55 protein-coding genes and 1 tRNA gene are annotated in these 55,932 nt (G+C 61.6%); 25 read left to right on the top strand and 31 right to left on the bottom strand.

The window, feature by feature from the left end; all coding sequences use genetic code 11:
* Positions 1-51: 51 nt before the first annotated feature.
* From AC07OE_RS18070 to AC07OE_RS18055, 4 genes are all read left to right on the top strand, one after another.
* Positions 52-2,613, top strand: a complete 2,562-nt coding sequence (locus AC07OE_RS18070; RefSeq protein WP_495071965.1) for an EAL domain-containing protein — start codon at positions 52-54, stop codon at positions 2,611-2,613.
* A 165-nt stretch (positions 2,614-2,778) separates the two neighbouring features.
* A complete protein-coding gene (locus AC07OE_RS18065; RefSeq protein WP_495071964.1) occupies positions 2,779-4,743 on the top strand; it encodes a methyl-accepting chemotaxis protein in 1,965 nt (654 codons plus the stop codon).
* Between the two features lie 12 nt (positions 4,744-4,755).
* On the top strand, positions 4,756-5,232 hold the full coding sequence (locus tag AC07OE_RS18060; protein ID WP_495071963.1) for an Lrp/AsnC ligand binding domain-containing protein: 477 nt from the start codon (positions 4,756-4,758) through the stop codon (positions 5,230-5,232).
* 67 nt (positions 5,233-5,299) lie between these two features.
* Entirely contained in the window at positions 5,300-6,427 is a 1,128-nt protein-coding gene (locus tag AC07OE_RS18055; RefSeq protein ID WP_495071962.1) for an ABC transporter substrate-binding protein, read from the top strand.
* Here the strand turns inward: AC07OE_RS18055 and AC07OE_RS18050 are convergent.
* Positions 6,424-7,119, bottom strand: a complete 696-nt coding sequence (locus AC07OE_RS18050; RefSeq protein WP_495071961.1) for a YggS family pyridoxal phosphate-dependent enzyme — start codon at positions 7,117-7,119, stop codon at positions 6,424-6,426. The genes AC07OE_RS18055 and AC07OE_RS18050 overlap by 4 nt on opposite strands.
* A 44-nt stretch (positions 7,120-7,163) precedes the next feature.
* On the opposite strand from AC07OE_RS18050, the gene AC07OE_RS18045 reads away from it, so the two are divergent.
* Genes AC07OE_RS18045 through AC07OE_RS18035 form a run of 3 tightly spaced genes read left to right on the top strand, consistent with a single transcriptional unit; the run spans position 7,164 to position 10,296 of the window.
* Positions 7,164-8,207, top strand: coding sequence for a type IV pilus twitching motility protein PilT (locus tag AC07OE_RS18045; RefSeq protein WP_495071960.1), 1,044 nt, complete (start codon positions 7,164-7,166; stop codon positions 8,205-8,207).
* Positions 8,208-8,227: 20 nt separating this feature from the next.
* Complete coding sequence (locus tag AC07OE_RS18040) at positions 8,228-9,364, top strand: PilT/PilU family type 4a pilus ATPase (RefSeq protein WP_495071959.1); 1,137 nt, start codon at positions 8,228-8,230, stop codon at positions 9,362-9,364.
* A gap of 5 nt (positions 9,365-9,369) precedes the next feature.
* Positions 9,370-10,296, top strand: a complete 927-nt coding sequence (locus AC07OE_RS18035; protein WP_495071958.1) for an NAD(P)-dependent oxidoreductase — start codon at positions 9,370-9,372, stop codon at positions 10,294-10,296.
* A 45-nt stretch (positions 10,297-10,341) separates the two neighbouring features.
* Here AC07OE_RS18035 and AC07OE_RS18030 read toward each other — a convergent pair whose 3' ends face one another.
* From AC07OE_RS18030 to AC07OE_RS18020, 3 genes are read right to left on the bottom strand one after another with little or no spacing between them, the layout of a single operon-like run.
* The gene (locus AC07OE_RS18030; protein WP_495071957.1) at positions 10,342-10,983 is read right to left on the bottom strand and encodes a BON domain-containing protein; all 642 of its coding nucleotides are present in this window, start codon (positions 10,981-10,983) and stop codon (positions 10,342-10,344) included.
* Positions 10,980-11,579 (bottom strand): phosphoheptose isomerase, encoded by a 600-nt coding sequence (locus tag AC07OE_RS18025; protein ID WP_495071956.1) that lies wholly within the window; start codon positions 11,577-11,579, stop codon positions 10,980-10,982. Before AC07OE_RS18025 ends, AC07OE_RS18030 begins: the two co-directional genes overlap by 4 nt.
* Positions 11,580-11,637: 58 nt before the next feature.
* Positions 11,638-12,027, bottom strand: coding sequence for a YraN family protein (locus AC07OE_RS18020; RefSeq protein ID WP_495071955.1), 390 nt, complete (start codon positions 12,025-12,027; stop codon positions 11,638-11,640).
* Here AC07OE_RS18020 and rsmI point away from each other — a divergent pair, their 5' ends adjacent.
* A complete protein-coding gene (gene rsmI / locus AC07OE_RS18015) occupies positions 12,028-12,939 on the top strand; it encodes a 16S rRNA (cytidine(1402)-2'-O)-methyltransferase (RefSeq protein ID WP_495071954.1) in 912 nt (303 codons plus the stop codon).
* 4 nt (positions 12,940-12,943) lie between these two features.
* Here rsmI and AC07OE_RS18010 read toward each other — a convergent pair whose 3' ends face one another.
* Positions 12,944-13,576 (bottom strand): 2-dehydro-3-deoxy-6-phosphogalactonate aldolase, encoded by a 633-nt coding sequence (locus AC07OE_RS18010; protein WP_495071953.1) that lies wholly within the window; start codon positions 13,574-13,576, stop codon positions 12,944-12,946.
* Positions 13,573-14,514 carry a 2-dehydro-3-deoxygalactonokinase gene (locus tag AC07OE_RS18005; protein WP_495071952.1) on the bottom strand — a complete coding sequence of 314 codons (942 nt, stop codon included), beginning with the start codon at positions 14,512-14,514 and terminating at the stop codon, positions 13,573-13,575. The genes AC07OE_RS18010 and AC07OE_RS18005 overlap by 4 nt, the downstream gene beginning before the upstream one ends.
* 74 nt (positions 14,515-14,588) lie before the next feature.
* On the opposite strand from AC07OE_RS18005, the gene AC07OE_RS18000 reads away from it, so the two are divergent.
* From AC07OE_RS18000 to AC07OE_RS17990, 3 genes are all read left to right on the top strand, one after another.
* On the top strand, positions 14,589-15,323 hold the full coding sequence (locus tag AC07OE_RS18000; RefSeq protein WP_495071951.1) for a FadR/GntR family transcriptional regulator: 735 nt from the start codon (positions 14,589-14,591) through the stop codon (positions 15,321-15,323).
* Positions 15,324-15,399: 76 nt separating this feature from the next.
* Positions 15,400-16,179, top strand: coding sequence for an SDR family NAD(P)-dependent oxidoreductase (locus AC07OE_RS17995; RefSeq protein WP_495071950.1), 780 nt, complete (start codon positions 15,400-15,402; stop codon positions 16,177-16,179).
* Positions 16,170-17,057, top strand: a complete 888-nt coding sequence (locus tag AC07OE_RS17990; protein ID WP_495071949.1) for an SMP-30/gluconolactonase/LRE family protein — start codon at positions 16,170-16,172, stop codon at positions 17,055-17,057. Before AC07OE_RS17995 ends, AC07OE_RS17990 begins: the two co-directional genes overlap by 10 nt.
* 3 nt (positions 17,058-17,060) lie before the next feature.
* On the opposite strand, the gene AC07OE_RS17985 is transcribed toward AC07OE_RS17990, so the two are convergent.
* The 11 genes from AC07OE_RS17985 to AC07OE_RS17935 all read right to left on the bottom strand — a co-directional run bounded on the left by AC07OE_RS17985 (position 17,061) and on the right by AC07OE_RS17935 (position 29,702).
* Positions 17,061-18,413 carry an MATE family efflux transporter gene (locus tag AC07OE_RS17985; protein ID WP_495071948.1) on the bottom strand — a complete coding sequence of 451 codons (1,353 nt, stop codon included), beginning with the start codon at positions 18,411-18,413 and terminating at the stop codon, positions 17,061-17,063.
* Positions 18,414-18,424: 11 nt separating this feature from the next.
* On the bottom strand, positions 18,425-20,137 hold the full coding sequence (locus tag AC07OE_RS17980; protein WP_495071947.1) for a glycoside hydrolase family 13 protein: 1,713 nt from the start codon (positions 20,135-20,137) through the stop codon (positions 18,425-18,427).
* 12 nt (positions 20,138-20,149) lie between these two features.
* Positions 20,150-21,802: an alpha-glucosidase family protein gene (locus tag AC07OE_RS17975; RefSeq protein WP_495071946.1), complete on the bottom strand. Its 1,653-nt coding sequence runs from the start codon at positions 21,800-21,802 to the stop codon at positions 20,150-20,152.
* A 23-nt stretch (positions 21,803-21,825) separates the two neighbouring features.
* Positions 21,826-22,998 carry a carbohydrate ABC transporter permease gene (locus tag AC07OE_RS17970; RefSeq protein ID WP_495071945.1) on the bottom strand — a complete coding sequence of 391 codons (1,173 nt, stop codon included), beginning with the start codon at positions 22,996-22,998 and terminating at the stop codon, positions 21,826-21,828.
* The gene (locus AC07OE_RS17965) at positions 22,995-23,999 is read right to left on the bottom strand and encodes a carbohydrate ABC transporter permease (RefSeq protein ID WP_495071944.1); all 1,005 of its coding nucleotides are present in this window, start codon (positions 23,997-23,999) and stop codon (positions 22,995-22,997) included. The genes AC07OE_RS17970 and AC07OE_RS17965 overlap by 4 nt, the downstream gene beginning before the upstream one ends.
* 101 nt (positions 24,000-24,100) lie before the next feature.
* Entirely contained in the window at positions 24,101-25,408 is a 1,308-nt protein-coding gene (locus AC07OE_RS17960) for an ABC transporter substrate-binding protein (protein WP_495071943.1), read from the bottom strand.
* A gap of 64 nt (positions 25,409-25,472) precedes the next feature.
* Positions 25,473-26,477: an ABC transporter ATP-binding protein gene (locus AC07OE_RS17955; RefSeq protein ID WP_495071942.1), complete on the bottom strand. Its 1,005-nt coding sequence runs from the start codon at positions 26,475-26,477 to the stop codon at positions 25,473-25,475.
* A 196-nt stretch (positions 26,478-26,673) separates the two neighbouring features.
* Entirely contained in the window at positions 26,674-26,997 is a 324-nt protein-coding gene (locus AC07OE_RS17950) for an ATPase with chaperone activity (protein ID WP_495071941.1), read from the bottom strand.
* Between the two features lie 18 nt (positions 26,998-27,015).
* Positions 27,016-27,495, bottom strand: coding sequence for a low molecular weight protein-tyrosine-phosphatase (locus AC07OE_RS17945; RefSeq protein ID WP_495071940.1), 480 nt, complete (start codon positions 27,493-27,495; stop codon positions 27,016-27,018).
* A 77-nt stretch (positions 27,496-27,572) separates the two neighbouring features.
* The gene (locus AC07OE_RS17940; RefSeq protein WP_495071939.1) at positions 27,573-28,820 is read right to left on the bottom strand and encodes a DEAD/DEAH box helicase; all 1,248 of its coding nucleotides are present in this window, start codon (positions 28,818-28,820) and stop codon (positions 27,573-27,575) included.
* 69 nt (positions 28,821-28,889) lie between these two features.
* Positions 28,890-29,702, bottom strand: a complete 813-nt coding sequence (locus AC07OE_RS17935) for an IclR family transcriptional regulator domain-containing protein (RefSeq protein ID WP_495071938.1) — start codon at positions 29,700-29,702, stop codon at positions 28,890-28,892.
* 138 nt (positions 29,703-29,840) lie between these two features.
* On the opposite strand from AC07OE_RS17935, the gene pobA reads away from it, so the two are divergent.
* The 5 genes from pobA (at position 29,841) to AC07OE_RS17910 (ending at position 36,790) form a co-directional block, all read left to right on the top strand.
* Entirely contained in the window at positions 29,841-31,013 is a 1,173-nt protein-coding gene (gene pobA / locus AC07OE_RS17930; RefSeq protein WP_495071937.1) for a 4-hydroxybenzoate 3-monooxygenase, read from the top strand.
* A gap of 133 nt (positions 31,014-31,146) precedes the next feature.
* The gene (locus AC07OE_RS17925) at positions 31,147-32,340 is read left to right on the top strand and encodes an efflux RND transporter periplasmic adaptor subunit (RefSeq protein ID WP_495071936.1); all 1,194 of its coding nucleotides are present in this window, start codon (positions 31,147-31,149) and stop codon (positions 32,338-32,340) included.
* Positions 32,337-35,411, top strand: a complete 3,075-nt coding sequence (locus AC07OE_RS17920) for an efflux RND transporter permease subunit (RefSeq protein ID WP_495071935.1) — start codon at positions 32,337-32,339, stop codon at positions 35,409-35,411. The genes AC07OE_RS17925 and AC07OE_RS17920 overlap by 4 nt, the downstream gene beginning before the upstream one ends.
* An 88-nt stretch (positions 35,412-35,499) precedes the next feature.
* On the top strand, positions 35,500-36,390 hold the full coding sequence (locus AC07OE_RS17915) for a MurR/RpiR family transcriptional regulator (protein ID WP_495071934.1): 891 nt from the start codon (positions 35,500-35,502) through the stop codon (positions 36,388-36,390).
* Between the two features lie 52 nt (positions 36,391-36,442).
* On the top strand, positions 36,443-36,790 hold the full coding sequence (locus tag AC07OE_RS17910) for a phosphomannose isomerase type II C-terminal cupin domain (protein WP_495071933.1): 348 nt from the start codon (positions 36,443-36,445) through the stop codon (positions 36,788-36,790).
* Between the two features lie 11 nt (positions 36,791-36,801).
* On the opposite strand, the gene AC07OE_RS17905 is transcribed toward AC07OE_RS17910, so the two are convergent.
* Positions 36,802-36,877, bottom strand: a tRNA-Arg gene (locus tag AC07OE_RS17905).
* Between the two features lie 93 nt (positions 36,878-36,970).
* On the opposite strand from AC07OE_RS17905, the gene AC07OE_RS17900 reads away from it, so the two are divergent.
* Positions 36,971-37,504 carry a c-type cytochrome gene (locus AC07OE_RS17900; RefSeq protein ID WP_495071932.1) on the top strand — a complete coding sequence of 178 codons (534 nt, stop codon included), beginning with the start codon at positions 36,971-36,973 and terminating at the stop codon, positions 37,502-37,504.
* Positions 37,505-37,623: 119 nt separating this feature from the next.
* Here the strand turns inward: AC07OE_RS17900 and AC07OE_RS17895 are convergent, their stop codons facing one another.
* The 4 genes from AC07OE_RS17895 to AC07OE_RS17880 are packed head-to-tail and all read right to left on the bottom strand — an operon-like array spanning position 37,624 to position 40,418.
* Positions 37,624-38,166, bottom strand: coding sequence for a DUF2946 family protein (locus AC07OE_RS17895; RefSeq protein ID WP_495071931.1), 543 nt, complete (start codon positions 38,164-38,166; stop codon positions 37,624-37,626).
* Between the two features lie 9 nt (positions 38,167-38,175).
* Entirely contained in the window at positions 38,176-39,159 is a 984-nt protein-coding gene (locus AC07OE_RS17890; RefSeq protein WP_495071930.1) for a YheT family hydrolase, read from the bottom strand.
* Between the two features lie 43 nt (positions 39,160-39,202).
* Positions 39,203-39,658 carry a YybH family protein gene (locus tag AC07OE_RS17885; protein WP_495071929.1) on the bottom strand — a complete coding sequence of 152 codons (456 nt, stop codon included), beginning with the start codon at positions 39,656-39,658 and terminating at the stop codon, positions 39,203-39,205.
* A 19-nt stretch (positions 39,659-39,677) separates the two neighbouring features.
* Positions 39,678-40,418 (bottom strand): Rossmann-fold NAD(P)-binding domain-containing protein, encoded by a 741-nt coding sequence (locus AC07OE_RS17880; protein ID WP_495071928.1) that lies wholly within the window; start codon positions 40,416-40,418, stop codon positions 39,678-39,680.
* A gap of 58 nt (positions 40,419-40,476) precedes the next feature.
* Here AC07OE_RS17880 and AC07OE_RS17875 point away from each other — a divergent pair, with 58 nt between their 5' ends.
* From AC07OE_RS17875 to AC07OE_RS17865, 3 genes are read left to right on the top strand one after another with little or no spacing between them, the layout of a single operon-like run.
* Positions 40,477-41,082 (top strand): LemA family protein, encoded by a 606-nt coding sequence (locus tag AC07OE_RS17875; protein WP_495071927.1) that lies wholly within the window; start codon positions 40,477-40,479, stop codon positions 41,080-41,082.
* 5 nt (positions 41,083-41,087) lie between these two features.
* Positions 41,088-41,996, top strand: coding sequence for a TPM domain-containing protein (locus AC07OE_RS17870; RefSeq protein WP_495071926.1), 909 nt, complete (start codon positions 41,088-41,090; stop codon positions 41,994-41,996).
* Positions 41,996-42,511, top strand: coding sequence for a TPM domain-containing protein (locus AC07OE_RS17865; protein WP_495071925.1), 516 nt, complete (start codon positions 41,996-41,998; stop codon positions 42,509-42,511). Before AC07OE_RS17870 ends, AC07OE_RS17865 begins: the two co-directional genes overlap by 1 nt.
* A 63-nt stretch (positions 42,512-42,574) precedes the next feature.
* On the opposite strand, the gene AC07OE_RS17860 is transcribed toward AC07OE_RS17865, so the two are convergent.
* The 9 genes from AC07OE_RS17860 to AC07OE_RS17820 all read right to left on the bottom strand — a co-directional run bounded on the left by AC07OE_RS17860 (position 42,575) and on the right by AC07OE_RS17820 (position 49,560).
* Positions 42,575-42,991 carry a F0F1 ATP synthase subunit epsilon gene (locus AC07OE_RS17860; RefSeq protein WP_495071924.1) on the bottom strand — a complete coding sequence of 139 codons (417 nt, stop codon included), beginning with the start codon at positions 42,989-42,991 and terminating at the stop codon, positions 42,575-42,577.
* A gap of 3 nt (positions 42,992-42,994) precedes the next feature.
* Positions 42,995-44,395, bottom strand: a complete 1,401-nt coding sequence (atpD, locus tag AC07OE_RS17855) for a F0F1 ATP synthase subunit beta (protein WP_495071923.1) — start codon at positions 44,393-44,395, stop codon at positions 42,995-42,997.
* A 28-nt stretch (positions 44,396-44,423) separates the two neighbouring features.
* Positions 44,424-45,308, bottom strand: coding sequence for a F0F1 ATP synthase subunit gamma (gene atpG, locus AC07OE_RS17850; protein ID WP_495071922.1), 885 nt, complete (start codon positions 45,306-45,308; stop codon positions 44,424-44,426).
* Positions 45,309-45,335: 27 nt separating this feature from the next.
* The gene (atpA, locus tag AC07OE_RS17845) at positions 45,336-46,889 is read right to left on the bottom strand and encodes a F0F1 ATP synthase subunit alpha (RefSeq protein WP_310342381.1); all 1,554 of its coding nucleotides are present in this window, start codon (positions 46,887-46,889) and stop codon (positions 45,336-45,338) included.
* Between the two features lie 50 nt (positions 46,890-46,939).
* A complete protein-coding gene (locus AC07OE_RS17840) occupies positions 46,940-47,470 on the bottom strand; it encodes a F0F1 ATP synthase subunit delta (protein WP_495071921.1) in 531 nt (176 codons plus the stop codon).
* A gap of 9 nt (positions 47,471-47,479) precedes the next feature.
* A complete protein-coding gene (locus AC07OE_RS17835; protein ID WP_495071920.1) occupies positions 47,480-47,950 on the bottom strand; it encodes a F0F1 ATP synthase subunit B in 471 nt (156 codons plus the stop codon).
* A 35-nt stretch (positions 47,951-47,985) separates the two neighbouring features.
* Positions 47,986-48,234, bottom strand: a complete 249-nt coding sequence (gene atpE, locus AC07OE_RS17830) for a F0F1 ATP synthase subunit C (RefSeq protein WP_105261674.1) — start codon at positions 48,232-48,234, stop codon at positions 47,986-47,988.
* Between the two features lie 62 nt (positions 48,235-48,296).
* The gene (gene atpB, locus AC07OE_RS17825; protein ID WP_495071919.1) at positions 48,297-49,169 is read right to left on the bottom strand and encodes a F0F1 ATP synthase subunit A; all 873 of its coding nucleotides are present in this window, start codon (positions 49,167-49,169) and stop codon (positions 48,297-48,299) included.
* Between the two features lie 13 nt (positions 49,170-49,182).
* A complete protein-coding gene (locus AC07OE_RS17820) occupies positions 49,183-49,560 on the bottom strand; it encodes an ATP synthase subunit I (RefSeq protein ID WP_495071918.1) in 378 nt (125 codons plus the stop codon).
* A 267-nt stretch (positions 49,561-49,827) separates the two neighbouring features.
* Between AC07OE_RS17820 and AC07OE_RS17815 the strand changes: the two genes are divergently transcribed.
* The 5 genes from AC07OE_RS17815 to AC07OE_RS17795 form a co-directional block, all read left to right on the top strand.
* On the top strand, positions 49,828-50,130 hold the full coding sequence (locus AC07OE_RS17815; protein ID WP_495071917.1) for a YbeD family protein: 303 nt from the start codon (positions 49,828-49,830) through the stop codon (positions 50,128-50,130).
* Positions 50,131-50,133: 3 nt separating this feature from the next.
* The gene (lipB, locus tag AC07OE_RS17810; protein ID WP_495071916.1) at positions 50,134-50,838 is read left to right on the top strand and encodes a lipoyl(octanoyl) transferase LipB; all 705 of its coding nucleotides are present in this window, start codon (positions 50,134-50,136) and stop codon (positions 50,836-50,838) included.
* A gap of 14 nt (positions 50,839-50,852) precedes the next feature.
* Positions 50,853-51,884 (top strand): lipoyl synthase, encoded by a 1,032-nt coding sequence (gene lipA, locus AC07OE_RS17805; protein WP_495071915.1) that lies wholly within the window; start codon positions 50,853-50,855, stop codon positions 51,882-51,884.
* A gap of 20 nt (positions 51,885-51,904) precedes the next feature.
* Positions 51,905-53,635, top strand: a complete 1,731-nt coding sequence (locus tag AC07OE_RS17800) for a hypothetical protein (protein ID WP_495071914.1) — start codon at positions 51,905-51,907, stop codon at positions 53,633-53,635.
* 953 nt (positions 53,636-54,588) lie between these two features.
* On the top strand, positions 54,589-55,932 hold a 1,344-nt coding region (locus AC07OE_RS17795), incomplete at its 3' end, for a hypothetical protein (RefSeq protein WP_495071913.1).

The raw sequence follows: 55,932 nt of genomic DNA, 5'->3' as shown, positions 1-55,932 counted from the left end.
CGCGGTAAATGGAGCGCAAAATAGCAGCCGAACTGCTGAGGAGTCGTGTTGATGCCCTGGTCCCGCCTGCTATCCCCGCCCTGGCATCGTTGGGCCATTCTGGTGGCGTTGTTCGCGACGGCAGCGGCCATCACTGCGCGGGCCGATGCGCCCCGCATCGTGCGCATGGGGGTCTACCAGAACGAACCCAAAATCTTTCTGGATGCACAGCAGCGGGCCTCGGGCATCTTTGGTGATCTGGCGGCCGAGGTTGCGAATTCCGAAAACTGGACCTTGGTGGCGGTGCCCTGCGAATGGACGGCCTGCCTGCAAGCGCTGCAGCGTGGAGAACTGGACCTGATGCCCGACGTGGCCTACAGCGCAGAACGGGCCACCCTGTTCGACTTCCCCGCGACCCCGAGTTTGCTGAGCTGGTCCCAAGTCTATGCCCGCTCAGGCGTGACCATCCGGTCGGCCCTGGACCTGCAAGGCAAGCGCATTGCCGTGCTGGAGGGCTCGGTGCAGCAGGACTACCTGCGCAATTTGCTTGCCGGGTTTGGCATGCAGGCAGAGCTGGTGCCTGTGCAAAGTCTGCAGGACGCCTTTGCCATGGCGGGCGAGGGCAAGGTGCATGCGGCGGTAGCCAACCGCTTTTATGGCGACCTGCAGGCCACGCGTTTCAAGCTGGAGTCCACGCCCATGCTGTTCCAGCCCGCACAGCTGTTCTTTGCCACCGGCAAGGGGCGCAACGCGGACGTGATGGCCGCCATGGACGCAGCCATGCGCCAGTGGCAGGGGCGGCAGGATTCGCAGTACTACAAAGTCCTGAATCGCTGGATGGCGGCGCCCCCGAAGGTGGCTATCCCGGAGAGCGTTTGGTGGTTGCTGGGTGGCCTCGTGGCACTTCTGGCCCTGGCCGTGGGCTCTTGGGGTTTGATGCGCCGCGAGGTGGCCGAGAAGACCCGCAGTTTGCGCGCCAGCGAAGAGCGGCTGAACACGATTCTGGACAGTGTGGATGCCTACATCTACATCAAGGACACGGAGCTGCGTTACCAGTATGTCAACCGCAAGGTGGCCGATCTGTTTGGGACGACACAGGACAAAGTGGTGGGCCGTACCGATGCCGATTTCTTTGACCCACCCACCGTTACCCGGTTGCGCACCCATGACCTGCGCGTGGTGGAGCATGGCGAACGGGTGGAGGAAGAGGAAGTCAACCACGCGGCAGAGGGCGATGCCGAGTACACCTACCTGTCGGTCAAATTGCCGCTGCGCCGGCCCGACGGCACGGTCTACGCCCTCTGCGGTATTTCCACCGACATCACGCGCCAAAAACTGAGTGAACGGGCCATCCACCAGTTGGCGTTTTACGATGTGCTCACGCAACTCCCCAACCGCCGCCTGCTCATGGAGCGGCTCCAGCAAGCCCTGAGCGCGCAAAAACGCAGCGCCGAATGTGGCGCCTTGTTGTTTGTGGATGTGGACAATTTCAAGGACCTCAACGACACCCTGGGCCATTCCACCGGCGACCTGCTGCTGACCCAGATCGCGCAGCGCCTGGCGCACTGTGTGCGCGCCCAGGACACGCTGGCCCGCCAGGGCGGCGACGAGTTTGTGGTGATGCTCGAAGGCCTGAAACCCGAAGCCGACGAGGCCGCACTCCACGCACAGCACGTGGCGCAAAAAATTCTGCAGCACCTGTCTGAACCGTATGTGCTGGGCGGCCACCATTTCAAAACCACGGTCAGCATCGGCGTTGCCATGTTCCGCGGCGCGCCCAACGGACAGGATGAGCTGCTGCGCCAGGCAGACCTGGCCATGTACCAGGCCAAGGCCGACGGGCGCAACACGGTGCGCTTCTTCAACCCACAAATGCAGGCGCAGGTGAACGCACGCACCGCCCTGGAGGCCGATCTGGACCAGGCGTTGGAAGCCGGGCAGTTTGTGCTGTATGGACAGCCCCAGGTGGACGAGCACCAACTGCCCGTGGGCGTTGAGGCCCTGGTGCGCTGGCAACACCCCACACGCGGCTTGGTGTCCCCGGCCGAATTCATCCCTGTGGCCGAGTCTTCGGGGTTGATCTTGCCGCTGGGCCGCTGGATCCTGGAAGCGGCCTGCAAACAACTGGTGGTCTGGGCCGCCCATGCAGACACACAGTCCTTGTCGATCGCGGTGAACATCAGCGCCCGCCAGTTCCGGCAACACAATTTTGTGGACGAGGTTCAGGGCATTCTGCAAGCCACCGGTGCCAACCCTTGCCGGCTGGAGCTGGAGCTGACCGAAAGCCAGCTGATCGACGACCTTGCCGGTGTCATCCAGAAGATGGATGCCCTCAAGGCGCTGGGCGTGCAGTTTGCGCTGGACGACTTTGGCACGGGCTACTCCTCACTGAACGTGCTCAAGCGCCTGCCGCTGGACCAGCTCAAGATCGACCAATCCTTCGTCCACGACCTGCTGCTGGACCAGTCCAGCGCCAGCATCGTGCGTGCCATCGTCACGCTGGGCGACAGCCTGCAGCTGCAAGTGATTGCGGAAGGTGTGGAGACCGCTGAACAGCGCGATGCCCTGGTGGCGCTGGGCTGCACCCATTTCCAAGGCTACCTCTTTGGTCGCCCCGCTCCCCTCGCCGCTTGAGCACCGATGTCAGCGGCGTGTAGGCCCGACCCTCTACAAACGGCCCGCGCCAAAACTAAAGCGTATGTATTTATTTATCCACACAAAGGATAAAAATGATAAATAAAACACAAAAATTGAAAACAGCACTACAATACTCGCATATTTACTGATTTTGACCATCCTATGACAACCTCCAGCTTGGCCGGTGATGCCGGATTCGGTTCCTTTTTCCGCTACCACGGCTGGCTGTCGCCCGGCGTGCGTCTGTTTCGCCGCTTGGCCTTTCCGGCCAAGTCCAGCTGGATTGCGGTGATGTTTCTCATCCCCATCGTGCTGTTGCTGGCTGACATTTGGACCAACACCGCCAATCAGGTGGCGACTACCCGGCATGAGCTGCAAGGCATTGCTTACGTCAAGCCACTGCAAGAGTTGATCCAGCAGGCCCAACTGCGCCGGCAGTTAGTCGCCATCAAATCCCCGGACCTGAACGCCAGCCAAAGCAAGGTGACGGATGCGTTCACCAAACTGCAGGCCGCCGAGAAAGAACTTGGACAAAATCTGGGGACAACCCAAGCTTTCGGCAAACTGGAAACGGCCCACCGGGCTCTGCTTGCCAACCCGCAGGGCAAAGACGCACAAGAATCCTTCGACATCCACAACGCGTTCATTGATGCCTCGCTGGACTTGGTGAAGCTGGTGGCGGACACGTCCGAATTGGCACTCGACCCCGACCTGGACACGTTCCATCTGATGAACTACTCCATCCTCTACGGCCCGCAGCAGATGGAAAACGTGTCGGAACTGTCGGTGCTGGGTTGGTCCGCACTGAAAAGCGGCGACAAAACTGGCTTTCTGAACGAACGCATTCAGGCCGACACGGGCATCCTGCGGTTCATCGACGGCATCGTGGAAAAAGACTACATCAGTGCCACGGGCGGCACACCAGAGGCAGACGCCAAATACGGCATGAAAGCCAACGACGAAGCCTATGACGCATTTCAAGCCGCCAGCAAAGCGCAGCTGATGGGTGAAAAGGTGGAAGGCGATGCAGACGCCTATTTGAAACTCGGCGCGGCATCCTTGGGAGCCGAGCGCGCCTTGAATGACAAACTCCTGCAGCAACTGGAACTGCGCCTGAACGAGCGCATCGCTGGCGTCCAGTCTGACTTCTGGAAGCGCCTGGCTCTGGCCGCGTTCTTTGTGGCCCTGGCTTTCTACATGTTGCTGGCTTTCTACAAAGTGATGATGGGCGGCCTGCGCGAAGTAACCGGACACCTCGAACAAATCACCATGGGCAACCTGATCACAGCCCCCACCCCCTGGGGCAAGGACGAAGCCGCCCACCTGATGATCACGCTGCGCGACATGGAGGCCAGCCTGCGCGTGATCGTGCGCAACACGCTGGATGGCGCGGGCAACGTGAACACGGCCAGCGAGGAAATCGCCTCGGCATCGCAGGACCTGTCGCGCCGCACCGAAGCCAGTGCCGCGGCGCTGGAGCAAACCGCTGCCACCATGACCCAGATTTCAGAGACCGTGCAGCGCACCTCGGACACGGTGGCGGGGGCGGCCGACATCGTGCGCGCCAATGCGGCGGCCGCTGAACGCGGCGGTAAGGTGATTGGCCAGGTGGTGGACACCATGCATGGCATCAATACGTCGTCGGCCAAGATTGCCGACATCATCAGCGTGATTGACGGCATCGCCTTCCAGACCAACATCCTGGCGCTGAACGCCGCCGTGGAAGCGGCCCGCGCCGGTGAACAGGGCCGCGGCTTTGCTGTGGTGGCCACCGAGGTGCGCAGCCTGGCCGGCCGCAGTGCCGAAGCTGCCAAAGAGATCAAGCAGCTCATCAACGCCAGCATGGAGCAGGTGGAAAAAGGCACGCAGGTGGTAGGCGAAGCCGGCGCCACCATCCAGGAAATTGTGAGCAACGCCGGGCGCATCGACACGTTGATGGCCGAAATTGCCAATGCCACGCGGGAGCAGTCTCTGGGTGTAGCCCAGGTGGGCAGCGCGGTGCATGACCTGGACCAGAACACCCAGCAAAACGCAGCGCTGGTAGAAGAGACCGCGGCCGCAGCGACCTCGCTGTCAGACCAGGCCGAGCGATTGATGCAAGATGTGAGCTTTTTCAAGCTCCATTGAGCCGCCCCGCCCGTGAGTGACGCTCCTGAACTCGACCGCATCGACCTGCGCATTCTGGCCTGCCTGCAAGCGGATGGCCGCCTGTCCAACCTCAAGCTGGCCGAGACGGTGGGCCTGTCGCCCACCGCGGTGCTGGCCCGTGTACAACGCCTGACCAAGGAGAACTACATCCTGGGCTATGAGGCTCGGTTGAACCCGCTGAAGCTGGGCGCCGGGATGATGGTCTTTGTCGAGGTGCTGCTGGACAAGACCACGCCCAATGTGTTTGACGCCTTCAAGGCCGCGGTGCAGGTGCGCGCCGAGATCATGGAGTGCCACATGGTGGCCGGTGGCTTTGACTATTTGCTCAAGACCCGCATGGCCGACATGGCGGCCTACCGCCAGTTTGCCGGCACCGTGCTGTGGCAGTTGCCCGGCGTGCGAGAGACCCGTACCTATGCGGTGATGGAAGAAGTCAAGAACTCCACCCACTTGGCGTTGGGCCATTAGAGTGCACAACCCATCTCCAATCGTAACAAATACTAGGGTTTACCCTAATCCACAGGAAAATAGCGCGATGATTAATCGTCGCCAATTTTCTTTCGCCGCCGGCGTCGCGGGTCTAGCCGGGTTTCCGGCCGTACGCGCACAGTCCGACAAAATCATCCTTGGCCAATCGGCCGCCTTTACGGGTCCAGCGGCCCAGCTCGGCATTCAGTTCCATGCGGGCGCCAAGCTCTACTTCGACCAGCTCAATGCGCAAGGCGGCGTGGGCGGGCGCAGCGTAGAAATCCGCAAGCTTGACGACGGGTACGAGCCTGAACGTTGCGCGGACAACACCAAGAAGCTGCTCGAGGACGACGTCTTTGCCCTCTTTGGCTATATCGGCACCCCCACCAGCCTGGCCGCCCTGCCACTGGCCACCAAAGCAAAAGTTCCTTTCGTAGCGCCGTTCACCGGCGCCATGGGCTTGCGTACCCCCATGAACCGCTATGCCTTCCATGTCCGCGCGTCGTACAACGATGAGACGGCACTGATCGTCAAACAGTTGCACCATGTGGGCCTCACCAAGGTCGCGGTTTTTTACCAGAACGATGCCTACGGCAAGGCCGGCCTGGACGGCGTCACGCAAGCGTTGGCGGCCCTGAACCTCAAGCCCGTGGCCGCGGCCACGGTGGAGCGAAATTCAGTAGATGTAGCCAAGGCCGTGGAGACCATCAACGCCGCTGCGCCCGAAGCGGTGGTGCAAATCAGCGCCTACCAGGCTAGCGCAGCCTACATCCGTGCGGCGCGCAAGGCTGGCTATGGTGGCGGGCTTTACAACGTGTCGTTCGTGGGCACCCAGGCTTTGGCTGACGAACTGGGCAAAGACGGCGCAGGCATCGTGGTCTCGCAGGTCGTTCCATCACCCTATACGGGTAGCAAACCGATCTCGCGTGAATTTGCCGATGCGGTGCGCAAGGCCAACGGATCCGTCCAGGCCAATTTTTCCAGCATGGAGGGTTATATCGCTGCCCGCGTGTTGGCCGAAGGCATGCGCCGCTCCGGGGCCAAAGGGGGCGCAGACGGCCTGATAGCCGCCCTGGAAAGCATCAACGGCCAGCCCTTTGGTGGTTTCAACGTGAACTTCTCGCGCAACGAGCATGTGGCCTCCAACTTTGTCGAGCTGTCCATGCTCACCGGCGACGGACGCGTGCGCACCTAAGTAGCGGGGTAGCTGCGGGTACCAAAGATCGCACTACCCACGCGCACCAGGGTGCTGCCCGACGCCACTGCGGCGTCGAGGTCTGCACTCATGCCCATGGAGAGAGTATCCAGCGCCAACCCGGCGGCATTCAAGGCATCAAACAAGCCTTTAGCCCTCGCAAACACTGTGCTTGCAGCTACAAAATCAGGAGCAGGCTCAGGAATGCACATGATGCCGCGCAAGCGCAGCCGGGGCAGCGCGGCCACGGCGCGCGCCAAGGCCAACGCCTCGTCCGGCACCACGCCCGACTTGGTAGGGCCACCATCCACATTCACCTGCACACACACCTGCAGCGGCGGCAAATGGGCCGGGCGCTGCTCGCTCAGGCGCTGGGCGATCTTCAGGCGGTCCACCGTATGCACCCACTGGAAGTGCTCAGCCACCAGGCGCGTCTTGTTGCTCTGGATGGGGCCAATGCAGTGCCACTCCAACCCCAGGTGCTCCAGCGTGGCGATCTTCTCCACCGCCTCCTGGATGTAGTTCTCGCCAAAGGCACGCTGGCCCGCATCAAAGGCGTCTTGCACCGCCTCGGGGCCGAAGGTCTTGGAGACGGCCAGCAACTGCACCGCGTCCACTGAACGCCCGGCAGCGGTACAGGCGTCGGCCATGCGGCTGCGAACAGCGTGGAGATTGTCGGCAATCATCGTCATAATCTCCCAAGCGTACCAAACCCATCTGCCCCAAAGAGGATCCCGTGGACATTACCCAGCTGCTGGCGTTCAGCGTCAAAAACAAGGCTTCCGACTTGCACCTTTCCGCAGGTCTGCCCCCGATGATCCGTGTGCATGGCGATGTGCGCCGCATCAACGTGGAGCCGCTGGACCACAAGCAGGTGCACGCCATGGTGTACGACATCATGAACGACACCCAGCGCAAGATGTACGAAGAGTTTCTGGAAATCGACTTTTCGTTCGAGATCGACGGCCTGGCACGCTTTCGCGTCAACGCCTTCAACCACAACCGCGGCGCGGGTGCCGTGTTCCGGACGATTCCGAGCAAGATCCTCTCGCTGGAGCAGCTCAATGCACCCAAGATCTTTGCCGACTTGGCCCTCAAGCCCCGCGGCATGGTGCTGGTGACAGGCCCCACGGGTTCGGGCAAGTCCACCACGCTGGCGGCAATGGTCAACTTCCTGAACGAAACCGAGTTCGGCCACATCCTGACCGTGGAAGACCCCATCGAATTCGTGCACGAGTCCAAGAAGTGCCTGGTGAACCAGCGCGAGGTGGGGCCACACACGCTGAGCTTTGCCGCCGCCCTGAAGTCCGCCCTGCGGGAAGATCCGGACGCAATTCTGGTGGGCGAAATGCGTGACCTGGAAACCATCCGCCTGGCCATGACGGCCGCCGAAACCGGGCACTTGGTGTTCGGCACACTGCACACCTCCAGCGCGGCCAAGACCATCGACCGGATCATTGACGTGTTCCCCGCCGAAGAAAAGGAAATGGTGCGCGCCATGCTGTCCGAATCGCTGCAGGCCGTGATCTCGCAGACCTTGTGCAAGACCAAGGACGGCCAGGGCCGTGTGGCGGCGCACGAGATCATGCTGGGCACCAGCGCCATCCGCAACCTGATCCGCGAAGCCAAGGTGGCGCAGATGTACTCGGCCATCCAAACCGGCAACAGCGTGGGCATGCAGACGCTGGACCAGAACCTCACCGACCTGGTCAAGCGCAACGTCATCAGCGCGGCAGAAGCGCGCAGCAAAGCCAAAATCCCCGAGAACTTCCCGGGCTAAACAGACAAGGAGGTGTTCTTATGGAACGCGATCAGGCAACCAAATTTATCAACGACTTGCTCAAGCTGATGGTCAGCCGCAATGGCAGCGACCTGTTCATCACCGGCGACTTCCCCCCCGCCATCAAGGTGGACGGCAAGGTGACCAAGGTGTCCCCGCAGCCGCTGAATGCCGCCCACACGCTGGCGCTGGCCCGTTCCATCATGAACGACAAGCAGGTGGCCGAGTTTGAGCGCACCAAAGAGAGCAACTTTGCGATCTCGCCCGCCAACATTGGCCGCTTCCGCGTGAACGCCTTCATCCAGCAAGGCAAGGTGGGCATGGTGCTGCGGGTGATTCCTCAGGTGCTGCCCACGATCGATGGCCTGGGTGTGCCCCAGGTGCTCAAGGAAGTGGTGATGGCCAAACGGGGCCTGTGCATCATGGTGGGCGCCACCGGCTCCGGTAAATCGACCACCCTGGCCGCCATGGTGGACTGGCGCAACGACAAGTCCTTTGGCCACATCATCACCATCGAAGACCCGGTGGAGTTCGTCCACATGCACAAGAACTGCGTGGTCACGCAGCGCGAAGTGGGCCTGGACACCGACAGCTGGGAAGCAGCCCTCAAGAACACGCTGCGCCAGGCGCCCGATGTGATCCTGATGGGCGAAATCCGTGATCGCGAAACCATGGAGCACGCGGTGGCCTTTGCCGAAACGGGCCACTTGTGCCTGGCCACCTTGCACGCCAACAGCGCCAACCAGGCGCTGGACCGCATCATCAACTTCTTCCCCGAAGAGCGCCGCAGCCAGTTGCTGATGGACCTGTCGCTGAACCTGAAAGCCCTGGTTTCGCAGCGCCTGATCCCCAAGCAGGACGGCAAGGGCCGTGTCGCTGCAGTGGAAATCATGATCAACTCGCCGCTCATTTCCGACCTGATCTTCAAGGGCGAAGTGTCCGAGGTGAAGGAAATCATGAAGAAGAGCCGCCAAGCCGGCATGCAGACCTTTGACCAGGCGCTGTTTGACCTGTACGAAGGCAACGCCATCACCTACGAAGATGCGTTGCGCAACGCCGACTCGTTGAACGACCTGCGCCTGCAGATCAAACTCAACAGCCAGCGTGGCAAGTCCAATGACCTGTCCGCCGGTACCGAAAATTTCGCGATTATGTGATCCAGATGCCCAATATCAACGACAAGACCTACGAACCCTCCCCCGCGTATTCCGTGGCCTTCCTGGGCCTGGGCGTCATGGGCTATCCCATGGCCGGCCACTTGGCACGCGCTGGCCACCAGGTCACCGTGTACAACCGCACTGCTAGCAAATCTGTAGCTTGGTGCGCAGAATTTGCGGGGGCTAACAGCCAATTAGGTGCCCATACCCACGCCGAGACCCCGCGCCAGGCGGCACAAAAGGCCGACATTATCTTTTGCTGCGTGGGCAATGACGACGACCTGCACAGCGTAACGCTGGGGGCCGACGGCGCCTTTGCAGGCATGAAGCCCGGTGCCATCTTTGTGGACCACACCACAGCATCGGCCGACATTGCACGTGAGCTCAGCGCCTCAGCCGCGGCCAAGGGCCTGCAATTCATTGATGCCCCCGTCTCCGGCGGCCAGGCCGGTGCACAAAACGGCCTGCTGACTGTGATGTGCGGCGGCGATGCCGACGCGTTTGAAACCGTGAAGCCTGTGGCCATGGCCTTCTCCCGCGCCTTCACCCTGCTGGGCGAGAGCGGTGCCGGTCAATTGGCCAAGATGGTGAACCAGATCTGCATCGCCGGGCTGGTACAGGGCCTGTCGGAAGCGATTGCCTTTGGCCAGAAAGCCGGGCTGGACATGGGCCAAGTGCTGGACGTGATTGGCAAGGGGGCGGCGCAAAGCTGGCAGATGGACAACCGTGGCAAGACCATGGTGGCCGACAAGTTTGACTTTGGCTTTGCGGTGGATTGGATGCGCAAGGACTTGGGCTTGGTGCTGGACGAGGCCAAACGCAATGGAGCCCGCTTGCCGGTGACCGCACTGGTGGACCAGTTCTATGCCGATGTGCAGCAGATGGGCGGCCAGCGCTGGGACACGAGCAGTCTCATCAAGCGGCTGAAGTAGACCGCTGCGCCCCAAAAAAAAACGGCCCTGAGAGGGCCGTTTTTTTTACTTGGTAGCGTCTGAGGCCGGCTTTTGCGGTAGGGTCCGCGCCAGCTCGTCTTCGGAGATGATTTCCAGAATCCGCACTACGCGCTGCACACCCGAGGTGCTGCTGATCACGGCAGTCGCACGCTTGGCTTCCCGCTCGGTCACGCGGCCCATCACGTAGGTGGTGCCGCGCTCGGTGACCACCTTGAAGGCGTTGGCAAACAGGTCCTTGGCATCTACCAAGGCGGCCTTCACGCGGCCTGTCACCAGAGAGTCGGACGAACGCTGCGTCAGCGTGGAGCTGCCCATCACGGCCAACTCGTTAACGATGTTGCGCACGTTATCCACACGGGACACGATTTGCTCCACCAACTGCTTGTCTTGTGCTGTGGGCACTTCACCCGTCAGCAACACCTGGCGGTTGTAACTGGTCACATTCACGTGGGCACGGTCACCCAGGCTTTCGCGCAGGCGGCTGGCCGCACGCTGCTCAATGCCCTCGTCCTCCAGCACCGAGCCGGAGGTGCGGCGGTCGGTGGCGACCAGAGTGCCGCCCACCATGGCGCCTCCCACGATCAGCGGAAAACAGGCAGACAGGCTGGTCAGGGCGCCGGCCAATGCGGCAGCCAGGGCCAGGCGTTTCAAGAGACGGTTGTTCATGCGTTGGGTTCCTGTTCGCCCAAAAGCTGGGCATCAACCGCATCGCAAATGCAATGCAGTGTCAAAAGGTGGACTTCCTGGATGCGGGCGGTACGTTCATGCGGCACGCAGATGTGGACATCGGTATCGCGCAGCACCTGGGCCATCTTGCCGCCGTTGCGTCCGGTCAGCCCCACCACGACCATTTCGCGGGCATGCGCAGCTTCAATGGCAGCCAGCACGTTGGCCGAGTTGCCGCTGGTGGAGATGGCCAGCAACACGTCACCGGGTGAACCCAGCGCACGCACCTGGCGCGAGAAGATCTCGTCAAAGTCGTAATCGTTGGCAATGGCCGTGATGATGGAGGTGTCGGTGGTCAGCGCAATGGCGCCCAGCTCAGGGCGCTCTCGCTCAAAGCGGCCGACAAATTCGGCAGCAAAGTGCTGCGCGTCAGCAGCCGAGCCGCCATTGCCACACGCCAGGACCTTGCCACCGCTGGTGACGCAGGCCAACATGGCTTGCACAGCTGCAGCAATGGGTTTGCTCAGGGCTTGCGCCGACTGGTATTTCAGGTCGGCACTGTCGATAAAGTGTTGTTGAATTCGTTGTTCCAGCATGGCCCGCATGATACCGCGGCCCCCGAAAGCCCTTTTTGCTGGGACGTCAAGGCCTGTATCAAGATGCGTCAAAGGCCGCTTGCAGCCACTGCACGCCGTCACCGTCGAGCACCACCACATCAAAACGGCATGGCGGCAGCGTGCGCAGACGCAGCAGGTAGTGCTGCGCCGCAAAGATGATGCGCCGCTGCTTGGTGGCACTCACGCTGGCGGCACCGCCGCCGTGCGTGGTGGAGGCGCGTTTGCGCACCTCCACAAACACCAGCGTGCCATCGGACGCGCGCATGATGAGGTCGATTTCTCCGCCACCGCGCCCGGGGGTTCGATAATTGCGCTCAACGAGTTGCAAACCCTGTGCCTGCAAATAGCGCAGCGCCGTCGCTTCTCCCGCGTCCCCCAGTTGTTTGGTGGTGGCGCCCGGCCTTGGTCGTGTTGGAAAGAAACCCATATGAGTGCGTCTTTTATCTCTGCCCTGTCCGCCGCCAAAGAGGCGGCCGGTGCGCAGCATTATCCGCAGGGCGCGCTGTACCTGGTGGCCACCCCGATTGGCAACCTGGCCGACATCAGCCTGCGTGCGCTGCATGTGCTGTCACTGGCCGACACCATTGCCTGCGAAGACACGCGCCACACCCAGCAACTGCTGCGCGCCTATGGCATCGACAAGCCATCGGGCCAGTTGCTGGCTTTGCACCAGCACAACGAGGCCCAGGCGGCCCAGACCGTGGTGGACCGGCTGCGCCAGGACCAGCGCGTGGCCTATGTCAGCGATGCGGGTACGCCGGGCATCAGTGACCCCGGTGCACGACTGGTGGCCCAAGTGCGGGCCGCGGGACTGCGCAGCATCCCCCTGCCCGGGGCCAGCAGCGTGACCACGGCCCTGTGCGCAGCGGGCTTGGCCGAAGGCGCTGACGGCCTTGGCGGATTTGTGTTCCGGGGCTTTTTGTCGTCCAAGGCGACTGAGCGCGCGCACGAGGTGCAGATGCTGTCCGAAGAGCGCCGCGCGGTAGTGCTGCTGGAAGCCCCCCACCGCATTGAAGCGTTGTCATTGGCGCTGGCGCCGCTACAAGCGCGCCTGGTGACCGTGGGGCGCGAGCTGACCAAGCAGTTTGAGGAGATTGCCACGGTGACGGCCAGCGATTTCGCAACCTGGCTGGCGGCGGATGCGAACCGCCTGCGCGGCGAGTTTGCGCTGGTGATTCACCCCGCTCCGGCCAGCGCTACGCAGGCGCCGGACGACCGGGTGCTCAAACTGCTGCTGGAAGAGTTGCCGCTGAAAACCGCGGTCAAACTGGCAGCGGATATCACAGGCGAAGCCCGCAACGCGCTGTACGAGCGCGCCCTGGCCCTGAAACAGGGCTAGCAGGTCAGGCCTGCTGCCAGGCCTGCACGTAAGCGCGACCGCGTGTCAGCACATCGGCAGCCGAGGTGCCTGGCGAGAACAGCTGGCTGCCAATACCGAAACCGGTGGCGCCCGCCTTTTTCCAGGGGCCCATGCTCTCGGGCGTGATGCCACCCACGGGCCAGAGGTCTGTGCCAGCGGGGACGACCGACTTGAGCGCCTTGATTCCGCCATGGCCCACCATTTCGGCAGGGAACAGCTTGAGCGCATGCGCGCCGGCCTGCAAGGCTGCAAAGGCTTCCGTGGGGGTGGCCACACCCGGCGCGCACAGCATGCCCAGCTCGACCGCGCGGCGAATCACCGCCACATCGCAGTTGGGCGAGACCATGAGGCGGCCACCTGCGGCGTGCACGGCCTCCACGTCGGCGACGGTCAGCATGGTGCCGCCGCCCACGATGGCATCGGCAGGCAGGGTGCGCGCCAGCGTGGCAATGCATTCCAACGCCCCGGGGCGGTTCAGTGGCACTTCCAGCGTGCGGAAACCGCTCTCGACCAGGGCCTCGCCCACCGCCTGCGCCTCGGCGGGCAGCAGTCCGCGCAGGATGGCCACCAGTGGCGTTTGGCGCGCGCGCGCCAGCAATTCGGAAGAGTCGCTCATAGGGGTTTCCAGTTCTGTTGAATATGGTGAACGGCCGCCACAAAGGCGGCTTTGGCATCGAGAATGTCAAACGACAGGCCCAGGTGCTGGGCTGCAGTTTGGTAGTGGGCCGCCAATTGCGGTGAGCCCAGCAGCTTGAACGTGCCCTGCGGCCCTGCGCCTGCGCTGCCCAGCAGCACATCCTTGAGCTCGGTGCCGATTAACAGGCCACTCAGGTATGCGATGGTGCTGGAGGCCGGCATGTCTTTGCAGACCACGCGGGCTCGAACGCTGAAGATCTGGTGGCTCAGTGCATGGTGGCCTGCGGCCTTCACGCCTTCTGCAAAAGCAGCCTCGTCCCACACCGGGGCCACACCCCCGGCGGCGGCGGCCACCGTGCCGTGTTTGCTGAGCAAGTCAAACAATTCACCGGTCATGTAGGTGCGCAGTTGCACCACGCGACCTTCGTGCAGCTCCACCCACTTGCTGTGGGTGCCGGGCAACACAAACCAGCCGCTGCGGTGGCCCAGGGCCCAGGCACCCAGCAACTGGGTTTCCTCACCACGCATCACATCGGGCACACCCTGCGCATTGCGCACACGGTAGCCGGGAATGATGATGGCCGACACACCGGACGCCGCATCCGGCACTCGCATGGCATGGGCAGCCAGGTCCTGCACGGGCACGCTGGCGTCCACATAGGGCACCTCGTGCCAACCCAAGGCGCTACCCACCATGCCCGCCAGCACGACACCGGCGCCCTGCACCTCCAACGCTTGCAAAGCTGCGTCGAGTGCTGCGGGAAAACGACCTTTGCAGGCCAGCGCACCATCAGAATCAGAGACTTCGCGCACCAGCACGCCCTCGCTTGCAATGGCATACGCGCGGCGGTGGGTGGTACCCCAGTCCACACCGACAATGGAAACAACAGGGTTGGCGGCCATATTTTTAGAGTTCACAGAGGATGTTCAGGCAAATTTAAACATATGATGATTAAACCCGATTGTGCCGCATTAGCCTATTCCCCTGCCCCATGAAGTCCACCGCAGTCCCTTCCCACGCCACCTACGCCGGGCGCAACTTGCACGGCCAGGTGGTGCACGAGTTGGGGCGCCGGGTGGTGGGCGGCGTCTATGCAGCCGGAGCCTTGCTGCCCAATGAAGACCAGCTTTGCACCGAGCTTGCGGTCAGCCGCACTGCGTTGCGCGAGGCCATCAAGGTGCTGGCGGCCAAGGGCCTGCTGGAGCCTCGACCGCGCATTGGCACCCGGGTACGCACGACCGAGCAATGGAACCTGCTGGATCCCGACATCCTGGCCTGGCGCTGCGCCACGGGTGCGGATGCCGAGTTTCTGCAACACCTGACTGAGCTGCGTGAAATCATCGAGCCCTCTGCCGCAGCCCTGGCCGCCACCAGCCACCGGCCTGAGCAACTGGCAGACATTGCGCGGGCACTCGACGCCATGCAGGACGCGAGCCACATCAGCGAGTGGGTACAGGCCGACCTGGCCTTCCACACCGCCGTACTCAAGGCGACCAACAACCCGCTGCTCATGCCCCTGGCCGCCATCATCGGCAGCGCGCTGGAGTCACTGCTGGCGGTGAGTGCCCGCACGTCCGAGAATTTCAAGCAGGCACTGCCCGACCATCAGAAGGTGTTTGAAGCCATCCAAGCGCGTGACGCGCAAAGTGCGCTGCACCGCATGGCGGGCATGCTGTCTGACACCCGTTCCCTCATGAAACGCGCAGTGATCCCCCCTGCCGCATGACAGACGAGGAATCAATTATTTGTATGATGATTTAAACATTCCCGCTACAATTTGGAAGCAACTTTCACTGACACCTATGCAAACCCCACCCCTTTCCAACTACGCCAAGTACCCCAGCCTTGCTGGACGTACGGTCTTCGTCACGGGCGGTAGCTCGGGCATTGGTGCGGATATCGTGATTGCCTACGCGCGCCAAGGCGCACAAGTGGCTTTCACGGGCCGCAATGCCGAGTCCGCGGCCCAAGTCATTGAAGCGGCCTCTGCCTACGGCCCCACGCCGCTGTTCCTGCAAAGCGACGCCGCGGATGTGGCCGCGCTGAAGGCGGCCATTGCCACCACGGCCGAACGCTTTGGCGACATCGGCGTGCTGGTGAACAACGTGGCCAACGACCAGCGTCACGACCTGGCTGACGTGACCCCGGACGACTTTGACTGGCGCGTCGCCATTAACCTGCGTCCCGCTTTCTTCGCGGCCCAATCCGTGGTCGAGGGCATGAAGCGTTTGGGCGGCGGTGCCATCGTGAATTTGGGCTCCATCAGCTGGATGATCAAGGGCGCCGGCTACCCGGTGTATGCTACCTGCAAGTCCGCTACGGTGGGCTTGTCGCGCAGCCTGGCACGCGACCTGGGCAAGCTCAACATCCGCGTGAACACGCTCTCGCCCGGCTGGATCATGACCGAGAAGCAGCTCACCATGTGGGTGGATGAAGCTGGCGAAAAAGCCATGGATGAGAACCAGTGCCTGCCCGGCCGCATTGTGGGCAGTGACGTGGCCAATATGGCCCTGTTCCTCTCCGCCGATGACAGCCGCATGGTGACGGCGCAAGACTTTGTGGTGGACGCCGGATGGACCTGAGCCCCCCTACCGTTCGCAGCGTCTGGCCTGCCGAGCTGCTGCTGGGCGAAGGTCCGCTGTGGCACGCCGCCAGTGCGCGTTTTTTCTTCGTCGACATCCACGGCAAAGCCTTGCACGCCTGGACGCCGGCGACCGATGCCCGCCAGAGCTGGTCCATGCCCGAGCGCATTTGCTGGCTGATACCGCGCGCCGACGGAGACGGCTTCATGGCCGGCCTGCAATCAGGCTTTGTGCGCCTGTGGCTGGAGCCCAGTTTGCGCATCGAACCCGTCGGCAGCCCGCACCCGGACGAACCTCTGGTGCGCCTGAACGACGCCAAGGCCGACTGCCATGGCCGCATCTGGGCCGGCTCCATGCACAACGACGATGCCAGCCTGCAACGCGGCCGCCTCACAAGGCTCCAGCCCAGCGGCGCGTTCGACGTGGTGGAAAGCGGCATCTATATTGCCAACGGTCCGGCCATTGCACATGATGCGAGCTGGATGCTGCACACCGACTCCTTTCTGGAGACCGTTTACCGCTACGACCTGTCGGCGCAGGGCGAACTGTCGAATAAGGCCGTGTGGAACACCTTTGGTGGCGAGCAAGGCTCGCCCGACGGCATGACGCTGGACCGCGACGGCAATGTGTGGGTGGCCTTCTGGGGCGGCGCCTGCATCCGCCAGTTAACGCCGGCGGGCGGGCTGCTGCGCACCATCAACTTGCCAGCACCGCAGATCACCAGCATGGCCTTTGGCGGGCCCAATCTGGACGTGCTGCTGGTGACCAGCGCGCGCATTGGACTGGATGCCGCGACCTTGGAGCGCTACCCCCTGGCGGGCAGCATCTTCGTGCTGGAGCCAGGCGTACAGGGCGTGCTGCCCTGCACCTTCGGCTAGGCCTCAACCGCCGGCGCGCAGGCGTCGGCGGCTGTCGCGCGCGTTGGGCAACCAACCGCGCCACAGCCAGCGGGCCAGCAACAGCAGCCCGCGTATCCACTCGTCGATGGCATAGGCCAGCCAGATGCCAGGCAAGCCCAACAAACGGCCCAGCCAGAACGAGCCCACGCCCAGCACCAGGATCAGCGAAGCTACGCTGGAGGCGGCGGGGTACAGCGCATCCCCCGTAGCCCGCAGCGCGCCATTCAAAATCAGGTTAAACACGCGGCCCGTTTCCAGCAACAACGACAACCACAGCAGCGTTTGCGCCGCGTGAATCACCGCCGGATCTTTGGTGAAGATGCGCATGAGCCAGGGTGCGCCGAGCGCCGCCAACAAGGCCAGCGACCCCGAAGCCAGCAAGCCGTTGCGCACCGCCTTACGTACCAACCCATTGGCCACGCGCAGGTCGCCCGCTCCCACCAGCCGCCCCACCATGATCTCGCAGGCCCAGCCAATGGCCATGCTAGTGAGTAGCACGTACTTCAGCAATTGCAGCGTGTACGAATGGGTGGCCAGTGCCGTGACACCGAGACGCGCTGTGGCAGCCAGCGACACCATGAACGCACCCCGGTAGGCCACCTCCACCCCTGCGCCGGGTAGCCCCACGCGCAACACAGGCGCCAAATCTTTCCAAGCAGCAGCCCACCAATCGCGCCAGCGCGGCACCAGTTGCATGCGGATGCGCCAGAACCACAAATGCATGACCAGCCCCAGCGCACGGCTGATCAGCATGGCAATCGCGTAGCCCTCCAGGCCCAAGCCATCCCACTCGCCCCAGTCGCGCATCAGCAGCGCCGCCAGCAGCAAATGGCTGCTGTGCATCACCACCATGACCTTGAGCGAATCCCTGGAATGCAGGTGTGCCCGCAAAACCGATGCCATGCTGAGGTTGTAGGCTTCCAGCATCAGTGCGGGCGCAAACCACTGCAGATAGGGAGCAGCCAGCACCACGATCTGGTCAGGCGCGTTGAGCCAGTCCAACACCAGGTCGTTGCCCGCCACTACGATGCACACCACCAAAACCCCAGCCCAGGTGCTGGCGCCCAGTGCCAACAACGCGGCGCGTCGTGCCGAGGCATGTTGCTGCCCACCCAGATACTGGGTGACCACTACGCCCAGGCCAATGGCCAGCACGCGAAACACCACGAACAGGGTTTCGAGAATCTGGTTCACCAGCCCAAAGGCGCCAGCCGCCGCATCCGAAGTGTGCGAGGCCAACCACAAGCCGCCCATGGCCACACTCATGCCCAACAAAAATTCGCCCAGTAAGGGGCCTGCGATCATGTTGAGGCGGGGGCGGTCGGGCACTGTCATGGCCACGAACCTTAACGCAAAGCGACGATCCGCGCTTCGAAGGGACGCAAGGTGAAGCGGCGCACACTCTGCGTTGGGTCTACCGCGTAATTGGCAATCAGCGGCTCTTGCTGGTTCACCGCCACCTGGGCTGGCAGGGTAAAGGGCTGCTCGGCGCCCGTGAAGTTGCAGACCACCAACAACACCGCGTCACCCAGTGTACGGGTATATGCGTATACGGCAGGATCGTCTGGCAGCAGCAATGCATAGCGTCCCTGGACCAGCGCGGGCGTGCTTTTGCGCAGGGCAATCAGCCGACGGTAGTAGTGCCAGACAGAATCCGCATCCGTCTGGGCCTGCGCCGCATTCACTGTGGAATGGTTCGGGTTGCTCTGGATCCAGGGTGTGCCCGTGGTAAAGCCACCGTGCGCCGACGCATTCCACTGCATGGGCGTGCGTGCGTTGTCACGGCTCTTGGCGTAGATGCGTGCCAACACCTCTTTGGGCGACTCCTGTCGGTCCTGCACCGCTTCGCGGTACATGTTCAGGGTCTCAATGTCGCGGTAGTCCTCAATCTGCGAAAACCGCACATTGGTCATACCCAGTTCTTCTCCCTGGTACACGTAGGGCGTGCCCTGCATGCCGTGCAGAAAGGTGGCGAGCATTTTGGCCGAGGCCACACGGTGCACACCGTCGTCCCCCCAGCGCGACACGGGGCGCGGCTGGTCATGGTTGCTCAGATACAGACTGTTCCAGCCGGTCTGCCACAGCGCGTCCTGCCAGCGTGACATGCTGGCCTTGAGATCGGCCAGCGCCAAGGGCTTGAGCGCCCATTTGCCGCGGCCATCGCCGGGGATGGCGTCCAGGTCCATGTGCTCGAACTGGAACAACATGTTCAGCGCGCCTGTCTGTGCGTTGGTGATATCCATGCCCTGCTGGATGGTGGCCAGCGGCGCTTCCCCCACCGTGAGGGTGTCATAGTGGTCCAGCACCTGTGCCTTCATCTCGCGCAGAAACTCCAGTAGGCGGGGGCCATTGGTCACCATGCCAAAGCTGGGCTGTAAATATCCGCCACGGATGACCGGCGCATCGGCCAGGCCCGCGGGCTTGGAGATCATGTTGATGACATCCATGCGAAAACCATCCACCCCCTTGTCCAACCAGAAGCGCATCAATGCGTAGACCTCCTGCCGGACCTTGGGGTTCTCCCAGTTCAAGTCGGGCTGCTTCTTGGAGAACATGTGCAGGTAGTACTCGCCCGTGGCCGGGTTGGGCTCCCACACCGATCCGCTGAACGCTGCCTCCCAATTGTTGGGCAGGCTGCCGTCGGTCGGCATGTCGCGCCAGATGTAGTAGTCGTGGTACGGGTTATCGCGGCTTTGGCGGGCCTGCTGGAACCAGGGATGCTCGTCCGATGTGTGGTTGACCACCAGGTCCATCATTAAGCGTATGCCACGTGCGTGCATACCCTCCAGCATGGCGTCGAAGTCGGCCATGCTGCCAAACTCGTCCATGATGGCGCGGTAGTCGCTGATGTCGTAGCCGTTGTCATCGTTGGGCGAACGATAGACCGGCGAGAGCCAGACCACATCTACCCCGAGCGTTTGCAGGTAGTCGAGTTTGGAGGTGATGCCTGGCAAGTCACCGATGCCATCCCCATTGCTGTCGCAAAAACTGCGCGGGTAGATCTGGTAGACCACCGACTGTTTCCAGTCGGCGGGCGTAGTGGTACGCGCAACAGCCATGGTGGGCCCGCCTCAGCCCAAGCGGTAGTAAGCACCGCCCCAAGGGGCCAGTTGCAACGTGTTGCCTGCACGGGCCACATCGGCCAAGCCGCTGCCGGGCACGGCACTTGCACCCGCATAGGCAGCGGGAATGTCCCACTGCGCGGCCGTGTCGCTGAAGTTGAAGACACACAGCAGTTGCGTGCCTTCAAAGGCGCGCACAAAGGCCAGCACCTGCGGGTGGGGGGGTAGTACCGTCAACGTACCGCTCACCAACGCCGGCTGCGTCTTGCGCCAGCGCAGCAGCGCGCGGTAGAAGTGAAGCAAGGAACCCGAATCCCGCTCCTGCACATCCACCGCCAGCGCGCGGTGCGGCTCGATCACAGGCAGCCACGGTGCCGCGGGTTTGGCGGCGCTGGAAAAGCCCAGATCCGCCGAGTCCTTGGACCATGGGTGAGCGGTGCGGCAACCGTCGCGACCCTTGAACTCCGGCCACATGGTGATGCCATAGGGGTCTTGCAGATCCTCGAACGCAATGTCTGCCTCGGGCAGCCCCAGCTCGTCGCCCTGGTAAATACAGGGCGAGCCGCGCAGGCTCATCTGCAACGCAGCACCCAGGCGCAAGAGGTCGGGATGGGCAGACTGGCCTGCGCTGCCCCAGCGGCTGGCCACACGCACTACGTCGTGGTTGGACAGGGCCCAGCAGGGCCAGCCCCCGGGTGCCACTTCTTCAAACCGTTGCACGAAGCTGCGGAAATGCGCCGCACTGTGGGCAGTACCCAGCAGGTCAAAGCAGTAGGCCATATGCAGCTTGTCGCCGCCGCTGGTGTACTCGGCCACACGGCCCAGGCCGTCGTCATCGCCAATTTCGCCCACCATCGTGGTGTTGGGGTACTGGTCCAGCAGGGCGCGCAAGCGGCGGAGAAAGACCAGATTCTCGGGCTGGCTCTTGTCATGCTTGTGCCACTGCCAGCCATAGGGATTCACGGCATTGACCGCGGGGTCTTCTCCATCGGGGCGGCCACGCGCGGGGTTGTCGCGCAACTGCGCGTCGTGAAAGTAGAAGTTGGCCGTGTCAAGGCGGTAGCCGTCCACACCGAGGTCCAACCAGAACTTCACCGTGTCCAGCAAGGCGTTTTGCACCTCGGGGTTGTGGAAATTCAGATCCGGTTGGCTGGTCAGGAAGTTGTGCATGTAGTACTGGCAGCGACGCGTATCCCACTGCCAGGCGCTACCGCCAAAAATGGAGAGCCAGTTGTTGGGCGGCGTGCCGTCGCTCTTGGCGTCGGCCCACACATACCAATCGGCCTTGGGGTTGCTCAAGCTGGAGCGACTCTCCACAAACCAGGGGTGCTGGTCCGAGCTGTGAGAGAGAACTTGGTCAATCATGACCTTGAGGCCCAGCGCATGGGCGCGGTCCACCAATTTGCGGAAATCGGTCACGGTACCGAACATGGGATCCACGTCGCAGTAGTCGCTGACGTCGTAGCCAAAGTCCTTCATCGGGCTCTTGAAGAAGGGCGAGAGCCAGATGCCATCTGCGCCCAGCGCCGCCACATAGTCCAGCTTGGCGGTGATGCCGTCCAGGTCCCCAATGCCGTCGCCGTTGCTGTCTGCAAAACTGCGGGGGTAGATTTGGTAGATGACGCCGCCGCGCCACCAGTTGTCGTTGGATGCTTTTGTCATACGGAAGAAAAGAAATAAGGGCGTTACTTGACCGAGCCCGACAGCAGGCCGCGCACAAAGAAACGTTGGAGGGAGAAGAACACGGCGACCGGCACCGCGATGGATACAAAGGCGCTGGCCGTGAGGATTTCCCAGCTCTCGCCGCGGGAACCCAACAGGTCATTGAGCTTGATGGTCAACACGATCTGGTCCGGGGCCTTGCCCAGGAATACCAGCGCAATCAGAAAATCGTTCCACACCCAGAGGAACTGGAAGATCGCGAAGCTGGCCAGCGCGGGAATGGACAGCGGCAACACGATGCCCAGGAAAATCTGGAAGTGCGAGGCGCCATCCATGCGCGCGCTTTCGATGATGTCGCGCGGCAACGAGGCAATGTAATTGCGCAGCAGATAGATGGCCAGCGGCAGGCCAAAGGCCGAGTGCGCAAGCCACACCCCCAGGTAGGACTTGGAGTCCACCCCCACCGCCTCCCCCACCTGGTTGTACAGGCGCAATAGCGGAATCAGCGACATCTGCAGCGGCACCACCAGCAGGCCCACCACCACCACAAACAGCCATTTGCGCCCGGGAAACTCCATCCAGCTGAAGGCGTAGGCCGCAAACGCAGCAATCAGGATGGGAATGAAGGTGGCCGGAATGGTGACCTTGAACGTGTTCAGGAAAGCCTGGCCCACGCCTTCGGATGCCACCACTTTTTCGTAGTTTTGTGTGAGAAACACAGGGGGCGACTCGGCCACATAGAACACGCGCACACCGCGGTCCTTGTCGTAGTTCTGATTCAGCTCCAGGCGGTAGCTGCCATCGGCCTGTACCGTCAGCGTGCCATCGGGCTGGCCGTCTTCTTCGTCAAACACTTGGCCATCGGCTACCTCTGCAGCCGTGCCCGCGGCAAACTCTCCTGGGTTGCCCGACTTGAGAGAGAACTTCTTGATCTTGATACCCGACTGCTCGGGGAAGAGACGGCCGCTGATTACATAGCGATTGCCTTCCTTGACCAGGCTTTGCGCACCCGCGGTACGGCGCATGTCGGAGCGCGTCTGCGTGGACATCGCGGTCCACCATCCGCTGGACGCCAGCTGCTGCTTGTCGCGAAAGCTGGACACCAGCAAACCGAAGGTGGGCAGTACCCACAGCACCACAATGGCCAAGAGCAGCAGCTGCGCGGCAATGGAGGGGAAGCTGAAGTATTTTTTCATCGCTGGGCCTCCTCGGTCCGGAAACGGCGGATGTTGAATGCCATGACAGGCACTACCGCAAACATGAGCACCATGGCCAGCGTGGAACTACGGCCATAGTCGCCACCACCGCGGAACATCCAGTCGTACATCAGATTGGCCAACACGCTGGTGTCCCACTGGCCGCCGGTCATGGCCATCACGATGTCAAACACCTTGAGCACGGTGATGGTGATGGTGGTCCACACCACGAGGATGGTGGACATGACCTGGGGCACCATGATTTCGAAAAAGATTTGCAGCTCGCTGGCGCCGTCAATGCGGGCCGCTTCGATGGTTTCATTCGGCACGCCACGCAGCGCGGCCGACAGGATCACCATGGCAAAGCCAGTCTGGATCCAGATCAGGATGGCCATGAGGAAAAAGTTATTCCAGAACGGCACGGTGACCCAGGCGTGTGGCTGGCCACCCAGTCCCACGACGATGGCATTCAGAATGCCGATCTGGTCCGACTCGGGGCCGCGGAAGTCATAGACAAACTTCCAGATCACGCTGGCCCCCACAAAGCTGATCGCCATGGGCATGAACACCATGGACTTGGCAAAACCGCCCCACCACACGCGGTCGGCCAGCACGGCCACCACCAGACCCAGGCCCGTCGCGGCTGCGGGCACCACCACGAGCCACAGGAAGTTGTTGCGAATGGTGAGCAGGAAATTCTGGTCTACCAACACCCATTGGTAGTTGGCCAAGCCGACGAACTGTTCGCCGGTGGCATCGAAGAAACTGAGACGGAACGTCTCAAACAGCGGATACAGCAAATAGATGCCCAGCAACAGCAGCGCGGGAGCCAAGAACAGCCAGGGCCGCACACCGGAGCGGACTCGCTCGCGCTGGTGTTTCTGCCCCAGCGGCACATGAACAATCTTGTCCAACAGAAAGTTGGAGCCGGCAAAGTACAGCAGGCAAAACGCAATGCTGACCACCACAGCGGTTATGGTCTGGAGGATTTGATCGGTCATGGGATCAACTCTTTTGCGTATCGTGAAAGGGTTTCAAAAAGGCCGGCAGCACGGAGCCGCCGGCCTGAAGACGCGCCACCAGGGCGCGCTCGAGGAGATGCTTACTTGATCGCGTCCCAGCTCTTCTGGATTTCGTCAGCCACTTGCTGCGCAGTTTGGCCGCCCGAGTAGTTGACCATGCCCTTCCAGAAGCTGCCAGCACCCACAGCGCCAGGCATCAGGTCGGAACCGTCAAAGCGGAAGGTGGTGGCGTTCAACAGGATCTCGCCTTGCTTCTTCTGGGCCTTGGTCTTGTACTTGTCCAGGTCCACACCCTTGTGCGGTGTCAGGAAGCCGGGGCCGTCCGCCATCCAGATTTCATGCGCTTGCGGGCTTTGCATGTAGTCCATGAAGGCGTGGGCGGCCTTGCTGTCCTTGGTGATGGTCAGGATCGTGCCGCCACCTTCCACGGGGTTACCCAGCTTTTTGCTGGCATACGAAGGGAAATAGAAGAAGTCAGCATCTTCGGCCTTGCCTTCAGGGAAGAAGGCAGGAATGAAGGAGGCTTGGCGGTGCATGTAGCACTTGGGAGGCGAACCAAACAGGCCCTTGGGGCTGTCCTTGAAGCTCACCGTGGCCACGGCCTTGGCGCCGCCATCCACATAGGCGTCGTTCTTGGCGAACCAGCCGTACTCTTCAATTGCCGCTACAACGCGTGGGTCATTGAACTTGACCGTATTGTTGACCCAGCCGTCATAAACTTCTGGCGGTTGCGTACGCAACATAAAGTCTTCCACCCAGTCGGTAGCGGGCCAGCCAGTCGCTGCATCGCTGCCCAGACCGATACACCAAGGTTTGCCACCGTCAGCCGCAATCTTCTTGGTCAGATCCTTGAGCGCCTCCATGGTCTTGGGCACTTTGTAGCCCTTTTCCTTGAAGTTCTCAGGGATGTACCAGACCAGGCTCTTCACGTTCACGTTGTAGAACAAGCCATAGAACTCTTTCTTGCCGGCCTTGTTGGCGTAGGTACCCAGGTCTGCCCAGGAATTGCCTGCGGCGTAGTTCTTCTTCACCCATTCTTTGGACTTTTCGCCCAGAGGCACCAGGCCGCCGATGGCCGCCATGTTGGCAGCCAGACCGGGCTGGGGGAAAACCGAGATGTTGGACGGCGAACCGGCCTTGATGTCGATCACGATTTGTTGTTCGGAGCTTTGCGAGCAGGAGTGCTTCACAGTCGCGCCAGTGGCTTTTTCAAAGCCGTCGATCACCTTCTGGAACGACACCTCTTCGGCGCCAGTCCAGGGACAGGTGATGGTGACCACTTCACCCTTCAGATTCGGGCCTTTGTAGTCAGCGGCAGCCATGGCCGGGCTGACCAGGGTGCCCATTGCCAGAGCAGACGCTCCGGCGATTACGGTTTTCTTGAACATCGTCTCTTCTCCTCTTGGTGCGCCACGGCCCATCCGTGGTGCGTTAAAAAAATGGGGCACCGCGTCAATCGACGCGCCGCCCCTCGGCGTTGAAGCGGTACAGGTGCTCGGGTGCAAAACCCAGCTCGATGGTGTTGCCGGGCTCCAGTGCCAGCGTGCCATCCATGCGGGCAGTGATATCGCCGTGCTCCCCAGCGGTGACATAGGCAAAGGTCTCGTTGCCCAGTTGCTCCGAATGTTTGAGCGTGCCCTGGATGGGGCCACCCGCCTGCACCTTGAGGTGCTCGGGGCGCAAGCCTATGGTCGCCACGTTGTGGCGGGCGGCAAATTCGCCGCCAATCAGGTTCATCTGGGGCGAGCCAATGAAGCTGGCCACAAACAGGCTGGCGGGCTTGTTGTAGAGCTCCAGCGGTCGGCCCACCTGCTCGACCCGGCCCTTGTTGAGCACCACGATCTTGTCGGCCAGCGTCATCGCCTCGACCTGGTCGTGCGTCACGTACACCATGGTCGCGCCCAGGCGGCGGTGCAGGGTGGCCAGTTCCACGCGCATCTTGGTCCGCAGGGCCGCATCCAGGTTAGAGAGCGGCTCGTCAAACAAAAACACCTTGGGGTCGCGCACGATGGCACGGCCAATGGCCACACGCTGGCGCTGGCCGCCCGACAGGGCTTTGGGCAGGCGGTCCAGGTACTCGGTGAGCTGCAAGATCTCGGAGGCCTCGCGCACGCGGCGCTCGATTTCGGCCTTGGGCGTCTTGGCAATCTTCAGGGCGAACGCCATGTTGTCAAACACGGTCTTGTGGGGGTAGAGCGCGTAACTCTGGAACACCATGGCCACACCGCGTTCGGACGGGCCCAGGTCATTCACACGCACGCCGCCGATATTGAGGTCGCCACCGGAGATTTCTTCCAGGCCGGCAATCATGCGCAGCAGCGTGGTCTTGCCGCAACCGGAGGGCCCCACGAACACCGTGAACTCGCCGGGTTCGATGTCCAAATCGATGCCATGGATGACATCCGCCTTGCCGTAGTTTTTAACGATTCCGCGCAAACGGACATCGGACTGACTCATATGCATGCTCCTTGCGGTTGACCTGCGGCGCCTCGCCACGCAGCAAAATGTAACCAGATTACAAACATATTCCGTCAGGGTAAACCCTTGAAAATCTGCTTTTCCTTCAATTTTCAAAACCGATTTTGACCAATGAAGTGACCGAAGCACCTTTCGATACGAATTTCCAGATTTAAGTAATCAAGTTACCTAATGGTTACCGATTTTCGGTAACCCAGAGGGGCATCGCCCAGTCCAGCAGCTCGGCCAGACGACTCACCACCCACTGCGCTTCGGCGGGCGTAACCACAGCCGCTTCACCCAGCAAACCCTGGTGGCAGCGCGTGAGCACGTCCCCGTCAGTCAGCCCCAGGCCGAACTCCATATCGCGCGCCGTGCCGGTCAGCAGGTTGGCCAGGTCTTCGCACAGCTCATAGCGCTGGGCCACCTCTTGCCACGGGGTGTGCAGGCGGTTGCGGCGGCTGTCGGTGTACAGCGCCAGAAAGCTCTGGGGAATGTCGATTTGGTAGTCGTCGGACATGGTGTGGGCAAGGAAAGGTCAGCGCAGCTGGCGCTGCACATGCAGGAGCAGGCCATCGCAGGCATCCTCCACCAGATCGAGCACGGCGTCGAAGCCACCCGCGCCGCCGTAGTACGGGTCGGGTACCACGGGGCTGTCATGGTGCTGGCAAAACTCGGTCAGGCGGCGCAACTTGGCCTGGTGGGCGGGCGGGCACAGGTCTTGCGCCAGTGCCAGGTTGTCCCAGTCCATCACCAGAATCAGATCTGAACGCGCAAAGTCGGCCGCCGCCAGCTGGCGTGCGCGCAGGTCCGAGAGGTCATAGCCACGCCGGGCAGCGTGGGTCTGGGAGCGTGGGTCCGGCGCCTCGCCGGGGTGGTAGTTGTGGGTGCCGGCGGAGTCCACCTGCACCCGGTCCTGCCAGCCCCGCTGCTGCACCTTGTGGCGCATCACGCCATGGGCCGTGGGGCTGCGGCAGATGTTGCCCATGCACACAAACAGCAAACGGTAGTCCGGCATTCGCACCCCCAGTTTTAAGTCAAATCAGCCTCTAGCCCCCGTATTCATTGCGCAAGTAGCTTCCATTTTCATAGCAATCAGGACAGCGGTGGCAGCAAGCCGGCGGCGCGCAGCTTGTCTTTCTTGCTGGGCCGGTGGCCCTTGATTCCGCCCCCCGCGCTGCCACCCGGGGCATGGCTGGCACGCGGCGCGGGCTCAAAGCCAGCCACCTCTTCGCGCGGAACCGGTGTGCGATGGCGCTTCTCGATGAGGCGGAAATGCGCCTCCATGTCAGCAGTGACAAAGCTCACCGCCAACCCGCTGGCACCGGCACGTGCCGTGCGGCCTATACGGTGGGTGTAGTCGGTGGCGGAGCGCGGCAGGTCGTAGTTCACCACCACCGGCAAGTCACTGATGTCGATACCGCGCGCAGCCACATCGGTCGCCACCACGACCCCAATGGCCGAGGCCTTGAAGTCCATCAGCACCTGGGTGCGCTTGCCCTGGCTGAGCTGGGCGTGAAACGGTTCGGCCAGCAAACCTGCGCGGCGCAGCTTGTCCGCCACCACCTCGGCCGCATGCTTGGTGGCCACAAACACCAGCACCCGGCTCCAGCCGTGCTGGGTAATCAGGTGGCGCAACAACTGGGTGCGCTGGGGTGCGTCCACCGCGATGGCGCGCTGGGTAATGTCCGGCATGTCTGCGGGTTCGGACACCACGGTGATCTCTTCGGGCTCATGCAGCACGGTTTGCGCCATAGCGCGCACCGCGGGCGGAAAGGTGGCCGAGTACAGCAGGCTCTGGTGGCGCGCGGGCAGTGCAGCGCGAATGCGCTCCAGCTCCTCGGCAAAGCCCAGGTCCATGAGGCGGTCGGCCTCGTCCAGCACCAGGGTGCGCACGCCGCCCAGCGTCAGTGCGTTGCGCTCCAGCAGGTCCAGCAAGCGCCCGGGGGTGGCCACCACAATGTCGGTGCCACCGCGCAGGCCCATCATTTGCGGGTTGATGGAGACACCGCCAAAAACAACGGTGACCTTGGCGGCCTGCCCCGCGTGCTGGGCCAGCGTGCGCAGGGTGTCGCCCACCTGGGTGGCCAGCTCGCGCGTGGGCACCACCACCAGGGCGCGCGCCACACGAGGCTTGTTCGATGGGGCTTGGGCCAGCTGCTGCAACAGCACCAGCGCAAAGGCGGCGGTTTTGCCCGAACCCGTCTGAGCCGCGGCCAGCACATCACGCCCGGCCAGCGCCACAGGAATGGCGGCGGTCTGGATGGGGGTGGGCAGGCTGTGGCCCTGGGCCACCATGGCATGGGCCAATGCGGGCGACAGGCCCAGAGATGAAAACGGCATAGGGAGTTCCGGTGAAAAGAAACCGGCAAGCCGGAGGGTGCAGACCCATTTTATGCAGGTACCCCGCCCCTAAAGCATGGCGCGCAGTTCGCGGGCCGCGTCTTGCAGCACCGGCAGCAGCTCGCGCTGCATGTCTTCCAGCGTCAGCCGGTGCGGCGCCGCCACCACATTGAGGGCGCCCACCGTGTCACCATGCAGGTTGCGCAGCGGCACAGCCAGCGCCTGCACACCCAGCTCATGTTCCTCGCTGGCCAAGCAGTAGTCCTGGCGCCGCGCCTGTTCCACCAAGGTTCGCAATACCTTGGGCTCGGTCACCGTGTGGGCAGTGAGGCGGCGCAGGGTGTGGGCCTTGAGCCAAGCATTGAGCGCGGGCTTGGGCAGCGCGGCCAACAGCACCCGTCCGGTGGACGTGGCGTGTACCGGCAGGCGTGCGCCCAGATGCAAGCCATAGGCCAGCACCTGGGCCTTGCCAGACGGAGAGCTGCGCCAGTCATTGCCGCTGCGCGCCACGATGACCACCTCGTCCGCATCGAGCACCACCGCCGAGAACGACTCCTGCGTTTGCGCGGCCAGCCGATTCAGCGTGGGCTGCAGCACGCGCGGCAGCCGGGCCGACGACAGGTAGCTGCCCGAGAAGCGCAGTACCTTGCTGGAGAGCCAGTAGTAGCTGCCGTCCGTTTCCAGGTACCCCAGGTAGGCCAGCGTCAGCAGGTGGCGCCGCGCAGCAGCGCGCGTGATGCCGGCGCGCTGGGCCGCCAGCGTGGCGTTCAGGCGCTGGCGCTCGGTGTCAAAGCTCTCCAGCACCGCCATGCCCTTGGCCATGCCGGCAATCAGGTCCGCCGGGGCAATGGTGCTGGGGTGCAGGGTGGAGGCAGGGATCATGGAGCGGCCTTTGGGCAGGTTATTTTTTGCGCGATTATCGCGCAGCCACTCCATTCACCGCGCAACAGAGCGGCCCGCGGGATGCCAAAGCGGCGGCGGCTGCCTAAGCTGGGAACATCCCACGAACACGGAGTTTTCATGCGCACCCAAGTCGCCATCATCGGAGCCGGTCCCTCCGGCCTCCTGCTCGGCCAGCTCTTGCACAAGGCCGGTATTGATGCGGTCATCCTGGAACGCCAGACTGGCGACTATGTGCTCTCGCGCATTCGCGCCGGCATCCTGGAGCAAGTAACCACCGACCTGCTGATGGAGGCCGGTGTCGGCCAGCGCATGCAGCGTGAAGGCCTGGTGCATGGTGGCTTTGACCTGTTGTTTGGTGGCGAACGCCACCGCATTGACATGCACACCCTGACAGGCGGGCGCCAGGTCATGGTCTATGGCCAAACCGAACTGACGCGCGACCTGATGGAGGCGCGCCAGGCCGCCGGCCTGCCCACCATCTACCAAGCAGGCAATCTCACGGTGCACGACTTTGACAGCGCCCAGCCCCGCGTGCGCTATGAGAAAAACGGGCAGACCCATGAGATTGTTTGCGACTTCATCGCGGGCTGCGACGGCTTCCACGGCGTGTGCCGTGCCAGCGTGCCACAGGGCGCCATCACCGAGTACGAGAAGGTCTACCCCTTTGGCTGGCTGGGCCTGCTGGCCGATACGCCCCCGGTACACCACGAACTCATTTACGTGAACAGCAGCCGCGGGTTTGCACTGTGTTCGCAGCGCAGCAGCACGCGCAGCCGTTACTACCTGCAAGTGCCACTCACCGACAAGGCCAGCGACTGGTCGGACGAGGCCTTCTGGCAAGAGCTGCGCCTGCGCCTGGACCCCGAGGCGCGCGCCGCGCTGGTAACCGGCCCATCACTGGAAAAGAGCATTGCACCGCTGCGCAGCTTTGTGGCCGAACCCATGCGCTTTGGCCGGATGTTTCTGGCCGGCGATGCCGCCCACATCGTGCCCCCCACGGGCGCCAAGGGGCTGAACCTGGCGGCCACCGATGTGAAGTACCTGAGCACCGCCTTCATCGAGTACTACCAGGAGCAATCGTCCGCGGGCATAGACCATTACTCGCAACGCTGCCTGCAGCGCATCTGGAAAGGCGAGCGCTTTTCCTGGTGGTTCACCAGCCTCATGCACCGCCTGCCCAACGACGGCGCCATCGGCCAGAAGCTGCAGGAAGCCGAGCTGGAATACCTGGTGCAGTCCCGGGCTGCGTCCACCGCATTGGCAGAGAACTACGTGGGCCTGCCGCTGTAGGGGCGAACTTTACGGAGGTTTTACAAAGCCGACAGCAGGCGTGGGGTAAACAGCCGTCAATGTCTTAGCATTGCGAGTTGGTTGCCAAATAGGCAACTCTGCCCCGTTTTCCACCCCAACGTCGTTGTCGCCCATGAACCTTGCCCGCTCTCCCCTGATTATTCTTGGCGCCGTGCTGCCCCTGGCCCTCCTGGGGTGTTCGGGCAAGTCCGACACCCCAGCGGCCCAGGCGGGCGCCGCGCCAGCACCCGCGGCCTCAGCCAGCGCCCCGGCTGGGCCGCCCGCCACCATCAGCACGGTCAAAGCCCAAAGTCGCGACCTCTCGGTCACCCTGAAGGCCACGGGAACCGTTGCCCCGCTGACCACGGTAGACGTCAAGTCGCAGGTCACCAGCACGGTGGCCCAGGTGCATTTCAAGGAAGGGCAGTTCGTCAAGGCGGGCCAGGTGCTGTTCACACTGGACGCCCGCACCGATGAGGCCAACGTCGCCAAGGCCCGCGCCCAGTTGGCCAAAGACAATGCCAGCCTGGCCGACGCCAAGCGCCAGTTCGAACGGGCCCAACAGCTCTTCACGCAAAACTTTATTTCGCAGGGCGCGGTGGACACGGCCCAAGCCCAGGTGGAGGCAGTGACGGCCACCGTGGCCGCCGACCAGGCCGCCATTGATGCTGCACGTGTGGCACTGTCTTACTCGCGCATCACTGCCCCGAATGCGGGCCGCGCCGGCGCGGTCAATGTGTACCCCGGCAGCGCGGTGCAGGCCAACGTGACCACCCTGGTCACCATCACACAGCTGGACCCGATTGGCGTGCAGTTCAGCATTCCCCAGCGCAACCTGGGCGACGCCCTGCAGGCGTTGCAAGGTGGCGGCGCCAGCGTGACAGCCACACTGGCGGACAGCGGTGGCGCTTTCAAGGGGCGCCTGCAGTTTGTGGACAACCTCGTGGACGCCAGCTCGGGCGCGGTCAAGGCCAAGGCAGTGTTTGACAACAAGGACGCCAAGCTCTGGCCCGGCGCATTCGTGGAAATTTCGCAAACCGTATCCACCATCCAGGGCGCCGTGGTGGTGCCGCAGGCGGCCATCATCCAGGGCGCGCGCGGCACCATCGTGTATGTGGTGGAAGATGGCAAGGCAGTGCTGCGTCCTGTGAAACTGGTGTACGCGGAAGCCGGTGACGCCGCAGTCACCGGCATCCAGGCCGGCGACACCGTGGTGGTGGAAGGCAAGCAGAACCTGCGACCCAACGCCCCCGTGGTGGAACGCAGCAAGGAGAACAAAGACGGCAAGGCCGTAGCCCAAGACACTACCAAGCCCGCCGCACCATGAACTTCTCCGAACTGTTTATCCGCCGTCCGGTGATGACGGTGCTGCTGAACCTGGCCATCGTGCTGGCCGGGGTGATTGGCTTTCGCAGCATCCCCGTGGCCGCGCTGCCCAGCTACGACACACCGGTCATCAACGTCTCCGCGTCCCTGCCGGGCGCCAGCCCCGAGACCATGGCCACCTCGGTGGCGCTGCCGCTGGAAAAGCAATTCCAGACCGTGCCGGGACTCAAGACCATCAGCTCCACCAGCACGCTGGGCAGCACCTCGCTGACGCTGGAGTTTGAAGAGTCGCGCAATATTGACGCAGCGGCGGTGGACGTGCAGGCCGCGTTGCTGCGTGCGCAACGCTCCCTGCCGCAGGACATGACCAACCCGCCGTCGTACCGCAAGGTCAACCCGGCGGACGCGCCCGTGCTGCTGATTGCGCTGCGTTCGCCCTCGCTCTCGCCGGCCGACCTGCAGGACTATGCCGAGCATCTGATCTCTCCCACGCTGTCCACCGTGGATGGTGTGGCCCAGGTCAACATCTTCGGGGCCAAGCGCTATGCCGTGCGCGTGCGCGTGCAGCCCGAGGCACTGGCCACCCGCAACATCAGCCTGGACGAAATCAGCGCGGCGCTGAAAGCCGCTAACGTGAACACGCCCGTGGGCACGCTGGAAGGGCCCAAGCAAACCCTGGTTTTGCAAGCCAACAAACAGCTGCGTACGGCGGCCGAGTTTGCCGACTTGATTGTCAGCACGCGGGGCGGTACCCCGGTGCGGCTGCGCGATGTGGCGGTGGTGGAAGACAGCCTGGAAACGCTCAAGAGCTGGGCCACGCTGAACGGCGAAAACTCCATCACCCTGGCCATCCAGCGCCAGCCCGGCGCCAACACCGTGCGTGTGGTCGACTCGATTCGCAACGCGCTGCCCGCGCTGCAAAGCCAGATGCCGCAGTCGGTCAGCCTCACGCCGATCAACGACCGCTCCGTCTCGGTGCGCGAGGCCTTGCACGACGTGACCCTGACGCTGATCGGCACCATCGCGCTGGTGGTGCTGGTCATCTTCCTCTTCCTGCGCCGCTTTGTGGCCACGGCCATTCCAGCTTTGTCGCTTCCCGTCTCGCTGGTGGGCGCGGTAGCCCTGCTGTGGGGCCTGTCGTACAGCCTGGACAACATCTCGCTGCTGGGCCTGACACTGGCAGTGGGCTTGGTGGTGGACGATGCCATCGTGGTGCTGGAGAACATCATTCGCCATGTGGAGCACGGTGAAAACTCCTTCCAGGCCGCGCTGCGTGGCGCGCGCGAAGTGGGCTTCACCATCGTTTCGATTTCGACCTCGCTGATCGCGGTATTCATTCCCATCTTCTTCATGCCCGGGGTGATTGGCCTGCTGTTCCACGAGTTTGCCGTGGTGGTGGGGCTGTCCATCGTGGTGTCGGCCTTTGTGTCGCTCACGCTGGTGCCCATGCTGGCCAGCCGCTTCCTGACAGACGAGGCCCACATGAAGCAGCCGGGCGCCGTGGTGCGCAGTTTCGAGCGCGGTTTCAATGCGCTGCTGGCCGGCTACACCCGGCTGCTGGACAAGGCGCTGTCCCACCGGGCACTGATCGTGGGTCTGGCTATTGCCACCTTTGTAGCGACCGCGTGGTTGCTGGTCATCATCCCCAAGGGCTTCTTCCCCGAGGAAGACATAGGACAGATTCAGGTCACGACCGAAGCCAGCGAAGACACCTCCTTTCCAGAGATGGTGCGCCTGCAGGAGCGGGCCGCCGAAATCATCCGTAAGGACGGCAATGTGGCTGCGGTGAGCTCCTTCAACGGCGGCAGCGGTGCGCAAAACACCGGCCGCATGTTTGTGACGCTCAAGCCCACCGCCGAACGCGAACCCATGAAAAAGGTGGTGGAGGGCCTGCGCAAACAACTCCGCGCGGTGGCCGGCATCAACGTTTTCATGCGGCCTACCCAGAACCTGCAGCTGGGCGGGCGCCAGAGCAAGGCACAGTTTCAGTACATCCTGCAAAGCGTACGGGCTGACGAGCTCAACACCTGGGCCACCAAGCTGCAGGAGAAACTGCGCGCAGACCCCGTGTTCCGCGATGTGACCAGCGACGCGCAACTGCGTGGCTTGCAGGCCCAGCTCAAGATCGACCGGGACCGGGCCAATGCGCTGGGCGTGTCGATTGACGCCATCCGCACCGCGCTGTTCAGCGCGTTCGGGGAGCGCCAGGTGTCCACCATCTACCTGCCCACCGACAGCTACCAGGTCATCATGGAAGTGGCACCCGAAGCCAAACAGGACGAGCAAGCGTTGAACAGCATTTATGTGCGCTCCTCCACCGGCGCGCTGGTGCCCATGTCCAGCTTTACCACGGTGGAGCGTGCGGTCGGGCCCTCGTCCATTAACCATGTGGGCCAGTTGCAGGCCGTGACGGTGTCCTTCAACCTGGCTCCCGGCACCGCGCTGGGCGATGCCACGGCCAAGATCGATGCGGCCCGCGCGGCCATACAGATGCCTGTGTCCATCATCAGCACCTACGGTGGTGATGCCGCAGTGTTCAAGAGCTCACAGGGCAGCCAGACCATCCTGGTGGTTGCCGCGCTGCTGGTGATCTATGTGCTGCTGGGGGTGCTCTACGAGAGCTATATCCACCCCATCACCATCCTGGCGGGCTTGCCATCAGCCGCCGTGGGGGCGCTGGCGACACTGATGCTGTTCGGGCAGGACCTTACACTGATTGCCACCATCGGCATCGTGCTCTTGATCGGCATCGTGAAGAAGAACGCCATCATGATGATTGACTTTGCGCTGGACGCCCAGCGCCACCAAGGGATGACGCCCGCGCAGGCCATCCGCGAGGCCTGCATCCTGCGTTTCCGCCCCATCATGATGACCACCATGGCCGCATTGATGGGTGCCCTGCCCATTGCCCTGGGCCTGGGCGCGGGCGCAGAGCTGCGCCAGCCACTCGGCCTGGCGGTGGTAGGTGGGCTGGTGTTCTCCCAGGCCATCACGCTGTTCATCACTCCGGTGATTTACCTGATGTTGGAGCGTTTCAGCGGGACTGGCCCCGTGCTAACACCCGAGACCTGACCCGGCAGACCAAGTAACTTCGTTACGCAATAGTTGATGAAAACGAGGGTTTTATGTAACATCGGTACATTCATTGTTTGTACCGGCCATGACAACGCCCTCCTCCATCCACGCAAGCTATTTCATCCAGCGCATTGAACATGCGCTGGACGGGCTGCCGGAGTCCGAGCGACGCGTCATGGCGCTGGCCTGCAGCGACCCCAAGGCATTTCTGGATATGTCGGCCGAACAGGCCTCGCTGCGGGCCAAGGTCAGCAAACCCACCGTGGTACGGGCCTGCCGGCGCGTGGGCTATCAGGGGTTGAGCGAGTTCAAGCGGCATTTGGTGCTGTACCTGGGCTCGTCGTCCCATGACCTGCCCTATGTGAACTACTCACTGAAGCACCAGGACGACATTGACAACCTGGGCGCCAACCTCAGCAGCAACCTGATTTCCGCCATTGACGCGTTCCGCAAGTCGGCCGGCTTTGGGCCGATCCAGCAGACGGCACAGGCTATCAACACCACGCTGGAGCAGCACGGCCATGTATTGCTTATGGGGGTGGGCAACTCCGGCATTGTGGCCACGGATGCCCAGCACAAGTTCTACCACCTGGGCGTGAACTGCACGGTGTGCCAGGACACCGACCAGCAGGTCATCACTGCCACCATGGCGCAGCCACAGGACTGCCTGATTGCCTTCTCTACCTCGGGCCGCACGGCGGACTTGGTACACGCGGCACACATCGCAAAAAAAGGCAAAGTGAAAATCGTGGCGGTCACCAAGACAGGCTCACCGCTGGCCCAGGTGGCCGATGTGGTGATTCCCGTGGAGCATGACGAGGACAGCAACCTGGCGCTACCCATGGTCTCGCGGGTGCTACAGCTGCTGGTGGTTGATATCCTGGTGATGGCCGTGGCCACCAAACGCAGCCCCCATCTGGCCCCCCAACTCAAGGCGCTGGAAAAGAACATCAAGCACAAGCGGGAACACCTCTAGGCCCCGCCGTTTGCACCACTTTCTGAACCCTCTTTTTAAAAGGACGCAACCCATGTCAACCACCTTCGAAACCCGCCCCTGGGGCTCCTTCACCGTTCTGGACGAAGCACCCGGCTACAAGGTCAAGCGCATCACCGTGAACGCGGGACAGACGCTGTCACTGCAATTGCACCACCAGCGCGCCGAGCGCTGGGTGGTGGCCGCCGGCAAGGCCGAAGTCACGGTGGGTGAAGAGGTGGTGGAGCTGAAGATCGGGGAAACCGTCTACATCCCGGTGGGGGTGAAGCACCGCCTGGCCAACCAAGGCCCGGAGACCCTGGAGCTGATCGAGCTGCAGATGGGGCCTTACCTGGGGGAAGACGATATTGTGCGGTTTGAAGACCGCTACGGCCGAGCCTGAGCCCGAGATGGTGGTGCGGCTGGCGGGGATCGAACCCACGACCCTTGGCTTCGGAGGCCAATACTCTATCCACTGAGCTACAGCCGCGTCCAGAAGAAGGCGCATTGTAGGTGTTTTCACAGAGGGCCCCCGCTATAATCCCCAGCTGTTTCAAAGCACCCGCTATTTTTGAGGACATCCATGAGCGACAACAGCCACGCCACCGCGCACGATGAGGCCCACACTGGCCCCATCAAGACCCCCAAGCAACTGCTGTTGGCGGCATTTTTCTCGTTCGTGATCCCCATTTTTGTGATCATCGGTCTGGTGTCCTACGTAACGTCCGACTACAAACCCGCTGCCGGTGCCGTGAGTTTGGAAAAATCCACTGCTGAACGTATCCAGAAGGTCGGCATGGTCGAAATCCGCGACGCCAACCGTGAAATGAAGACCGGCGAACAAGTCTTCAAAGCCCAATGTTCCGCCTGCCACGCCACGGGCGCTGCAGGTTCTCCCAAGTTTGGCGATGCTGCCGCCTGGGCCCCCCGCATCAAAACCGGCTTCGAAGCCCTCCTGCACTCCGCCCTCAAGGGCAAGGGTGCCATGGGCGCACAAGGTGGCGGCGACCTCGACGACCTCGAGGTGGCCCGCGGCGTGGTCTACATGGCCAATGCTGGCGGCGCCAAGTTTGACGAGCCCAAGAAGCCCGCGGCACCCGCCGAAGCGGCCAAGTAATCACACGCCAGGCCTGCGGGCCTTGCAGCAGAAAAGCCGACCCCATGGTCGGCTTTTTTACGCCTTTCGGGCCCCTGCCCCCGTTGAATATGCGCCAGCCGCTACTAAAAATATAGCAATTAATTGCCTGCGTGGTGGGCTGCCGGGCTGGAGACATAGGCAAACCGGACCGGCAGATCCGCACGACGCACGTCCTGCAGCGCCCATAGCCCCGATTCCAGCGCGCGGGCCGCGTTCTCCATGTCCTGCGTATGCACCAGGCCCAGGCCCAGCGCGGTGTGCAGGTACAACCAGCCATGCTCGTCCAGCAACGCACCCAGCACCTGCACGGGCGCGCCCGAGTGGGCGGCCACGTCCAGGCTGTCCGCCACACGCCACACCCAGGGCGTGGCCTCCAGCTCCACGTAGACACGCTGCGGCCCGTTCTGGAAGAACCATTGGCCTTGCGCATCGGCCGCGTAGTTGCGCTGGATGAAATCGATCAGTTTCTCGTGTTTCAACAAGCTGCCCTTGGCACCGGGCTGTCCGCTGCTGAAAGCACCGCTGGCCTGGGCCCCGTCATCGCGCATGTACCAGTTGCCACGCGCGTCCAGCCCCAGCCAGCCATAGCAATGCGGCACGTTGGGCCACTTGGCCATGGCTTGCTTGACGATGTCGTCCACCACGGGCTCCTAGGAGAGATGCTGCGCCAGCCACCCACCCACGGCGTCGGGCATGGTGCGTACATGGCCAGGGATAGGCCCCTGCGGAAAACCCACATGGCCGCCGTGTGCGGGCTGCCACAGGGTCACGTGCCGGCCCACATCGGCCTGTGAAGGAAGGCACCAGGCAGGCACAAAGGGATCGTTGCGCGCGTTCACCACCAACGCGGGAATGCGGATGCGGTGCAGGTGGGGCTTGGCCGAAGCGCGGCCCCAGTAGTCTTCGGTGCTCTTGAAGCCATGCAGCGGTGCGGTGAAGACATTGTCAAACTCATACAGGTCCCGCGCTGCCTTCAGTGCCTGGCCGTCGAACAGGCCAGGGTGCTGCTCCAGCTTGCGCAACGCCTTGGGCACCATGGTGTTGAGGAACATGCGGGTGTAGATCAACCGGTTGAAGCCGCGCCCGATGGCGTAGCCACCCGCCGCCAGGTCAATGGGCGAGCACACGGCCGCCACGCCGCAGGCCACCTGGGCTGCGCTGTCCCCCATCTCCTGGGCCCAGCGCAGTAGGGCATTGCCTCCCAGCGACACACCCACCGCAATGATGGGACCGGCGTGCTGCGCACGGAACTTGGCCAGTATCCAGTCGATCTCTTCATAGTCGCCCGAGTGGTAGGCACGCGGCGCACGGTTCAGCTCACCACTGCAGCCACGGAAATGCGGTACTGCATAGGCAAAACCGCGCTCGCGCGCAAAGTCGGCAAAGGCCTCGGCATAGTGGCTGCGCGAGCTGCCTTCCAGGCCGTGGAACAAGACGAGGAGCGGACGTTCTGGCACATCGAGCGCAGGAGCCATGCCCTCCAGCCAGTCGACATCCACAAAGTCTCCATCGGGCGCAGCCCACCGCGCACGACGGTACTGCGGGTGCGGACCAAACACGCGACGCGAATACAGCGCGGGCCAGATGGTTTGCAGGTTGCCGCCGGGCAACCAGCGAGGCGCTACATAATTCATAGCTGTTTACGCATATTCCACGGGGGCTGGAAGGCTATTTCGCTCAATGCAGCACCTGGGGCGGGTGCTGGGTTTCGGTCACATCGCCGGGCGTGCCCGGGCTGGCGTGGTGCACCACCAAGCGCCAGCCTTGCGGGGTCTTGTGGTACACGTTAGTGGCCAATACATGGGCCTGGGCTGGGCCCTCGGCAGTCAGCACCTCCACTTTTTCCAGCACATGGTGCACGGCGCTGGCCAGCGAATCCACCCGGCGGATGTGCTCGGCCTGAACATGGATGGCACCCCCATGGGCAAACAGCGCGTCAAACGCGGCGCGTATGGCGCCAGCGCCGATGATGCGCGGCCCTCCGGGGTGGATGCACACAATGTCGTCCTCGTCGGCCCAGCAAGCCATGAGCTTCTCAATGTCGCCAGCCTGCAGGGCTTCGTAAAACGCGGCTTCCACGTCGTCCGGGGTTCCGCCCATGGCGGCATGAAGTTTGGCTTTGTGTCGGGGCATGGGGTGATTCTCCCCCAACTCACGGTGCGAACCAGGCGCGTACGGTCTCTTGCACCGTGGCTTCGCTGGTGCGGCGCGCCAGTTCGTGGGGCGCAATGTGCACACCGGGTGGCATCTCACGCAGGGCCACATCCACCAGTGCGGCCAGGTCTGCAGCACGGGGCGGCATCTCGTTGCTGGGCACCATGTAGGCGAAGATGGACAGCATGCGGTGTGCCAGCCATTCCAGCCGGTTGGCATGCTGCGGGGCCTGCGGTGTGGCGGCGGGCCGCACCAGCAGCAAGCGTTCAAAGCCCATGGTGGCTACGGCGTGCTCGTCCAGGTTGGCCAGCCCTGCTTTGAGGGCCTGCGGCAACCTGCCCTGGTCATGCGGCACCACCACGGCCAGGGTGTGCACACCACAACGCAGCATCCAGGAGGCCAACGCCGGCAACTGTGCGGGCTGCGGGGACCAGAGCGCGCGCTCGCGGTCGTTGTACAGGCTGGGCGCATCAAACACGATGACGCCCACTGTGGCCGCTTGCAGCGGCCAGGCGGCGGGGTCCTCCGAAGCCGCAGTCAGGATCTGCACCCGCTCCAGTGCAGGGGTCATCGCCTCCTGCGCCAACACCCACAGCTGGCGGTAATGTGCGCTACCGGCCAGGCGTCGCAGCACTTCGGCCCCCAGCATGCCTGCAGCGCCCGCCATGAGTGCCACCGGCAACGGAGCCACGGGCGTGGGGCCGCGCTGGGCGGCGTGCAAGGCATTGAGCAGGGTCATGGTCACGGAGTTGGGTGGCGCTCTATAGTACGTGGTGTTGCATTTGCAGGAGTTTCACATGCAGTTGTCTTCTTTTCGGGCTTGGGCGTGGTTGGTGGCGGGTGCGGCAGCCATGCTGCTCAGTGGCTGTGGCTACAACGACTTTCAACGGCTGGACGAACAGACCAAGTCGGCATGGAGCGAGGTGCTGAACCAGTACCAGCGCCGCGCGGACCTGGTACCTAACATCGTGGCCACCGTCAAAGGCGAGGCTGCGTTTGAGCAGGACACGCTGACCAAGGTGGTGGAGGCGCGCGCCAAGGCCACGTCCATCCAGGTGACGCCCGAAACCCTCAACAACCCCGAGGCGCTGGCCAAGTTCCAGGCCGCGCAGGGGGAGCTGGGGGGTGCCCTGAGCCGCCTGATGGTGGTGAGTGAGCAATACCCCAACCTGAAAGCCAACCAGGGCTTCAGTGATCTGCGCGTGCAGCTCGAAGGCACCGAAAACCGCATCACGGTGGCCCGCAACCGCTATATCCAGGCCGTGCAGGAATACAACGTGCTGGCCCGCAGTTTTCCGAGCAACCTCACCGCCATGGTGTTCAGCTACCAGGCCAAACCCAGCTTCACCGTGCAGAACGAGGCCGCCATCAGCGCCCCGCCGGTGGTGGACTTCAAGAAGTAACCACGATGGCTCCATGCTTTGGCGGATGGTCGTGGCTGGGGCGCTGGGCACTGGCGCTGGTCCTGGGGATCTGCGTACCGGCCGTGTGGGCACAAGACCTGCAGCCAGTGCCGGCGCTGAGCAGCCATGTGATCGACACCACGGCCACGCTGAGCACCGAGCAGCGCCAGACGCTGGATGCCAAACTGATCGCGTTTGAAGCCAGCAACGGCGCACAGGTGGTGGTGCTGGTGGTGCCAGGTACTGCGCCGGAAGACATCGCCAGCTATGCCAACCGCGTGGGCAACGCCTGGAAAATTGGCCGCAAGGACATTGGGGACGGACTGATTCTGCTGGTGGCCAAGAACGACCGCAAGCTGCGCATCGAGGTGGCCAAGACGCTGGAAGGCGCCATTCCCGACCTGATGGCCAGACGCGTCATCGACCAGGCCATTGCACCGCGCTTCAAGCAAGGCGATTTTGCGGGCGGCATTGACGCCGGGCTGGAGCAGATCATGGGCCTGATCCGCGGCGAGGCCTTGCCTGCACCAGAGCCCGCCGCGGACCGCGGCGGGCAGGCCGGCTTTCAGTGGATGGATCTGGCAGTGTTCCTGTTTTTCGCAGTGGCCATTGGTGGAAGCATGGCCCGCAGGATTCTGGGCAACAAACTTGGCGCACTGGCCACCGGCGGCGTGGCGGGTGCTGCGGCGATGGTGGTGACCTCCAGCTTGCTGATTGCGGTGCTGGCGGCCATCGTTGCCGTGGTGCTGACACTGCTGGGCGGCCTGAGCGGCGGCAGCCGAAACGGTGGGGCTTGGGGCGGCGGCAGTCTGGGCGGAGGACGCGGCGGCTGGGGTTCTGGTTCCAGTGGCGGCGGGTTCAGCTCCGGTGGCGGTGGAAATTTTGGAGGCGGTGGCGCCTCCGGAGGGTGGTGATGATCCTGCGACTGCAACGCCTCTTCCAACACCGCTGGATGGAAGACGCCAGCCGTGTCCTGCCGCATGCAGCCCTGCAGCGCCTGCAAGCCCGCGTGGCCGCCAGTGAACAGATGCACTCGGGGGAAATCCGTATCTGCGTGGAAGCCGGCCTGCCCAACAGCTACTTGCTGCGCCCCGACACCACAGCCGCCTTGCTGCGGCAGCGCGCCTTGGCTCAGTTTGGGCGCCTGAGGGTCTGGGACACCGAGCACAACAACGGTGTGCTGATCTACATGTGCCTGGCCGAACGTGCCATCGAGCTGGTGGCCGACCGGGGCGTGGACCGCGTGGTGTCTGCCGAACAATGGCAAAGCGTGGTGCAAGCGTTGGCCGGGGCACTGCGCGCCGGCCAGTACGAACAAGGGCTGGCCCAGGCCGTCGACAGCGTGAGTGCTGTTCTTACCCAACATTTCGCCCTGCAGCCCGGGCAGCGCAACCCCAACGAACTGCCCGACGCCCCCGTCATGTCCTGAACCACGGCCCAGAAACGACAAAACCGCCCGAAGGCGGTTTTGCGTGGGCAAGCGCAGGGCGCTTTATTTCTTGCGCAGGAACTTGCGAGCTGCCGTGATCTCAGCCGCCATGATGGCGATCTCAGACTGGATTTTCGCAATGTCGATCTCGCTCTTGGCGTTCTTCAACGCCTCTTCGGCGGCGGCCTTGGCGGCGTTGGCCTTCTCTTCGTCCAGATCCTTGCCGCGGATGGCCGTGTCAGACAGCACGGTCACGCAGTTGGGTTGCACTTCGAGAATGCCACCGGCCACGAACACGAACTCTTCGCTGCCATCGGCTTTCTGAATCCGCACCGAGCCAGGCTTGATGCGCGTGATCAGGGGCGTGTGGCGGGGCTTGATGCCCAGCTCGCCAGCCTCACCGGGAAGCGCCACGAAGACGGCTTCACCGGAGAAGATGGACTCTTCTGCACTGACCACATCAACGTGGATGGTGTTCATGGCTTAAACCTTCTTGGCTTTTTCGAACGCTTCGTCGATGGTGCCGACCATGTAGAACGCTTGCTCTGGCAGGTGATCGCATTCGCCGCCCACGATCATCTTGAAGCCACGGATGGTTTCAGACAGGGGAACGTACTTGCCGGGAGAGCCGGTGAACACTTCAGCCACGTGGAACGGCTGGCTCAGGAAACGCTGGATCTTGCGGGCGCGCGCCACAGCCAGTTTGTCTTCTGGGGCCAAATCATCCATACCCATGATGGCGATGATGTCGCGCAGTTCGCGGTAGCGCTGCAGCGTGCCTTGCACCGCACGGGCAGTGTTGTAGTGGTCTTCACCCACCACCAGCGGATCGAGCTGACGGCTGGTGGAGTCCAACGGATCCACAGCGGGGTAGATACCCAGCGACGCGATGTCACGGGACAGCACCACGGTGGAGTCCAAGTGGGCGAAGGTCGTGGCAGGAGACGGGTCGGTCAAGTCATCGGCTGGCACGTACACGGCCTGGATGGACGTGATGGAACCGACCTTGGTGGACGTGATACGTTCTTGCAGACGGCCCATTTCTTCGGCCAGTGTGGGCTGGTAGCCCACGGCGGAAGGCATACGACCCAGCAGCGCGGACACTTCGGTACCGGCCAGTGTGTAGCGGTAGATGTTGTCCACGAAGAACAGCACGTCCTTGCCTTCGTCACGGAAAGATTCCGCGATGGTCAGGCCGGTCAGCGCCACGCGCAGACGGTTGCCGGGGGGTTCGTTCATCTGACCGTACACCATGGCCACTTTGGACTCGGGCAGGTCTTCGAGGTTCACCACGCCAGAGTCGGCCATCTCGTGGTAGAAGTCGTTACCTTCACGGGTACGCTCACCCACACCAGCAAACACGGACAAGCCGCTGTGCGCCTTGGCGATGTTGTTGATCAACTCCATCATGTTCACGGTCTTGCCCACACCGGCACCACCGAACAGCCCCACCTTGCCGCCCTTGGCGAACGGGCAAACCAAGTCAATCACCTTGATACCGGTTTCCAGCAGCTCTTGCGAAGGGCTCAGTTCGTCGTACGACGGAGCCTTGCGGTGGATGGAAGCGGTGTGCTCCTGGCTCACGGGACCACGTTCGTCGATGGGCGAACCCAGCACGTCCATGATACGGCCCAGAGTGGCCTTGCCCACTGGCACAGTGATTTGGGCGCCAGTGTTGTACACCACCAGACCGCGACGCAGGCCGTCAGACGAACCCAGCGCAATGGTACGCACCACGCCGTCGCCGAGTTGCTGCTGCACTTCGAGGGTCAGCGGGGAGCCTTCCATCTTGAGCGCGTCATACACACGGGGCATCTTGTCACGCGGGAATTCCACGTCGACCACAGCGCCGATACATTGAACAATTTTTCCTTGGGCTTGCATTTTTCGCTCCAATAATTTTTGAATTCGCTTAGCCGCTGATGGCAGCTGCACCGGACACGATTTCAGACAGCTCTTTGGTAATCGCAGCCTGACGGGTCTTGTTGTAAACGAGCTTGAGCTCGGCAATGACGTTGCCGGCATTGTCTGTGGCGGCCTTCATGGCCACCATGCGTGCAGCGTGCTCAGACGCCATGTTTTCGGCCAGCGCCTGGAACACCAGAGCTTCCACATAACGCACGAGCAACTCGTCGATAACGGTTTGCGCGTCCGGTTCGTAGATGTAATCCCAAGCGTGGTTGCTGCCGTCGGCCTTGCTGTCTTCAGCCATTTGCTCAGCAGACAGTGGCAGCAATTGCTCAACCACTGGATCCTGCTTCATGGTGCTGACAAACTTGTTGTAGCAGACGTGCACCGCGCTGATCTCACCAGCCACGTACGCGTCGATCAACACCTTGACCGGCCCAATGAGCTTGTCCAGGTGAGGACGATCGCCCAGGTGGGTCACGTGGGACACGACCTTCGCGCCCACACGGTTCAAGAAGCCCAGACCTTTGCTGCCGATGGCAACCGCCTGTGCGGTCTTGCCGGCAACCTGCGTATCACGCAGCTTGCCGGTGACCTGGCGCAACAGGTTGGTATTGAGACCACCACACAGGCCCTTGTCCGTGGTCACCACAATCAGGCCAACCGCTTTCGCGTCGTTGGTCTTCATGAAGCTGTGCACGTACTCAGGGTTGGCCTGTCCCAGATTCGTCGCAATGTCCCGGATCTTCGTGCTGTAAGGCCGGGCAGCGCGCATACGCTCCTGCGCCTTGCGCATCTTGGAGACCGAGATCATTTCCATGGCCTTGGTGATCTTCTTGGTGTTTTCCACCGATTTGATCTTGGTGCGTAGTTCCTTACCTGCTGCCATCAATGGCTCCTTGTGATCAGGGGGAAATCAAGCAAAAGTTTTCTTGAACGCGGCCACAGCAGCAGTCAATTCAGCCTCTGCATCCTTGTCCAGTGCCTTGGTGTCTTCCACCTTGGCCAACAGGGCTGCGTGCTTGTCCTTAAGGTAGGCATGGAGACCGTGCTCGAAAGCCAGGATCTTCTTGACTTCCACATCGTCCATGAAGCCCTTGTTCACTGCGAACAGCGAGGCGCTCATGATGCTGATGGACTGGGGGCTGTATTGCTTTTGCTTCAGCAGTTCGGTCACGCGGGCACCGCGGTCCAGCTGCTTGCGGGTGGCTTCGTCCAGATCGGAAGCAAACTGCGCAAACGCAGCCAGTTCACGGTACTGGGCCAAGTCGTTGCGGATACCGCCGGATTGGCCCTTGACGACCTTGGTCTGCGCAGCAGAACCCACGCGGGACACCGAGATACCGGCGTTGATCGCGGGACGCACACCAGCGTTGAACAGCGAGGTTTCCAGGAAGATCTGGCCGTCGGTGATCGAGATCACGTTGGTAGGCACGAAAGCGGACACGTCACCGGCTTGGGTTTCGATGATAGGCAGTGCGGTCAAAGAACCGGTCTTGCCCTTCACAGCGCCCTTGGTGAAGGCTTCCACATACTCGGCGTTCACGCGGGCTGCGCGTTCCAGCAGACGGCTGTGGAGATAGAACACGTCGCCGGGGTAGGCTTCGCGGCCGGGCGGACGGCGCAGCAGCAAGGAAACCTGGCGGTAAGCCACGGCTTGCTTGGACAGGTCGTCATACACGATCAGTGCGTCTTCGCCGCGGTCGCGGAAGTACTCGCCCATGGTGCAACCGGAGTACGCAGACACGTACTGCATGGCAGCCGATTCAGAGGCGGAGGCAGCCACCACAATGGTGTATTCCATGGCGCCAGCTTGTTCCAGCGCGCGCACCACGTTCTTGATCGAAGAGGCCTTTTGGCCGATCGCAACGTAGACGCAGGTCATGTTCTGACCCTTCTGGTTGATGATGGCGTCGATGGCCACGGCAGTCTTGCCGGTCTGGCGGTCGCCAATGATCAATTCGCGCTGGCCGCGGCCGACGGGAACCATGGAGTCGATGGACTTCAGGCCGGTCTGCATGGGCTGATCCACGGATTTACGGGCGATCACACCAGGTGCCACCTTTTCAATCACGTCGGTCATCTTGGCGTTGATGGGGCCTTTGCCGTCGATGGGCTGACCCAGGGCGTTGACCACACGGCCTTTGAGCTCGGGGCCCACGGGCACTTCCAGAATGCGGCCGGTGCACTTGACTGTGTCGCCTTCGGAGATGTGCTCGTACTCACCCAAGATCACGGAACCGACCGAGTCACGCTCGAGGTTCAGGGCCAGACCGTAGGTGGGCAGGCCGTCGCTACCAGCGGGGAATTCCAGCATTTCGCCTTGCATCACGTCAGACAGACCGTGGATGCGGCAGATACCGTCCGTCACCGACACCACGGTGCCTTGGTTACGGATATCAGCGCTGGCGGACAGGCCGTCAATGCGGCTCTTGATCAATTCAGAAATTTCTGCGGGATTGAGTTGCATGACTCTTTCCTTCTTTCTTTAGTTGGGCTTCACAGCAGGCGGCTTGCGCCTCAGGCTGTCAAAGCCGCTTTCATTTGTTCCAGACGGGCCTTGACGGAGGTGTCAAGAACTTCGTCACCCACCACCACGCGAATACCGCCGATGAGATCGGCGTCGAGCGCAACGGACACATTGAGCTTGCGGCCAAAACGCTTTTCGAGCGACGCTGCCACATCCGTCAACGCTTGCGCATCGATCGGAAAGGCGCTGTACACCACAGCATCGGAAAGTCCGCTTTGCGCATTCTTCAGCGCGCGGAACTGGGCTGCAATTTCAGGCAGGGCTTCCAGGCGGCCGTTGTCAATCACGGTGCGCAGGAAGTTCTTGCCTTGCTCCGACAGCGCAGCCTTGGTCACGCCGGCAATCAGGTCATAGACCTGTGCGTTAGTGACTTTGGGGTTGCTGGCAAACTGCTGCAATTGGCCGTTTTGGGCAATCGCAGCCAGCTCGTCCAGCCACCCGGCTGCACCGTTCAAGTCCGCTTTCACGGCCTGGAACAGGGCTTCGGCGTAGGGCCTGGCAATGGTGGCAAGTTCAGCCATGGTCTTCCCTTACAGCTCAGTCTTCAGACGAGACAGCAAGTCGGCATGCACACCGGCATTGACTTCCTTGCGCAGGATCTGCTCAGCACCTTTGACGGCGAGCGCAGCGACTTGTTCGCGCAATGCCTCACGGGCTTTCACGGACTGCTGTTCGGCTTCTGCCTTGGCCGCCGCAATGATGCGGTTGCCTTCTTCGGTGGCGCGGGTCTTGGCCTCTTCCACAATGGTCTGTGCACGGCGCTCGGCGTCAGCCAAGAGACCTGCAGTTTCATTGCGCGAGCTGGCCAATTCGGCTTCCACACGCTTGTTGGCAGATGCCAGTTCGGCCTTGGCCTTGTCGGCGGCGGCAAGGCCGTCGGCGATTTTCTGTGCCCGCTCGTCCAGCGCTTTCGTGATCGGGGGCCACACGAATTTCATCGTGAACCACACCAGGATCGCAAAAACGATAGCCTGCAGGAACAGGGTTGCGTTGATGTTCACGGTTTGATTCCTTCTCTAACGTGAAGGGCCGTTGATTACTTCAGAACGAAGGGGTTGGCGAATGCGAACAGCAGAGCGATAGCCACACCGATCAGGAACGCAGCGTCGATCAGACCAGCCAAGATGAACATCTTGGTTTGCAGTTCATTCATCAGTTCGGGTTGACGAGCAGAAGATTCGAGGAACTTGCCACCCATCAGCGCGATGCCGATGGAAGCGCCGATAGCGCCCAGACCAACGATGATGCCGCAAGCCAATGCCACGAGGCCGAGAATGTTTTCCATGAGAAGCTCCTAAAAGTTAGTGGAAAAAGAAAAACGAAAACAAAAAGAGAGAAACAGTTACATCAATGTGCGTCGTGCGCTTGACCGGTGTAGATCAGCGTCAACATCATAAAGATGAAGGCTTGCAAGGTGATCACCAGAATGTGGAACAGGGTCCACACGGTTCCGGCGAGGACATGGCCAATGGCCAAGCCAACACCCGTTGCCGACAACGCCCAGCCGCCACCCATCAGGGCAATCAGCATGAACACCAGCTCACCTGCAAACATGTTGCCAAACAACCGCATGCCGTGGGACACGGTCTTGGCAAGGTACTCAATCATCTGCATCAAGAAGTTCACGGGGTACAACGCCCAGTGGTCACCAAACGGTGCAGCAATCAACTCGTGCGCCCAGCCGCCCAGGCCCTTGATCTTGATGTTGTAGAACACGCAGATCAGCAACACGGAGCAGGACAAACCTAGAGTGGTGGACAAATCTGCAGTGGGCACGACACGCAGGTAAGCGTGCTCATTGCCAGACAAACCTTGCCAGGTCCAGGGCAGCAAGTCCACGGGCAGCATGTCCATGGCGTTCATCAGGAAAATCCAGACAAACACGGTCAGCGCCAGAGGGCCAATGACCTTGCGGCTCTTGGCGTTGTGGATCACGCCCTTGGCCTGGTTGTCCACCATTTCGGTGAGGATTTCAACGGCAGCCTGGAAGCGGCCGGGTACGCCGGAAGTGGCCTTGCGTGCGGCATTCCACAACACGAAGCAGCCAATCGCACCGAGCACGAGTGAAAACACCAGCGAGTCAAAGTTGAACAGGCTGAAGTCGACAATGTGGTGTTGCTCGACGTTGTCAAAATTGAAGTTTTTCTGCAAGTGATGCAGATGGTGCTGGATGTACTCTCCAGCAGATGGGGCATGTGTTGCAGCGTTTTCAGCAGACATAGGTCACCAAATATCAATTCGAAACGTTGCGATTCCAGCGCCTGGGGTACAGCCACGCGGCGACCCAATACACCTTCATCGTCAACACGAAACCAGCCACCAGGGCCAGCCAATTGAGCGATAAAACCACTTTGGGTGCCGCAAAAAGCATTGCGACCGTCAAAATGACTTTCACCGACTCCCAAACCACAAATCCCAGCATCACAGCACCAGGCTGCATGACCGAACGCTGACGCTGCATACCCCGAACCAGCAAGGCCGCGGGGAACACCACCGACAACGCACCGTAGCCTGCGGACAAACCTGTCGATTTGCCCCACCACCAGCTAGTCACCGCAAAAATCAGCACGCCAACCATCGCTTGGCACACAACGACCCACCAAGGGGACATTGCGGGATGGGTGCTACGCCACTGGGCAGCTTCTTCGGCCGTCAGGGGCTTGAACTCTGCGTCAAAGACCCCAACTGGGTTCTCTGCATCATCGGGCTGGCGTACCAAAGGCGTGATTGTCGACATCGAGAATTACGCTCAGGTTACAGCCACTGTTCAATGCACAGCCCACGATTATACGTAGAAACCCGTCCCTGCCTAGAACTTCCCATTTTTGGTGCCTAGGCGCCAGACCCCACATGGGCAAGCCCCAGCGATAATTCAGCCATGAGCACCCCCACCCCGCCCCCTGGCGCCCCGGGCAATTCCCGCGCCGAATCGCTGATCGAGTACCCCTCGCAGTTCCCCATCAAGGTCATGGGCAACAAGGTGGAAGGGCTGGTGCATGCCATCACGGCCATCGCCAAACAGTTCGACCCCGCCTTTGATGCCTCCACGATCGAGCTGCGCGAGAGCAAGGGCGGCAACTACCTGGGCGTGACCATCACCATCACCGCCACCAGCCGCGAGCAGCTCGACGAGCTGTACCGCACGCTCAGCACGCACCCCATGGTGAAAGTGGTGCTCTGACCCGTGGCCATTGACACTTCCCAGCTGGGCCGCGTGGACTACTTGCCGACCTATGCGGCCATGCAGGAGTTCACGAACCAAAGACCCGTGGGACCCTCGTCGGATGTGTACGATCAGCTATGGATTTGTGAGCACTTACCGGTTTTCACGCAGGGCCTGGCGGGCAAGGCGGAGCACATCTTTCTGCCCGGCGACATTCCTGTGGTGCAGACCAACCGTGGCGGCCAGGTGACCTACCATGGCCCCGGCCAGGTCGTGGGTTATCCGCTCATCGACCTCAAACGCGCGGGCTACTTCGTCAAGGAATACGTCTACCGCATCGAAGAAGCCGTGATCAAGACCCTGGCGCACTTCGGCGTGACCGGCCACCGCGTGGCAGGTGCCCCTGGCATCTACGTGCGGCTGGACGACCCCACGGGCCATGCACCGCTGGCGCAACGCCCCCAGAACGGTGCATCCAGCAACGCCGACCCGGACTTCACCGGGCTGGGCAAGATTGCCGCCCTCGGCATCAAGGTCAGCCGCAACTGCACCTACCATGGCGTGGCGCTGAATGTGGCCATGGACCTGGAACCCTTCTCGCGTATCAACCCCTGCGGCTACGCCCGGCTGCAAACTGTGGATCTTTCTACAATCGGGGTCTCTGTCGGCTGGGCTGATGCCGCCGACGTGTTGGGCCACAAGCTCGCAACCTACCTCGCGCCCTGACCGCGCACCGCCCCATGAGCCATAGCGAAGACACCACCCTCCAACCCGCCGCCAACGCCACCGTGCGCGACGTGCAATCGCTGGACACCTACAAAGCCACCGACAAGCAAAAGGCCGCCGCCAAGCTGTCCCGCATTCCGGTCAAGGTCGTGCAGGGTGAGGTGCTCAAGAAGCCGGACTGGATCCGCGTCAAGGCTGGCAGCCCGAGCACCCGCTTTTACGAAATCAAGGACGTGCTGCGCGCCAACAAACTGGTGACCGTGTGCGAGGAAGCCAGCTGCCCCAACATCGGCGAATGCTTTGGCAAAGGCACGGCCACCTTCATGATCATGGGCGACAAGTGCACACGCCGCTGCCCTTTCTGCGACGTGGGCCACGGCCGCCCCGACCCGCTGGACGTGAACGAGCCCGACAACCTGGCCAAGACCATTGCCCAGCTCAAGCTCAACTACGTGGTCATCACCAGCGTGGACCGCGACGACCTGCGCGACGGCGGCGCCGGCCACTTTGTGGAATGCATTCGCAAGACACGCGAACTCTCACCCAAGACGCAGATCGAGGTGCTGGTGCCCGACTTTCGCGGCCGCGACGACCGTGCTCTGGAAATCCTGAAGGCCGCACCGCCGGACGTCATGAACCACAACCTGGAAACCATCCCCCGCCTCTACAAGGAAGCGCGCCCGGGATCGGACTACCAGTTCAGCCTGAACCTGCTCAAGAAATTCAAGGCCCTGTTCCCCGACGTGCCCACCAAGAGCGGCCTGATGGTGGGCCTGGGTGAAACCGACGAAGAGATCTTGGAAGTGATGCGCGACATGCGCGCGCACAACATCGAGATGCTGACCATCGGTCAGTACTTGGCGCCCTCGACGAGCCACCTGCCGGTGCGCCGCTATGTGCACCCCGACACCTTCAAGATGTTCGAAGCCGAGGCCTACAAAATGGGCTTCAAGCACGCGGCGGTGGGCGCCATGGTGCGGTCCAGCTACCACGCCGACGTGCAGGCCGAACACGCGCTGAGCGGCACTGTGAACAATCAGCAGTAAACGAGAAAAATTAGAAGTTAGTGAGAAAAATCAATAGAGATTTCTCCAAAATTGGTGGCAAAAAAGGAGACTTCTCCAGTGAGACACCAAGAATCTCTGTCTTTCCACAGGATCAATCCAATTGGCGGATTGACTGGTTCGGCGACATAGCGTTTCCAGATAGGTCTGTCCGCAGGAAGCAGCCATCTGTCTTTCTGCACCTCTCACGCCTCATTGATGACCGCTTCATGTCAGAGCCGTCAGGGTTGCTGTCGCCTCAGTGCACCAGTCCTGCAAAGCTTCAAAGGCGAGTATGGGTATCGGTAGGCACCCTGGCGTTAGTCCGAATCGGGGACATTTGGCGCCATGGCCAACTGGCACTTCGCCCCGATTACGAGCTGGAAGAGTTTGCAGGCGTTCAGATCGACCAAGAGTCAACCGCGATTGTCAAAGCTGGCCTGAATCTCAATGACGGGGGTTTCTTGCTCCCCATCAGCGAGCATCCTTGGCACATCCAATGCACGCAGTCCTACTGCCTGATGGTCCAGCTCCCCCAGGATCGTCGGATGATCATTCCTTGCATAGAGTTGGCCCGCTTCTACTTCGGATCTTCCAGCAGCCTGCTCTCCCGACTGTTTTTGCCACCCCTACTGCGGGACTCGCTTTTTTCCAGTGCCTCACTGGATCCCTATTCCCGCAGGCTGCAAATAGACTTGGCAGAAAAGATGTCAGGCGCCTCGGCGGCAGATATTGGCCGGATATCCATGGACCCTATCGCGGCTCGGGCTGCGCGGATTGTGGGGAATTCTTGCTTGAGGGCGTCTACTGCGGGTCAGCCCATTTATCCTCAAGCGCGTTTCCCATTCGAGGGAAAGACCAATCTGATTGCGTCCGGTCGTTGGCTCTCTCATGGCGGCGTCCCCAAGTCGACATTCTTGGTCTACAACCTGCGCTCCTGCTCCCACCCGTTTCCATTTCGCTCACTTCAGTACACCACTAAGGGGACACCACCGCGTCCCAAGCTACAGAGCCCACTGACGTCCTCTCCCACGGAGCCCAGAGTTCAGAGATCGCCGGCACCAGAAGTCAAAAATCCGGCTCTGGTGGAGAAAGATCCTTCTAGCAAGCTGGCAGGCAAGACCCAGCAGATCAAGGAGGCCGCTCGCTTCCCGGATCTGGAGAAGAAATCTATCTGGCGGAGCATGCGGCTCATGGCCGAGGAAACTTCCGCAGAATCTGTTGGCTCAAGTGCGCCGCCAATTGAGTCGATGGCTGTTGGCGAACCCGGCTCCGACCGGCGCGTACGGCCCGTTGAGCTGTCCCTTGTTTCCAAGAAGGCATCGGAGAAGCCGGGCTCGATTCCTCTCTTTTTGCGCAGTACGGTCGAAGACCTCAAGCAACTGAAAGGCTTGACTGTGGAGCTCCTCACAGAAAGCCAAGAGGATGGCTGGACGGTGCCGATCTCAGTTCTCTCCAACGACGACGGCGAGGTAACACCTCAATTAATGCTTCAATGCCCTGAACGTGGTCTGCGAATGCGCAAAGCTGCCGTGTTCGCGTTCAAACGCGACTCGGAGCATCTCTGCGCCGTCATCATTGAATCTGCCCCACCGTACACCAGAATCTTCACCACCACTGGCAATGATCCGGAGGAGGTTTGGTTAACGCTGCGTTGCGCTGCAGTTGACCTTGCCAAAGGCGCTCGAAGTGAGTCTTTGGATTCGCCTCTTTGCGAGTTGATCGAATGGGCGTTCGGCATTGATGTGGCGTGAGCCAACTGAAACGGAACACGCATATATATCTATGCTGGCGATCGCTCACAGCCATTTCGGTAGTTGGTAAAACTCGCGCCTGAAGAGGCCTCGGCCGTAGCGTTGTGCAAGTAGCCCAGTTTCCGGGCTTTGTCGCGAGCCTCATCGGCAAGCGGATACCCGTGTTTTTCCAGACCCATCCATCTGCTGCCTATTTCAAATTGCTGCCTATTTCAAATTTGCTCTTGCGCAACGGAAAACCAACTGGAGGTGCAGTGTGGCGATGTCCCTAATATTGGGGATACCACAAGCCGAAAAAGCTCAGTAGCATCACCTACCGTCGCGCAAGTAAGGGAATGCAACTGTGTGCCGTGGTCGTTTGATTGGTAGTGGTGTGTGCTGATGTTGCTGTTTGAGAAGGCAGACCTGGTCGTGCAAAGTCCAAAAGCGTCCAACTGCCTACGTTCGTACCGAACCATTTGCAGTGCGCTTTTCATCACCTCACGTCACCAGTGCCCATGCCCTGATGGTAGTGGCACCCGATTCCAACCAGGTGACTCAAGGGGTTTAGTTTTCCTACAAACCCAACATTTGGAGCATCAATTGCAAGGATTTTTCCACGCAATAGACGAAAGAGGTGCAGGAATATGAAAGATCAAACAAATTAAATCTGTTGCCGCCAAAATTGAGCGCAATTTCAGTTGCAAATCATACATTCTTTTATTGGAGAAATAATTGCCATACTTGATTGTTATTTTCATGCTTAGTGCATGCGCACTGTTTTTTTTTGCAATGTGCGCATATTTATACTTTTTATTCAAGTTAAAGCGCCCAGTTAGCTATTTCGATTTATATGAGCACTCGAAAGACGGGAGCAAATCTGCAAAGATTGCTATCTATCTATGGAATTCTGCCATGGTATTTGCTCTGGCAATGGTCGTATTCTGGATTATTAATTTTTGTAAAGGATAAATATGTCAGGGGCTGTAATCGCGGAAGGTATTGCCATAGTTATTGATTTGTCAGCAGCAGGGGTCGGCGCTGCAGACAATCTTATTCAATTATTTAATGCACAGGGTCCAATATCGGGCGCGTCGTCTGTCGCCAATGTTGTAGCGTCTATTACTGGTCCAATACCCGGTGTTGGAGCACTAACGAATACGGTATCGCTAACGCTCAATTTAGTTAAAGGAGCTGCCAATGCAGATGAAAAAGGAGCGTCTGTTGGCGATTATGTCAGCGCTGTTGGCAACACGGTCGCAATTGTGGGATCACTTTTGGCAATTGCCACCCCATTAGGATGGACCGCTCTGGGTATATCTGCAGTAGGCGCAACTCTGACATCAGTTGGATTTGGTCTGAATTTGTCAGATATGCGCAAAGCTGCGTTGAGTAAAGCAGCCTCGGATGCTGTTTCATCAATTGATCTTCAGAGTTTTATAAATACTGCATATGCCGGCAGGGGCGTAATTAATCCTGCCAATGTAGAGCCGCCAGCCGATTCGGCGGTCCGAATAAGCGCTGACTACATTACCCCTGGCACCGGTTACAGCGTCGTCATTGGTCCAGGCGGCACCGTTTGGGATGCCTATAAAGTACAGAAGAATTTGCCCACCGGTATTAGCGACTGGACTGCTTACCAAGATGCCGTACGCATTAGCAATCCCGATATCGCAAATCTCAACCAAGTGAAGCCCGGACAGGCCATCATGCAGCCGGATAAGACAGCGGATGGTTTTACCCGCTATCACTTCGCCAACGGTGACTCCTACAGCAATAAGGTCAGCACTGGCGAGTTCAGCATTCACACCACTGATGGCGATGGCAACCAAGTTACCTACACCCAGTACCTAAACCCCAATGGCGGATATGACACTACCACTGTCATCAAGAATGGCGACACAGTACTTTCCGAAATCGTGGGACACCGAGACACTTTGGACGGTGATCTAACAAGCTTGAAACAAACTGATCTCGTCGCCGGTGAGGACGGCATCCAGCGCTATGTCACCAAAGATTTGTTGCATCCTACAGATCTCGCGAGTACCGATATCAATGTAACTACTGATCCCACGACAGGTACTCCAAATCCAGTACCCGATCCGTTGGGTGATTTCATCACCCAAATTGAACAACAGCGTGCAGTAAAAGACCAAACGATAACGCAGGACGCACTACAAACCATCGCCCAGAACTTGGGTGTGGCTCAGTTCAGTACTACTACGGGTGCAAGCATTGCCCTCAGCGCGGACGGTAAAACCATCGGAACCACCTATGCATTGAGTAATGGCACGACACTGACAGGTATCACCACCCTC

The organism is Rhodoferax sp. GW821-FHT09E07 (genome assembly GCF_059416145.1).
This window is presented reverse-complemented; position numbering and strand designations above follow the sequence as displayed.

What these genes read in the sequence shown, in the direction of transcription:
- AC07OE_RS18070 (WP_495071965.1), top strand. Translation starts at nt 52, where the DNA reads ATGCCCTGGTCCCGCCTGCTATCCCCGCCCTGGCATCGTTGGGCCATT.
- AC07OE_RS18065 (WP_495071964.1), top strand. Translation starts at nt 2,779, where the DNA reads ATGACAACCTCCAGCTTGGCCGGTGATGCCGGATTCGGTTCCTTTTTC.
- AC07OE_RS18055 (WP_495071962.1), top strand. Translation starts at nt 5,300, where the DNA reads ATGATTAATCGTCGCCAATTTTCTTTCGCCGCCGGCGTCGCGGGTCTA.
- AC07OE_RS18050 (WP_495071961.1), bottom strand. Translation starts at nt 7,119, where the DNA reads ATGACGATGATTGCCGACAATCTCCACGCTGTTCGCAGCCGCATGGCC.
- AC07OE_RS18040 (WP_495071959.1), top strand. Translation starts at nt 8,228, where the DNA reads ATGGAACGCGATCAGGCAACCAAATTTATCAACGACTTGCTCAAGCTG.
- AC07OE_RS18035 (WP_495071958.1), top strand. Translation starts at nt 9,370, where the DNA reads ATGCCCAATATCAACGACAAGACCTACGAACCCTCCCCCGCGTATTCC.
- AC07OE_RS18030 (WP_495071957.1), bottom strand. Translation starts at nt 10,983, where the DNA reads ATGAACAACCGTCTCTTGAAACGCCTGGCCCTGGCTGCCGCATTGGCC.
- AC07OE_RS18025 (WP_495071956.1), bottom strand. Translation starts at nt 11,579, where the DNA reads ATGCTGGAACAACGAATTCAACAACACTTTATCGACAGTGCCGACCTG.
- AC07OE_RS18020 (WP_495071955.1), bottom strand. Translation starts at nt 12,027, where the DNA reads ATGGGTTTCTTTCCAACACGACCAAGGCCGGGCGCCACCACCAAACAA.
- rsmI (WP_495071954.1), top strand. Translation starts at nt 12,028, where the DNA reads ATGAGTGCGTCTTTTATCTCTGCCCTGTCCGCCGCCAAAGAGGCGGCC.
- AC07OE_RS18010 (WP_495071953.1), bottom strand. Translation starts at nt 13,576, where the DNA reads ATGAGCGACTCTTCCGAATTGCTGGCGCGCGCGCGCCAAACGCCACTG.
- AC07OE_RS18000 (WP_495071951.1), top strand. Translation starts at nt 14,589, where the DNA reads ATGAAGTCCACCGCAGTCCCTTCCCACGCCACCTACGCCGGGCGCAAC.
- AC07OE_RS17995 (WP_495071950.1), top strand. Translation starts at nt 15,400, where the DNA reads ATGCAAACCCCACCCCTTTCCAACTACGCCAAGTACCCCAGCCTTGCT.
- AC07OE_RS17990 (WP_495071949.1), top strand. Translation starts at nt 16,170, where the DNA reads ATGGACCTGAGCCCCCCTACCGTTCGCAGCGTCTGGCCTGCCGAGCTG.
- AC07OE_RS17985 (WP_495071948.1), bottom strand. Translation starts at nt 18,413, where the DNA reads ATGACAGTGCCCGACCGCCCCCGCCTCAACATGATCGCAGGCCCCTTA.
- AC07OE_RS17980 (WP_495071947.1), bottom strand. Translation starts at nt 20,137, where the DNA reads ATGGCTGTTGCGCGTACCACTACGCCCGCCGACTGGAAACAGTCGGTG.
- AC07OE_RS17975 (WP_495071946.1), bottom strand. Translation starts at nt 21,802, where the DNA reads ATGACAAAAGCATCCAACGACAACTGGTGGCGCGGCGGCGTCATCTAC.
- AC07OE_RS17970 (WP_495071945.1), bottom strand. Translation starts at nt 22,998, where the DNA reads ATGAAAAAATACTTCAGCTTCCCCTCCATTGCCGCGCAGCTGCTGCTC.
- AC07OE_RS17965 (WP_495071944.1), bottom strand. Translation starts at nt 23,999, where the DNA reads ATGACCGATCAAATCCTCCAGACCATAACCGCTGTGGTGGTCAGCATT.
- AC07OE_RS17960 (WP_495071943.1), bottom strand. Translation starts at nt 25,408, where the DNA reads ATGTTCAAGAAAACCGTAATCGCCGGAGCGTCTGCTCTGGCAATGGGC.
- AC07OE_RS17955 (WP_495071942.1), bottom strand. Translation starts at nt 26,477, where the DNA reads ATGAGTCAGTCCGATGTCCGTTTGCGCGGAATCGTTAAAAACTACGGC.
- AC07OE_RS17950 (WP_495071941.1), bottom strand. Translation starts at nt 26,997, where the DNA reads ATGTCCGACGACTACCAAATCGACATTCCCCAGAGCTTTCTGGCGCTG.
- AC07OE_RS17945 (WP_495071940.1), bottom strand. Translation starts at nt 27,495, where the DNA reads ATGCCGGACTACCGTTTGCTGTTTGTGTGCATGGGCAACATCTGCCGC.
- AC07OE_RS17940 (WP_495071939.1), bottom strand. Translation starts at nt 28,820, where the DNA reads ATGCCGTTTTCATCTCTGGGCCTGTCGCCCGCATTGGCCCATGCCATG.
- AC07OE_RS17935 (WP_495071938.1), bottom strand. Translation starts at nt 29,702, where the DNA reads ATGATCCCTGCCTCCACCCTGCACCCCAGCACCATTGCCCCGGCGGAC.
- pobA (WP_495071937.1), top strand. Translation starts at nt 29,841, where the DNA reads ATGCGCACCCAAGTCGCCATCATCGGAGCCGGTCCCTCCGGCCTCCTG.
- AC07OE_RS17925 (WP_495071936.1), top strand. Translation starts at nt 31,147, where the DNA reads ATGAACCTTGCCCGCTCTCCCCTGATTATTCTTGGCGCCGTGCTGCCC.
- AC07OE_RS17920 (WP_495071935.1), top strand. Translation starts at nt 32,337, where the DNA reads ATGAACTTCTCCGAACTGTTTATCCGCCGTCCGGTGATGACGGTGCTG.
- AC07OE_RS17915 (WP_495071934.1), top strand. Translation starts at nt 35,500, where the DNA reads ATGACAACGCCCTCCTCCATCCACGCAAGCTATTTCATCCAGCGCATT.
- AC07OE_RS17910 (WP_495071933.1), top strand. Translation starts at nt 36,443, where the DNA reads ATGTCAACCACCTTCGAAACCCGCCCCTGGGGCTCCTTCACCGTTCTG.
- AC07OE_RS17900 (WP_495071932.1), top strand. Translation starts at nt 36,971, where the DNA reads ATGAGCGACAACAGCCACGCCACCGCGCACGATGAGGCCCACACTGGC.
- AC07OE_RS17890 (WP_495071930.1), bottom strand. Translation starts at nt 39,159, where the DNA reads ATGAATTATGTAGCGCCTCGCTGGTTGCCCGGCGGCAACCTGCAAACC.
- AC07OE_RS17885 (WP_495071929.1), bottom strand. Translation starts at nt 39,658, where the DNA reads ATGCCCCGACACAAAGCCAAACTTCATGCCGCCATGGGCGGAACCCCG.
- AC07OE_RS17880 (WP_495071928.1), bottom strand. Translation starts at nt 40,418, where the DNA reads ATGACCCTGCTCAATGCCTTGCACGCCGCCCAGCGCGGCCCCACGCCC.
- AC07OE_RS17875 (WP_495071927.1), top strand. Translation starts at nt 40,477, where the DNA reads ATGCAGTTGTCTTCTTTTCGGGCTTGGGCGTGGTTGGTGGCGGGTGCG.
- AC07OE_RS17870 (WP_495071926.1), top strand. Translation starts at nt 41,088, where the DNA reads ATGGCTCCATGCTTTGGCGGATGGTCGTGGCTGGGGCGCTGGGCACTG.
- AC07OE_RS17865 (WP_495071925.1), top strand. Translation starts at nt 41,996, where the DNA reads ATGATCCTGCGACTGCAACGCCTCTTCCAACACCGCTGGATGGAAGAC.
- AC07OE_RS17860 (WP_495071924.1), bottom strand. Translation starts at nt 42,991, where the DNA reads ATGAACACCATCCACGTTGATGTGGTCAGTGCAGAAGAGTCCATCTTC.
- atpD (WP_495071923.1), bottom strand. Translation starts at nt 44,395, where the DNA reads ATGCAAGCCCAAGGAAAAATTGTTCAATGTATCGGCGCTGTGGTCGAC.
- atpG (WP_495071922.1), bottom strand. Translation starts at nt 45,308, where the DNA reads ATGGCAGCAGGTAAGGAACTACGCACCAAGATCAAATCGGTGGAAAAC.
- atpA (WP_310342381.1), bottom strand. Translation starts at nt 46,889, where the DNA reads ATGCAACTCAATCCCGCAGAAATTTCTGAATTGATCAAGAGCCGCATT.
- AC07OE_RS17840 (WP_495071921.1), bottom strand. Translation starts at nt 47,470, where the DNA reads ATGGCTGAACTTGCCACCATTGCCAGGCCCTACGCCGAAGCCCTGTTC.
- atpE (WP_105261674.1), bottom strand. Translation starts at nt 48,234, where the DNA reads ATGGAAAACATTCTCGGCCTCGTGGCATTGGCTTGCGGCATCATCGTT.
- atpB (WP_495071919.1), bottom strand. Translation starts at nt 49,169, where the DNA reads ATGTCTGCTGAAAACGCTGCAACACATGCCCCATCTGCTGGAGAGTAC.
- AC07OE_RS17820 (WP_495071918.1), bottom strand. Translation starts at nt 49,560, where the DNA reads ATGTCCCCTTGGTGGGTCGTTGTGTGCCAAGCGATGGTTGGCGTGCTG.
- AC07OE_RS17815 (WP_495071917.1), top strand. Translation starts at nt 49,828, where the DNA reads ATGAGCACCCCCACCCCGCCCCCTGGCGCCCCGGGCAATTCCCGCGCC.
- lipA (WP_495071915.1), top strand. Translation starts at nt 50,853, where the DNA reads ATGAGCCATAGCGAAGACACCACCCTCCAACCCGCCGCCAACGCCACC.